The organism is Nonomuraea sp. NPDC049419, assembly GCF_040676995.1.
Lineage (GTDB): Bacteria > Actinomycetota > Actinomycetes > Streptosporangiales > Streptosporangiaceae > Nonomuraea > Nonomuraea salmonea.
The window spans coordinates 795056-851115 of the sequence record NZ_JBFAQB010000003.1 but is presented as its reverse complement, the minus strand read 5'-3'; the positions used below and the strand labels follow the sequence as shown (position 1 = coordinate 851115).

Annotated in this window: 52 protein-coding genes; 22 read left to right on the top strand and 30 right to left on the bottom strand. The window is 71.8% G+C overall.

Annotated features, from left to right (window positions below):
* Positions 1–137: 137 nt before the first annotated feature.
* The 4 genes from AB0K12_RS13895 to AB0K12_RS13880 all read right to left on the bottom strand — a co-directional run bounded on the left by AB0K12_RS13895 (position 138) and on the right by AB0K12_RS13880 (position 5070).
* Positions 138–1052 carry an NlpC/P60 family protein gene (locus AB0K12_RS13895; protein ID WP_364559747.1) on the bottom strand — a complete coding sequence of 305 codons (915 nt, stop codon included), beginning with the start codon at positions 1050–1052 and terminating at the stop codon, positions 138–140.
* Between the two features lie 146 nt (positions 1053–1198).
* The gene (locus AB0K12_RS13890; RefSeq protein ID WP_364559744.1) at positions 1199–2521 is read right to left on the bottom strand and encodes an NYN domain-containing protein; all 1323 of its coding nucleotides are present in this window, start codon (positions 2519–2521) and stop codon (positions 1199–1201) included.
* A gap of 592 nt (positions 2522–3113) precedes the next feature.
* Complete coding sequence (locus tag AB0K12_RS13885; protein WP_364559742.1) at positions 3114–3785, bottom strand: response regulator transcription factor; 672 nt, start codon at positions 3783–3785, stop codon at positions 3114–3116.
* Positions 3786–3825: 40 nt separating this feature from the next.
* A complete protein-coding gene (locus AB0K12_RS13880) occupies positions 3826–5070 on the bottom strand; it encodes a histidine kinase (RefSeq protein ID WP_364559739.1) in 1245 nt (414 codons plus the stop codon).
* Positions 5071–5181: 111 nt separating this feature from the next.
* On the opposite strand from AB0K12_RS13880, the gene AB0K12_RS13875 reads away from it, so the two are divergent.
* The 6 genes from AB0K12_RS13875 (at position 5182) to AB0K12_RS13850 (ending at position 12357) form a co-directional block, all read left to right on the top strand.
* The gene (locus AB0K12_RS13875) at positions 5182–5403 is read left to right on the top strand and encodes a hypothetical protein (protein WP_364559737.1); all 222 of its coding nucleotides are present in this window, start codon (positions 5182–5184) and stop codon (positions 5401–5403) included.
* Positions 5400–5891, top strand: a complete 492-nt coding sequence (locus AB0K12_RS13870; RefSeq protein WP_364559734.1) for a PH domain-containing protein — start codon at positions 5400–5402, stop codon at positions 5889–5891. Before AB0K12_RS13875 ends, AB0K12_RS13870 begins: the two co-directional genes overlap by 4 nt.
* A complete protein-coding gene (locus tag AB0K12_RS13865; RefSeq protein ID WP_364559731.1) occupies positions 5888–7567 on the top strand; it encodes a PH domain-containing protein in 1680 nt (559 codons plus the stop codon). The genes AB0K12_RS13870 and AB0K12_RS13865 overlap by 4 nt, the downstream gene beginning before the upstream one ends.
* A 185-nt stretch (positions 7568–7752) precedes the next feature.
* Complete coding sequence (locus AB0K12_RS13860) at positions 7753–8415, top strand: ATP-binding cassette domain-containing protein (protein ID WP_364559728.1); 663 nt, start codon at positions 7753–7755, stop codon at positions 8413–8415.
* A gap of 133 nt (positions 8416–8548) precedes the next feature.
* Positions 8549–9361, top strand: coding sequence for an ABC transporter ATP-binding protein (locus AB0K12_RS13855; protein WP_364559726.1), 813 nt, complete (start codon positions 8549–8551; stop codon positions 9359–9361).
* Positions 9358–12357 (top strand): FtsX-like permease family protein, encoded by a 3000-nt coding sequence (locus tag AB0K12_RS13850; protein WP_364559723.1) that lies wholly within the window; start codon positions 9358–9360, stop codon positions 12355–12357. The genes AB0K12_RS13855 and AB0K12_RS13850 overlap by 4 nt, the downstream gene beginning before the upstream one ends.
* A gap of 54 nt (positions 12358–12411) precedes the next feature.
* On the opposite strand, the gene AB0K12_RS13845 is transcribed toward AB0K12_RS13850, so the two are convergent.
* The 3 genes from AB0K12_RS13845 to AB0K12_RS13835 all read right to left on the bottom strand — a co-directional run bounded on the left by AB0K12_RS13845 (position 12412) and on the right by AB0K12_RS13835 (position 17393).
* A complete protein-coding gene (locus tag AB0K12_RS13845; RefSeq protein WP_364559720.1) occupies positions 12412–13854 on the bottom strand; it encodes a hypothetical protein in 1443 nt (480 codons plus the stop codon).
* Between the two features lie 541 nt (positions 13855–14395).
* Positions 14396–15892 carry a serine/threonine-protein kinase gene (locus tag AB0K12_RS13840; RefSeq protein ID WP_364559717.1) on the bottom strand — a complete coding sequence of 499 codons (1497 nt, stop codon included), beginning with the start codon at positions 15890–15892 and terminating at the stop codon, positions 14396–14398.
* Positions 15882–17393, bottom strand: a complete 1512-nt coding sequence (locus AB0K12_RS13835) for a serine/threonine-protein kinase (RefSeq protein ID WP_364559714.1) — start codon at positions 17391–17393, stop codon at positions 15882–15884. The genes AB0K12_RS13840 and AB0K12_RS13835 overlap by 11 nt, the downstream gene beginning before the upstream one ends.
* A gap of 75 nt (positions 17394–17468) precedes the next feature.
* Between AB0K12_RS13835 and AB0K12_RS13830 the strand changes: the two genes are divergently transcribed.
* Both AB0K12_RS13830 and AB0K12_RS13825 read left to right on the top strand, forming a co-directional pair.
* Positions 17469–19193, top strand: a complete 1725-nt coding sequence (locus tag AB0K12_RS13830) for a DEDD exonuclease domain-containing protein (protein ID WP_364559711.1) — start codon at positions 17469–17471, stop codon at positions 19191–19193.
* A 17-nt stretch (positions 19194–19210) separates the two neighbouring features.
* Entirely contained in the window at positions 19211–19498 is a 288-nt protein-coding gene (locus AB0K12_RS13825; protein WP_355424960.1) for an Lrp/AsnC ligand binding domain-containing protein, read from the top strand.
* A gap of 442 nt (positions 19499–19940) precedes the next feature.
* Here AB0K12_RS13825 and AB0K12_RS13820 read toward each other — a convergent pair whose 3' ends face one another.
* From AB0K12_RS13820 to AB0K12_RS13805, 4 genes are read right to left on the bottom strand one after another with little or no spacing between them, the layout of a single operon-like run.
* Complete coding sequence (locus AB0K12_RS13820) at positions 19941–21635, bottom strand: ubiquinol-cytochrome c reductase cytochrome b subunit (RefSeq protein WP_364559707.1); 1695 nt, start codon at positions 21633–21635, stop codon at positions 19941–19943.
* Positions 21632–22744, bottom strand: coding sequence for a Rieske 2Fe-2S domain-containing protein (locus AB0K12_RS13815; RefSeq protein WP_364559704.1), 1113 nt, complete (start codon positions 22742–22744; stop codon positions 21632–21634). The genes AB0K12_RS13820 and AB0K12_RS13815 overlap by 4 nt, the downstream gene beginning before the upstream one ends.
* Positions 22741–23550 (bottom strand): c-type cytochrome, encoded by an 810-nt coding sequence (locus AB0K12_RS13810; protein ID WP_364559701.1) that lies wholly within the window; start codon positions 23548–23550, stop codon positions 22741–22743. Before AB0K12_RS13810 ends, AB0K12_RS13815 begins: the two co-directional genes overlap by 4 nt.
* 14 nt (positions 23551–23564) lie before the next feature.
* Positions 23565–24218, bottom strand: coding sequence for a heme-copper oxidase subunit III (locus AB0K12_RS13805; RefSeq protein ID WP_364559698.1), 654 nt, complete (start codon positions 24216–24218; stop codon positions 23565–23567).
* Between the two features lie 179 nt (positions 24219–24397).
* Here AB0K12_RS13805 and AB0K12_RS13800 point away from each other — a divergent pair, with 179 nt between their 5' ends.
* Together AB0K12_RS13800 and trpD are read left to right on the top strand one after the other, a co-directional pair.
* Positions 24398–24823 carry a hypothetical protein gene (locus AB0K12_RS13800; protein ID WP_345400966.1) on the top strand — a complete coding sequence of 142 codons (426 nt, stop codon included), beginning with the start codon at positions 24398–24400 and terminating at the stop codon, positions 24821–24823.
* A 6-nt stretch (positions 24824–24829) separates the two neighbouring features.
* The gene (trpD, locus tag AB0K12_RS13795) at positions 24830–25876 is read left to right on the top strand and encodes an anthranilate phosphoribosyltransferase (RefSeq protein ID WP_364559694.1); all 1047 of its coding nucleotides are present in this window, start codon (positions 24830–24832) and stop codon (positions 25874–25876) included.
* 190 nt (positions 25877–26066) lie between these two features.
* Here the strand turns inward: trpD and AB0K12_RS13790 are convergent, their stop codons facing one another.
* The 4 genes from AB0K12_RS13790 to AB0K12_RS13775 form a co-directional block, all read right to left on the bottom strand.
* Complete coding sequence (locus AB0K12_RS13790) at positions 26067–27287, bottom strand: Ig-like domain-containing protein (RefSeq protein WP_364559692.1); 1221 nt, start codon at positions 27285–27287, stop codon at positions 26067–26069.
* 144 nt (positions 27288–27431) lie between these two features.
* Complete coding sequence (locus AB0K12_RS13785) at positions 27432–27845, bottom strand: cytochrome c oxidase subunit 4 (protein ID WP_364559689.1); 414 nt, start codon at positions 27843–27845, stop codon at positions 27432–27434.
* A complete protein-coding gene (gene ctaD / locus AB0K12_RS13780; RefSeq protein WP_345409672.1) occupies positions 27845–29434 on the bottom strand; it encodes a cytochrome c oxidase subunit I in 1590 nt (529 codons plus the stop codon). The genes AB0K12_RS13785 and ctaD overlap by 1 nt, the downstream gene beginning before the upstream one ends.
* Positions 29435–29511: 77 nt before the next feature.
* Positions 29512–30309 carry a cytochrome c oxidase subunit II gene (locus AB0K12_RS13775; protein WP_364559687.1) on the bottom strand — a complete coding sequence of 266 codons (798 nt, stop codon included), beginning with the start codon at positions 30307–30309 and terminating at the stop codon, positions 29512–29514.
* Positions 30310–30484: 175 nt separating this feature from the next.
* On the opposite strand from AB0K12_RS13775, the gene AB0K12_RS13770 reads away from it, so the two are divergent.
* The 3 genes from AB0K12_RS13770 to AB0K12_RS13760 all read left to right on the top strand — a co-directional run bounded on the left by AB0K12_RS13770 (position 30485) and on the right by AB0K12_RS13760 (position 32377).
* The gene (locus tag AB0K12_RS13770) at positions 30485–31627 is read left to right on the top strand and encodes a cysteine desulfurase family protein (RefSeq protein WP_364559684.1); all 1143 of its coding nucleotides are present in this window, start codon (positions 30485–30487) and stop codon (positions 31625–31627) included.
* Entirely contained in the window at positions 31624–31869 is a 246-nt protein-coding gene (locus AB0K12_RS13765) for a sulfurtransferase TusA family protein (RefSeq protein ID WP_195899870.1), read from the top strand. The genes AB0K12_RS13770 and AB0K12_RS13765 overlap by 4 nt, the downstream gene beginning before the upstream one ends.
* Positions 31870–31942: 73 nt before the next feature.
* Positions 31943–32377, top strand: coding sequence for a CBS domain-containing protein (locus AB0K12_RS13760; protein ID WP_364559681.1), 435 nt, complete (start codon positions 31943–31945; stop codon positions 32375–32377).
* 145 nt (positions 32378–32522) lie between these two features.
* Here the strand turns inward: AB0K12_RS13760 and AB0K12_RS13755 are convergent, their stop codons facing one another.
* Together AB0K12_RS13755 and erpA are read right to left on the bottom strand one after the other, a co-directional pair.
* Entirely contained in the window at positions 32523–33509 is a 987-nt protein-coding gene (locus AB0K12_RS13755) for a carbohydrate kinase family protein (RefSeq protein ID WP_364559678.1), read from the bottom strand.
* Between the two features lie 110 nt (positions 33510–33619).
* Entirely contained in the window at positions 33620–33973 is a 354-nt protein-coding gene (gene erpA, locus AB0K12_RS13750) for an iron-sulfur cluster insertion protein ErpA (protein WP_043638338.1), read from the bottom strand.
* A 165-nt stretch (positions 33974–34138) separates the two neighbouring features.
* Here erpA and nadA point away from each other — a divergent pair, with 165 nt between their 5' ends.
* A complete protein-coding gene (nadA, locus tag AB0K12_RS13745) occupies positions 34139–35290 on the top strand; it encodes a quinolinate synthase NadA (RefSeq protein WP_364559674.1) in 1152 nt (383 codons plus the stop codon).
* A gap of 8 nt (positions 35291–35298) precedes the next feature.
* Here nadA and AB0K12_RS13740 read toward each other — a convergent pair whose 3' ends face one another.
* From AB0K12_RS13740 to AB0K12_RS13710, 7 genes are all read right to left on the bottom strand, one after another.
* A complete protein-coding gene (locus AB0K12_RS13740; RefSeq protein WP_364559672.1) occupies positions 35299–35898 on the bottom strand; it encodes an SIMPL domain-containing protein in 600 nt (199 codons plus the stop codon).
* Positions 35899–35964: 66 nt separating this feature from the next.
* Positions 35965–37893, bottom strand: a complete 1929-nt coding sequence (locus AB0K12_RS13735; protein WP_364559669.1) for a serine/threonine-protein kinase — start codon at positions 37891–37893, stop codon at positions 35965–35967.
* A gap of 60 nt (positions 37894–37953) precedes the next feature.
* On the bottom strand, positions 37954–39444 hold the full coding sequence (locus AB0K12_RS13730) for an alpha/beta fold hydrolase (protein WP_364559666.1): 1491 nt from the start codon (positions 39442–39444) through the stop codon (positions 37954–37956).
* 63 nt (positions 39445–39507) lie between these two features.
* On the bottom strand, positions 39508–40068 hold the full coding sequence (locus tag AB0K12_RS13725) for a hypothetical protein (protein ID WP_364559664.1): 561 nt from the start codon (positions 40066–40068) through the stop codon (positions 39508–39510).
* A 5-nt stretch (positions 40069–40073) separates the two neighbouring features.
* Positions 40074–40973 (bottom strand): zinc metalloprotease HtpX, encoded by a 900-nt coding sequence (gene htpX / locus AB0K12_RS13720; protein ID WP_364559661.1) that lies wholly within the window; start codon positions 40971–40973, stop codon positions 40074–40076.
* Between the two features lie 4 nt (positions 40974–40977).
* Positions 40978–41256, bottom strand: coding sequence for a hypothetical protein (locus tag AB0K12_RS13715; protein ID WP_355425016.1), 279 nt, complete (start codon positions 41254–41256; stop codon positions 40978–40980).
* A complete protein-coding gene (locus tag AB0K12_RS13710; protein ID WP_364559658.1) occupies positions 41253–42086 on the bottom strand; it encodes a PspA/IM30 family protein in 834 nt (277 codons plus the stop codon). Before AB0K12_RS13710 ends, AB0K12_RS13715 begins: the two co-directional genes overlap by 4 nt.
* A gap of 153 nt (positions 42087–42239) precedes the next feature.
* On the opposite strand from AB0K12_RS13710, the gene AB0K12_RS13705 reads away from it, so the two are divergent.
* Positions 42240–42824 (top strand): DUF3043 domain-containing protein, encoded by a 585-nt coding sequence (locus AB0K12_RS13705; RefSeq protein WP_364559655.1) that lies wholly within the window; start codon positions 42240–42242, stop codon positions 42822–42824.
* A gap of 31 nt (positions 42825–42855) precedes the next feature.
* Here AB0K12_RS13705 and AB0K12_RS13700 read toward each other — a convergent pair whose 3' ends face one another.
* On the bottom strand, positions 42856–43842 hold the full coding sequence (locus tag AB0K12_RS13700; RefSeq protein ID WP_364559652.1) for an SMI1/KNR4 family protein: 987 nt from the start codon (positions 43840–43842) through the stop codon (positions 42856–42858).
* A gap of 57 nt (positions 43843–43899) precedes the next feature.
* Between AB0K12_RS13700 and AB0K12_RS13695 the strand changes: the two genes are divergently transcribed.
* Positions 43900–44898: an aldo/keto reductase family protein gene (locus AB0K12_RS13695; RefSeq protein ID WP_364559650.1), complete on the top strand. Its 999-nt coding sequence runs from the start codon at positions 43900–43902 to the stop codon at positions 44896–44898.
* A gap of 69 nt (positions 44899–44967) precedes the next feature.
* Here AB0K12_RS13695 and AB0K12_RS13690 read toward each other — a convergent pair whose 3' ends face one another.
* The gene (locus AB0K12_RS13690) at positions 44968–45180 is read right to left on the bottom strand and encodes a hypothetical protein (RefSeq protein WP_364374036.1); all 213 of its coding nucleotides are present in this window, start codon (positions 45178–45180) and stop codon (positions 44968–44970) included.
* Positions 45181–45378: 198 nt separating this feature from the next.
* On the opposite strand from AB0K12_RS13690, the gene AB0K12_RS13685 reads away from it, so the two are divergent.
* Positions 45379–46374 carry a bifunctional adenosylcobinamide kinase/adenosylcobinamide-phosphate guanylyltransferase gene (locus AB0K12_RS13685; RefSeq protein WP_364559647.1) on the top strand — a complete coding sequence of 332 codons (996 nt, stop codon included), beginning with the start codon at positions 45379–45381 and terminating at the stop codon, positions 46372–46374.
* 15 nt (positions 46375–46389) lie between these two features.
* On the opposite strand, the gene AB0K12_RS13680 is transcribed toward AB0K12_RS13685, so the two are convergent.
* A complete protein-coding gene (locus AB0K12_RS13680) occupies positions 46390–47190 on the bottom strand; it encodes an ATP-binding cassette domain-containing protein (protein ID WP_364559644.1) in 801 nt (266 codons plus the stop codon).
* A 34-nt stretch (positions 47191–47224) separates the two neighbouring features.
* Here AB0K12_RS13680 and AB0K12_RS13675 point away from each other — a divergent pair, with 34 nt between their 5' ends.
* Positions 47225–48232: an adenosylcobinamide-GDP ribazoletransferase gene (locus AB0K12_RS13675; RefSeq protein ID WP_364559641.1), complete on the top strand. Its 1008-nt coding sequence runs from the start codon at positions 47225–47227 to the stop codon at positions 48230–48232.
* A gap of 4 nt (positions 48233–48236) precedes the next feature.
* On the opposite strand, the gene AB0K12_RS13670 is transcribed toward AB0K12_RS13675, so the two are convergent.
* From AB0K12_RS13670 to AB0K12_RS13660, 3 genes are read right to left on the bottom strand one after another with little or no spacing between them, the layout of a single operon-like run.
* Positions 48237–49205, bottom strand: coding sequence for a CPBP family intramembrane glutamic endopeptidase (locus AB0K12_RS13670; protein WP_364559639.1), 969 nt, complete (start codon positions 49203–49205; stop codon positions 48237–48239).
* Positions 49202–50161, bottom strand: coding sequence for a hypothetical protein (locus AB0K12_RS13665; protein WP_364559637.1), 960 nt, complete (start codon positions 50159–50161; stop codon positions 49202–49204). The genes AB0K12_RS13670 and AB0K12_RS13665 overlap by 4 nt, the downstream gene beginning before the upstream one ends.
* The gene (locus AB0K12_RS13660) at positions 50158–50505 is read right to left on the bottom strand and encodes a GntR family transcriptional regulator (protein ID WP_345400901.1); all 348 of its coding nucleotides are present in this window, start codon (positions 50503–50505) and stop codon (positions 50158–50160) included. Before AB0K12_RS13660 ends, AB0K12_RS13665 begins: the two co-directional genes overlap by 4 nt.
* 105 nt (positions 50506–50610) lie before the next feature.
* Between AB0K12_RS13660 and AB0K12_RS13655 the strand changes: the two genes are divergently transcribed.
* The 4 genes from AB0K12_RS13655 to AB0K12_RS13640 all read left to right on the top strand — a co-directional run bounded on the left by AB0K12_RS13655 (position 50611) and on the right by AB0K12_RS13640 (position 56049).
* The gene (locus AB0K12_RS13655; protein WP_364559634.1) at positions 50611–52092 is read left to right on the top strand and encodes a leucyl aminopeptidase; all 1482 of its coding nucleotides are present in this window, start codon (positions 50611–50613) and stop codon (positions 52090–52092) included.
* Between the two features lie 51 nt (positions 52093–52143).
* Positions 52144–53508: a dihydrolipoyl dehydrogenase gene (gene lpdA, locus AB0K12_RS13650; RefSeq protein WP_364559631.1), complete on the top strand. Its 1365-nt coding sequence runs from the start codon at positions 52144–52146 to the stop codon at positions 53506–53508.
* A 38-nt stretch (positions 53509–53546) separates the two neighbouring features.
* Complete coding sequence (gene sucB, locus AB0K12_RS13645; RefSeq protein WP_364559628.1) at positions 53547–55004, top strand: 2-oxoglutarate dehydrogenase, E2 component, dihydrolipoamide succinyltransferase; 1458 nt, start codon at positions 53547–53549, stop codon at positions 55002–55004.
* A 151-nt stretch (positions 55005–55155) separates the two neighbouring features.
* A complete protein-coding gene (locus AB0K12_RS13640; RefSeq protein WP_364559626.1) occupies positions 55156–56049 on the top strand; it encodes a TIGR01777 family oxidoreductase in 894 nt (297 codons plus the stop codon).
* The last annotated feature ends 11 nt before the right edge of the window (positions 56050–56060 follow it).

Below are 56060 nucleotides of genomic sequence, written 5' to 3'. Positions count from 1 at the left end.
CGGCCGAACCGCCGGGGCTTACCCGGCCGGACAAAAACCTTAGCGGCCGGGCTTGAGCGGCCGGATCGCCCGGGAGCCGGGAGCCCGGAGCTGCGAGCTGGGAGCCCGGAGCCCGGAGCCCGGAGCCGGATGTCGGGTTACGGGCGGATGGCGCCGACGAGGTTGCGGCCGTAGGCGGAGAGTTTGACGACCTTGACGACGTCGCCGGTCTGCGGCGCGTGGACGATCTGCCCGTTACCCGCATAAATGCTGACGTGTCCGAGGCCCTCGGAGAAGATGAGGTCGCCGGGCTGCAGGGCGTCCAGGGAGACCCGCCGGCTCTGGCCCCAGGCCCACTGCTGCCACGTCGTCCGGGGCAGCGAGACCCCGGCGGCCCGCCAGGCCGCCTGCGTGAGCCCCGAGCAGTCGTACCCGCCGGGCCCGGTGCCGCCGAACACGTACGGCTTGCCGACCTGCGCGTACGCGAACCGCAGCACCGCCGCCGCGCTCCCCGACGCCGGCCCGGTGTACTTGATGCCGGTGCTGTTGGGGTTGCCCGGGTTGTACGCCCCCAGCTTCTTCAGCAGCTTCTTCTGCTGCGCGATCAGCTTGAGGATCTCCGAGCGTTCCTTCTGGACGGCGTCGCGTTCCTTGTCGGCGGCCTTGAGCGCCTTCTGCGCCTTGTCCCGCTCGATCTTCAGGCCCCGGTTCTCCCGGTCGAAGGCGGCGAGCTTCTGCAGGCGTTCCTGGGAGAGCTGCCCGGCCACGGCGAGCCCGGACAGGCGGCCCTGGGGGTCGTTCGAGCCGAAGATGCCGGGCCATGAGGTGATGTCCTCGCCCAGCTTGTAGCTGTCGACGGCCATGCCGACCACCTGGGCGCGCAGGTCGGCGACGGTGGCCAGCTTGCGCTTGTAACTGGTGTCGAGCGAGGAGTAGGTGCCCTTGGCCTTCTTGTAGCGCTCGGTGGCGGTGTTGTACCGGTCGACGACCTTGTCCGCCTTGTCGTTGAGCTTCTCCAGTTTGGCCTTCGCCTGGGCCAGCGTGGGCTGGGGATCAGCGAGGGCCGCTCCCATCGGAGTCAGCATCAGTCCGAACGCGAGACCCGCGGCCATCGGCACCCGGCCAAACCTCACTGTATCGCCCTCCCCAGGATTTACATCTGGGGCGAAATAGTACAGAAGTGGCGGGTGGGCTAGTGCTAAACCTACCAATTCGTAACTTAGGCGCGACTCAGTCGGCGCAGCAGCAAACCAGACGGAACGGGTCTGGCTCCCATCCGGCGTACGGACTCGGCCACCTCGCGGTCGGACGAGACGACGGCGATGGCCCGGCCCGGCGGCTCGGCGCGGACGAGCTGGCGGATCAGGTCGTCGGCGATCTCCCCCGGCGCGCTGAACAGCACCCGCACCCCCCGCGGCGCCACCACCTGCACCGGCGCGTTGAGCTCCGCCCCGTCGAAGACCACCGTCACCTCGACGCGGGTCTGGGCGACGAGGCCGCCGAGCCCGTTCATGAGCCGGGTGCGCTGGTCGGCGAGGGTGAGCGTGCCGTAGCCGGTCTTGGTGACGTTGTAGCCGTCGATGATGAGGTGCACCTGCGGCAGCGCGAGGAGCTGGTCGAGCAGCTGCGGGTCGTCGTCGGCCAGGGCGCGGGCGGGCACGCCGCGGACGTTGGGGCGCTCGCCGGTGACCGCCGCGACCGAGTCGGCGGGCCGGCTGATCGTGGTCGGCAGCGCCAGCTCGCGGCGCAGCCCGGCGGAGGCGTCCTGGAGGGCGTCGAGCAGCACGCGGATGCGGGCGTCCTCGATGCTCCTGCCCTCGCGGGCGGCCCGGCGCGAGGCTTCGAGCTGCTTCTCGACGTCGGCGAGGCGCTCACGCAGCCGCCGCAGCTCGGCCTCGGCGCCGCTGCCCGCGTGGGAGGCGGCGGTCCTGGCCTCCTCGGCGGCGTGCTCCATCTCCTCGGCCCGCCGCACCGCCGCCTTGGCCCGCTCGCGGGCGTCGTGGAGCTTGCGGCGCAGGTCGGAGTTCTCTGCGCGGGCCGCCTTGAGCTGCTCGCGCAGCCGGTCGGCCTCCTCCTTGGCGGCGGTCTTCTGGGCGGCGAGCTGCTCGCGCAGGCGGGCGACCGCCTCCTCGCGCTCGGAGCCCTCCGCCGCCACGGCCGAACGTTCGAGGTCGGCTCGGGCGGTTTCGATCATTTCCGCCCAACCCGGCGGCCGGGTCAGATAGGCTGCCGCCGCCACCAGCACGGGATCGGCCGCCGGTGGCACGTTGCCGTCGGCCAGCGCGGTAACCAGCTCGGGCCAGCCTGCGGCGACAGACTCGGCGACCAGCTCGCGGAACTTCTTGTCGTTCTCGAGCTGCGCCGCGATGGGCGCGCCGCCGAGTTTGGCGCGTTTGCGGGGGTCGAATTTGGCGATGCCGCGCAGGGGTGGCGGGATCGTCGCAGCCGGCATCGTGCCGAGGACCTGCGACGCCAGATCGACGACGTTGAGCCGCACCTGCTCGGGAAGCGGGCGAGACAGGCCTTCACCCGCTGAACTCATCCCACTTGTCCCTTCGTGACATGCCCTTTCAGACAAGGGTACGGCTGTTGCGTACCTGACCGTAACGGCCACCCGGCTGTGGACAAGCGCTTGTTAGGCGGTCTGCGAGTGTCGCAGGACCCGTCTCCCCCGGGAGGTCCACCGTGGCAGAGCAGCTTCGTACGTCCACCCGCGACCTGGCCGAACTGCGGGAACGCGCCACCGCCTGGCACCTGCGGCGGAGGCCGTTCCCGTCTTTCCCTCCTACGATCTGCGCACGCAGTTCGAGCTGATGCGCCTGGCCAGGGAAAAGCTGGGATCCCAGCGCCCAGGGCCCGCTGGTTCGAGCCCGCCGCTGGGCACGCCGTTCCTGGTCATGGAGCGGGTGGACGGTGAGGTGCCGCCGGACGTGAGGCGCAGCGGGCCTATTGCGAGTGGACGCACGGCACGTACCGGGACGTGTCCTGGATGATCTTCCTGCACCGCTTCTTCCAGGACCTCACCGTGGGCGGCGGCCTGCCCGGCCTGCCGGACTCCATGAGCAGCGCCGACGTCTGCCGCGCCTAGACGACCCGGTGCTGCACCGCGCCACCATCGAGCGGTCGCCGGCGGGCTACGAGGCGGCGTCGTAGACCAGCAGCGCCACCTGCACCCGGTTGTTGAGGTCGAGCTTGGTGAGGATGCGCGAGACGTGCGCCTTGACCGTGGGCACGCTCATGAACAGCTCGCGCCCGATCTCCGCGTTGGACTTGCCCCGCCCGACGGCCATCGCCACCTCGCGCTCGCGCTCGCTGAGTCGGGCGAGCAGCTTCCTGGCCCGCTGGGTGCGGTCGTCGGCCCCGCCGTCGGCCACATGGCTGATGAGCTGGCGCGTCACCGCGGGCGACAGGATCGGCTCGCCCGCCGCGACCTTCCTGATGGCCGCCACCAGGTCGGCCGGCGCGATGTCCTTCAGCAGGAACCCGGCCGCCCCAGCCCGCAGCGCGCGCAGCACCTGCGCGTCGGCGTGGAACGTGGTCAGCACCACCACCTCGGGCGGCGCGGACGTGCGGCGCAGCGCCTCGGTGGCGGTCAGCCCGTCGACCCCCGGCATGCGGATGTCCATCAGCACCACCCGCGGCCGGTGCTCGGCGACCAGCGGCGGCACCTCGGCACCGTCGGCGGCCTCACCGACGATCTGGATGTCGCCGGCGCCGCCGAGGATCATCGACAGCCCGGCCCGCACCATCGGGTCGTCGTCGACGATGAGCACCCTGATCGGGCCGCCCTGATCGGGTCTGGTCATGAGATCTCCTCCCTGATCGGGCCGCCCTGGCCAGGTGTGGTCATGAGATCTCCTCCCTGGTCGCCTCCACCGGCCACGGCAGCCAGGCGCGTACCACGAACTCCCCCTCCGGCGTCGCGCCGTGCTCCAGCCGGCCGCCCGCCAGCTCGGCCCGCTCGGTCAGCCCGATGAGCCCGGCGCCCGCGCCGGGCAGGCCGGCCCCGGACGGACGGACCAGGCGTGCCCCGAGCGGGTTGCGCACCTCGACCGACAGCTCCTCGCCGCGCCCGCCCTCGACGACGACGCTCACCGGGACGCCGCCCGCGTGCTTGCGCGCGTTGGTCAGCGCCTCCTGGACGATGCGGTAGACGTTACGGCCCTGCCCGTCGGGCACGTCACCGGCTCGCAGGTCGAGCCGGACGTCCATGCCCGCCTGCCGGCACTCCTCCACCAGCGCGGGCAGGTCGGCCAGCGTGGGCTGCGGCCGGTCGGGCACGACATCGGCCTCGGGACCTGCGTGCCGCAGCACGCCGATCACCTCGCGCAGGTCCTGCAGCGCCTGGTGGGCGCTGGTCCTGATGGCACCCGCCGCCCTGGCGATCTCTGCGGGCGGCGCGTCGGGACGGAACTCCAGCGCGCCCGCGTGCAGGCTGAGAATCGAGATGCGGTGGGCCAGCACGTCGTGCATCTCCCTGGCGATGCGCTCGCGTTCGAGCTGCTTGGCCTGCTGGGCGGCGCTGTCGGCGCGCTGCCTGAGCGACCAGACGAGCTGCCGCCGCGCCCTGACCACGATGCCCCACGCGAACACCATGAGCACGACCGTCACGCCCAGCGCCACCGCCCATGCCCGCTCGTCGTCGTCCTCCGGGCGCAGGGCCACGAAGGGGACGAGGGTGAGGAAGTTGAGCAGCGCGACCGGCCCCGAGATCTTCAGCGGTCGGTGCACCGCCACCGTGAACAACGCCACCACGCACGCCCCGCCCACCAGCTCCAGGTAGGACGACAGCAGCGCGGTGGTCACCGACAGCGCCACCGGCCACCGGCGCCGCAGCCACACCGCCACGCACGCCAGCGCGCCCGTCACCTGCTCCAGCGCCATCAGCGGGTCGGGCTCGGGGTTCTTGTCCAGCTCGACGAGCGACAGGTAGGTGATGAGGCAGGCGGCCAGGAACATCAGCGTGTCGACGATCCAGTCGCGGGTGGAGCGCCGCACCCGCCCGCCCTCGCGGGCGTCGCCCAGCAGCACCGACGGCAGCGCCCACCGGTATTCGTGGGCGGGCACGCCGTCTCCCCGCGGTTCCGTCACGTTCATCGAGGTTAGGCCCTGCGGGAGGTACGGCGACAGCGACCAAAGTCGATGCCGTGCGAGACCTAGGGCCGATGCGTCCGGCGCCGCGGCCCGGCCAGGCTGGGCGGCATGCAAGCGGTGCTGACGGTGTCGGGCTGGCTGCTGCTCCTGCAAGGAGTGGCCGGCCTGGGCGACGCCCTGTGGAACTGGTGGGGATGGGCGCACGGGCTGCTCGTGGTCAACGTGGTGCCCGCGCTGAAGGGATATGAGGTGTTCGGGTCCATCGTGATCGGCGTGCTCGGCTTCGTGCTGCTGTCCGTGGCCGGGTCGCTGCGGCGGGGGGAGGCATGAGCGCGACCGGGCTGCGTCCGCCGCGCCACCGGGCCGATCCCCGGGCGGTGGCGTGGTGGACGGCGCAGTGGCTCATGTTCATGGTCCCCCTGGCCGGGGCCGCCGTCGTCGCCTACCTGCTGTTCACCGCCCGGCCCGGCTGGCTGGGCGCGCTGGTGGCGGTGTTCGCGGCGGGGTGCCTGGTGCTCGCCGTGGTGGCACCGCGGATGTCCTACCGGGTCGAGCGGTGGGAGGTCACCGACGACGCCGTCTACACCCGCCGGGGGCTGCTCACGCACACGTGGAAGGTGGCGCCGATGTCGCGGATCCAGCGGGTCGACACCGCGCGGGGGCCGGTGCAGCGGCTGTTCGGGCTGGCCGACGTCACGGTGACCACGGCGTCTTCGGCGGGCGCGATCACCATCGGCGGGCTCGGCCACGAGCTGGCCGCCGACCTCGCCGCCCACCTGACCGCCCGCACCCAGGCCATCCCGGGGGACGCCACATGAACACGCGCGAGGCGAACGCGGACGCCCCCCGGCCCGTCCCCGGGCCGCAGCCGGGCGCGGGGGTGGGGCCAGAGATGGGGGCGGCGATGGAAGCGGCGATGGGGGCGGAGGCGCAACCGGAGGTGGGGCCGGCAGTGGGGCCGGCAGTGGGGCCGGAGGCGGGGGCGGCGTGGCGAGGGGTGGCGCGGCGGAGTCCGTGGGTGACCGGGGTCAAGTCGCTGGCGGTCGCGGCGGGGGCCGTGCTGGGGCTCGTCCGGTTCCTCGCCGGCCGTGACTGGCCGGTCGGGGGCATCGCGGCGGCGTGCGCCGGGGCCGCGGTGCTCATCGTGGCGGGCGCGGTCGCGTACGACGGGATCAGAGTGCGTGCCATCCGCTGGCGCCTGACGCCCGAACGGCTGGAGCTGCGCTCCGGCATCACCACCCGGCAGCACCGCTCGATCCCGCGCGACCGCGTGCGCAGCGTGGACCTGCGCGCCGACCCCGTGCACCGGATGTTCGGGCTGGCCGTGGTCAAGGTCGGCACCGGCGAGCACGCGGGCGACGCCCCCGAGCTGACACTCGACCCGCTGACCAGGCACGACGCCGAGGCGCTGCGCCGCACGCTGCTGCGCCAGGGCGGCCCGGCCGGTGAAGGGCCGCTGGCGGAGCTGCGGTGGTCGTGGATCAGGTACGCCCCGCTGTCGGTGTGGACGTTCACCGGCGCGGCGGTGGTGCTGGGCGCGCTCTACAAGGTGTTCGACTCGTTGGGGATGAGGAGGTTCACCACGCGGCTGGCGTCCGAGCTGTGGGCGTGGATCGCGGCGCAGCCGCTGCTCGCCGTCCCGCTGCTGCTCGCGGTCAACGTGGCGGTGGGGGTGGCAGGGGCGATGCTGCTGTTCGCCGAGTCGTGGGGGCGTTACCGGCTCGACCGCGAGCCGGGGCGGATCCGGCTGCGCCGCGGCCTGCTCACCACCCGCTCCCTGACGATGGAGGAACGCCGGCTGCGCGGCGTCGAGCTCAGCGAGCCGCTCCTGCTCCGCCTGGCGGGGGCTGCCCGCGTCAGGACGGTCGCCACGGGGCTGAGCAGGTCCGACTCCAAGGACACCGAGGACGCCGCGGCCCTCACCCCGCCGCTCCCTCGCCCCGACGCCCTGCGCATCGCCACCGCGGTCACCCCGGCGGGCCGGGCTGCGGGGTCTTCCTTGGGAGAGGCCATGGTGACCCTGACGCGGCACCCGCCCGCCGCCCGGCGCAGGCGGGTGATGCGCGCGCTGGCGACGACCGGCGTCGCGGCCGGACTGCCGGTGGCCGTGGCGGCGGGGGCCGTGCCGTGGGCCGAGGGCGCGAGCTGGACCGTGGTGGCGGTCGTGGGGACGCTGGTGGTCCTGGCGTACGGGGTGTGGATGGCTGCGGCGGGGGCCGCGAGTCTCGGGCACGCGCTCAGTCCCCGGCACCTGGTCACGAGGAGAGGCGCGGTGGTGCGGCGTACGGTGGCGCTCGATCGCCGGGGCGTCGCGGGCTGGACGTTCACCGAGACGTTCTTCCAGCGCCGCTCCGGCCTGGTGACGGTCTCGGCCACGACGGCGGCCGGGCGCGGCCACTACGAGGTCGTGGACGTCGGCCGCTCCGACGGCCTCGACCTGGCCGCCGCCACCGTCCCCGGTCTGCTCGACCCGTTCCTCGAGCCACGGAGGTGACCCAGGAGACCCGGGAAAGCAGGCGAGCCGCGCGATCCCCCGGGGTTTGCCCATGCCCCTGTACTGGACAACCCCCATCGCGCGGCTCAAGCGCCTACGTTGATAACGCTATTTGTCCGACTTGCAACCGGGTTGCAGCTGTATTAACCGTTGACGGGGATGTCCTGTCAGGTGATGATCCGCCCGTGACGACTGGCGGACCGGCGCTCGCGTGTCGCGCCCTCACCTGCCGTGCCGGCGGCCGTACGATCATCGCCGACCTCACGCTCGAGCTGTTCCCCGCCGAGCGTGTCGCGCTCATGGGCCCTTCCGGGTCGGGCAAGACGACGCTGCTGACCACGCTGGCCGGGCTGCTTCCGCCGGTGGCGGGCCGGGTCCTGGTGCGCGGGGTGCCGCTGGACGAGCAGCCGGCGCTGCGGGCCGGGCTGGCGCTGGTGTTCCAGTCGTACGGTCTGCTGAGCCTGCTCACGGCGGCCGAGAACGTCGAGGTCGCGCTGCGCGCCGCGGGGCGCCCGCCGGCGGAGGCGATGCGGCTGGCGGCGCGGGCGCTGGAGCGCTTGAAGGTCGCCAAGTTCGCCGACCACCTGGTGGAGGAGCTGTCCGGCGGCCAGCAGCAGCGAGTGGCGGTGGCCAGAGCGCTGGCCCTGCGCCCCCGGGTCCTGCTGGCCGACGAGCCGACGGCCGAACAGGACGCCGACCACCGCGCGATCGTCCTTGACGAGCTGCTGGCCGCGGCCGACGAGGGCACCACACTGGTGATCGCCACCCACGACGCGGAGGTCGCCGACCGCTGCGACCGCATCATCGACCTCCGCACCCCCACCCACCCCACCAGGACCACCCCATGACCTCCCCGAGCCTCTGCAGCACGCGGGACCGCGTCGAACGGCCGACCCGCACGGGTGTCACGCCACCTCCCCCCATCGGCGCCACACCACCTCCCCACTCCCACACCACCACTCCACACGGGGAAGGCCAGGCATGAGTCTCGTCAGGTGTGACGGGATCGTGCAGATCTATAAGGCGCGCGATGTCGAGGTGGTCGCGTTGCGGGATGTGGATCTGGTGATCGATGAGGGGGAGACGGTCGCGTTGCTGGGGCCGTCGGGGGCGGGGAAGTCGACGTTGTTGTGGTTGCTCGCCGGGTTGGTGCGGCCGAGTGCGGGGCGGTTGTGGTTCGACGGCACGGACCTGGGGCGGCTCGACCAGCGGAAACTGGACCGGTTGCGGGCGTCCAGGATCGGCATGGTGTTGCAGAACCCGGCGCGTAACCTCATCGGCTACCTCAGCGCCGCCCAGAACGTCGCCTTCGCCCAGCGGGCGGTGCGGCGGGACCGGCGCAGGGCCGCCGAGCTGCTGCGCAGGGTGGGGCTCGGCGAGGCGGGCGACCGGCCTGCGGGGCGGATGTCGGGCGGCGAGCAGCAGCGCCTGGCGGTGGCGGTCGCGCTGGCGAACCGGCCCAGGCTGCTGCTCGCCGACGAGCCGACGAGCCAGCTCGACGAGGAGTCGGGGACGCGGGTGGTCGAGCTGATCAAGCGGGCGGCCGCGGCCGACGGCACGACGGCGGTGGTGGTCACGCACGACACGGCGGTGAGCTCGGCGCTGAGCCGTACGGTGACGATCAGGGACGGCCGGGTCGGCGCCGAGGGCAGGCGCGGCGAGGACTTCGTGGTGGTGGGCAGGGAGGGCGGCGTGCAGGTGCCGCCCGAGTACCACCACCTGCTGCCCCCAGGCTCGATGGCGAGGATCGAGGAGCTGCCGGACGGCATCGCGCTCAGGAGGGCGGATCCGTGATCCTGCGTGGCCTCTGGGAACGCCGTACGCTCTCGCTCGTCGTGCTGCTCATCGCGCTCGTCCCGATCGCGTCGGCGGCCGTCGGGCCCGTCTACTCGGCCGCCGCCCGCACCGCCATCGCCAGGAACGCGCTGGAGACGGCCCCGGTGGAGGGCCGCGGCTGGCGGTACACGACGAGGTTCGGCAGCATCGAGGAGAAGCTGGCGGCGTTCACGGCGGGCGCCCGCTTCACCACCCCGCCGATCCTGGGCATGGAGACGTCCAGCGGCAGGGTGAACGACGAGAGCGTCTACACGCTGCTCTGGCAGGACGGTCAGTGCGAGCATCTGACCCTGGCGAAGGGCCGCTGCCCGGGCGCGGCCAGGGAGGTGATGGCGAGCGCGGCGTCGGGGTTCAAGGTGGGCCAGCGGCTGCGGCTCACCGCGATCGTCGAGATGGAGCCTGGCGCGGCGACGCGGCGGGTGCCCGCGCCGCTGACCGTCGTGGGGATCTACCGGCCAGGCTCGCCGTCGGACCCGTTCTGGTTCGGCCGCACGCTGTTCTCCCCCTCGGGCGCGCCGGGCGAGGGCAGGACGGACGCGCTGTTCACGGTGCCGGAGACGCGGCTCGGCACGTACGCGATCGGCGGCGGCACCGACGCCTCCGGCCGCCCCAACGGCTGGACCGACTACGGCATCGTCTACGTGGACCCGTCGCGCGTGGAGGGCGCCGACGTCCCGAAGCTGGCCGCGATCCAGGCGAGCGCGGAGCGGGCGGGCAGGCAGAGCGAGGCGATCGTGTACTCGCGCGTCGCCGACACGCTCAGACGCCTGACCGCGGACACCGGCTCGCTGGGCGTCCCGACGCTGCTGGTGGTGGCCCAGCTCGTCGGGCTCGGCTGGATGCTGCTCTTCCAGACCGTGGGCGACCTGGTACGGGCGAGGAGCGCGGAGCTGGCGCTGGCCCGGCTGCGCGGCCACGGGCGGGCGCGGGTGTGGCGCTACGCGCTGACCGAGCCGGTCCTGTTGCTGGCCGCCGCCGTGCCGCTGGGCCTGCTGCTGGGCAGGGTGGCGGCCGACGCGATGGCGAAGGTGCTGCTGCCGCCCGGCATCCCGGTCACGTTCCCGGTGGAGGCGGTGGCGGCCGGGGCGGCGGCCATGCTGGGCGGGGTGCTGGCGGCGGCGCTGGCGGCCTGGCGTACGGCGACCCGCCCGGTCACCGAGGAGTGGCGGCGCACGCCGCGCAGGTCGGCGCGGGGCTGGGTGCTGGACGCGGTGGTGCTCGCGGTGACCGCGGTCGGCCTGGTCGAGCTGCTGGCCACCGGCGTGATCACGGACGTGACGGGGCAGAGCTCGGGCGCGCTGGCGGTGCCTGGCCTGATCGCGCTCGGCACGGCGCTGCTGGCGAGCCGGGCGGTGCCGGTGCTGGCCGGGCGGCTGTTCGGGGTGACCAGGCGGCGCGGCGGTCTGGGGCCGTTCCTCGCGCTGCGGCAGGTCGCGCGCGGCCCGGTGACGGCGGGCAGCGTGATCGTGCTGGGCACGGCGTTCGGGCTGGCGACGTTCGCGGTGTCGGCGTGGAGCGCCACGTCGGGCGACTACGCGGAGACGGCGAGGTTCCACAACGGCGCGCCCACGGCCATCACGGTACGCCCGGTCGAGCCGAGCCGCCTGCTGGCCGCCGTGGACGCCGCCGACCCGTCGGGCACCCTGGCCGCGCCGGTGGTCAGGATGCCGGGTCCGCCGCAGCTCATCGCGACCGACCCGGCCAGGCTGGCCGCCGTCGGGCACTGGCGTCCCGAGCTGGCGGGCGGCAGGTCGCTGGCGTCCGCGGTGTCGGGGCTGACCGGGCCCGACACGCCGCGCGTGTGGCTGAGGGGCGAGCGCTTCCGTGTCGCGGTCACCCACGACCTGCCGCCGGAGGGCTGGACGATCCGGCTGACGGCGCTGCTGCGCGTACCCGACCGGCTGAGCCCCACGCTGATCCCGCTCGGCGAGCTGCGCGGGCGTTCCGGCGTGCACGCCTGGAATCTGCCGCCGAGCTGCCGGAACGCTCCCTGCGAGCTGCGCGCCTTCCAGGGCGAGCCGGTGCCGCCCGCCCAGTACACCGAGTCGGCGTTCGTGCGGGTGCGGGTCACCGCCATGTCCGTACGCGACGACGGCCGCTGGACCGCGCTCGACCTGCCGCCCTGGCGGGTGGACGAGAACCCGCGCGAGCGCGGCGGCACGTTCGGCATCACCCCGGTCGGCAACCAGACGCTGCGCCCCGACACCTACCGGGCCGAGCCGGCCGCCCTCGCGGTCGCGGACCTGGGCAGGCGGGCGCTGCCAGGGCTGGACAACGCCTACGCCTCCCCCGCGCACGCCGTCGCGACCTCCGCCGCCGCGCCGGGGCTGACGGAGGCGGGCGCCGTGGTGGACCTGGAGCAGGCCGACAGGATGGCGTACGGCGTGCACGAGCAGGCCCAGTTCCAGGTGTGGACGCGGACGTCCGACGTGGCCGCGCTGGAGCGGGCGCTGGCCGGGCAGGGGCTGTCGGTGGTGAGCCGGCGGCACGCGGGCGAGCTGGCCGCCTCGTTCGCGGCGCGCGGTCCAGGACTCGCGCTGTTGCTGCTGCTGGTGTCGGCGCTGGCCGCGGCGGCGCTCGCGCTGGGACGTACGGTGCTGGCGCTGCGCACCGCGGCCCGGCGGCGCGGCTACGAGCTGGCCGCGCTGGAGGCGTCCGGCGCCAAGGTGGGGGCGCTGCGGGTGTCGCTGCTGCTCGAACAGCTCATCACGGTCATGGCCGGGACGCTGTCGGGAGTGCTGGCCGGGCTCGTCGCGGCGCAGGCCGCGCTGCGGCGCATCCCTCAGTTCACCGAGCCGCCGGTCACGCCGCCACTGCCGCACGAGATCGCGGCGGCGCCCGTCGCGCTCGTCGTGGGCGCCGCCCTGCTCGTGACGCTGCTGGCCGCGGCGACGGTGTCGGAGCTGCTGCTGCGCGGCATCCGCGTCGAACGCCTCCGCGACGCCCCCGCCTGAGCGCGCGGCTGGATGGGCGGCCGTATGGGCGCCCGGCGCGCACTGCCGGTGGCGTCAGCCGCCGTCCAGGACGTTCAGGTAGGCCTTGGCCAGGGTGAGGGCGCCCTCGAACGCCTCCTTCTCCGGCATCAGCTCGACATTGGACGCGTTCTTCTCCGCGTTCTCGGGCCGCTGATGTCCGGTGTAGTCGACCTCGATCACCACGGCGCCCCTGCGGATGACGTACGACCCGCTGCCGGCCGACACATCGCCGACCCGCGACTGGACGTACTGCCGGTGGGCCTGGTCGCCCAGCCCCTTCACGTCGGTCAGCTCGCCCCAGGTGATGCCGCCGAGCGAGGACTCGGAGCTGCCCGCTGACCGGCCCCGGTCCGTCGCGTAGAACTCCTTGGCGGCCGGCTCGTCCACGGCCCCGGCCCGGTTGGTGAACCGGTGCACGGTGATGAGCGCGCTGCGGACCTTCTTCCTGCCCTCGCCGTCCGGCAGGTCCAGGTTGAGCCAGCGGCACTCGGTACGGTCGTCGTCACCGATCTTGTTGCCGCGCGCCCGGGTGGTGGCGTCGGGCACCAGCTTGACCGCGGTGCCGCCGACGGCCGCGCAGTCGGCGGGGAACGAGGCCAGCACGGTCGGCGACGGCGTCGGCGTGGAGCTCGGAGAGCGGGAGGGCGGCGCGGTGGGCGTGGCCGACGGCTCGGCCTGGGCCAACACGTCGGGGTGCTTGCGCTGCCAGTCGGCGACGCCCTTGGCGAAGTGCACGACCAGGCCGCTCACCTCGCGGATCGCGTTCTCCTCCGTGACGGCCTGGGCGGACTCGTTCGTCAGGATCTGGGCGTCTTTACGCTGCTGGCCCGCCTGGTACTTGACCTCGATCGTCATGTCGCCGACCCGCGCGTACGCGGTGCCGTACGCGTACCAGAGCATCTTGCCCGAGCGGCGCCACGTGTACTGGGCGAAGGCGCTGTCGCCGACGTTCGGGATGTCCTTGACCGGGGAGATGTACTCCTTCTCGTCCTCGTCGAGGGCCGGCTTCGCGGTCTCGCGGTACTTGCCGCTGCTGTAGTCGGCCTCGTACGAGTTCTGCGCCATCGCGCGGCCCGTCTTCACGCCGTCGGGCTTGTGCTGGTCGACCTTGACGTCGATCTCCCTGCTGCGCCAGAACTCACCGAACGAGATGCGGCGGTTCGTCCAGTTGCAGCCGAAGTTGACCGTGTAGTCGCTGTCGCGGGACCGCTTGTCCACGGTCGCGTCGGGCACCAGCCGGTCGGCCTCGTCCTTGGGCAGCATCGAGCACACGTCCACGCCCACGGCCGCCGCGGACGGGCTGCCGGAGGCGGACGACGTCCCGGCCACCGGGGGCGTGCCACCGCCGCCTTCGTCGTCCTTGTTGCCGTACAGGAGGAACAGGCCCACTCCCGTCGCGGCCACCAGCACCACGAGCGCGGCGGCGAGCGTGGGCATCAGCCACGACGGCCGCTGGGGGCCCTGCGGCGAGAGCATCGGGGGGAGGGTGGGAGGCAGCGTCGGCGGCAACGCCTGGTCCGGCACATGCGGCGGCATCGACGACGGCATGGCGGGCGGCAAGGTAGGCGGCAGATATGGCGCCCCACCCTGCGCCCCACCCTGAGGCCACCCCTGCGGCCCGCCCTCAGGACCGCTCGGCGGCCCACCTTGAGGGCCGTACGGTGGCCCGCCTTGAGGGCCGTACGGTGGCCCGCCTTGGGGACCCTGCGGGGGCCGGCTCGGAGAGCCGCCCTGAGGGCCGTTCGGGGGGCCGGCCTGCGCGCCAGGCGGAGGGCCGCCGTATGGAGTGTTCGGAGGCGGGCTTGGGTTCGCGCCCGGAGGGCCGGTCTGCGGGTGCTGCGGTGGGGGGCCGTCCGGGGGCTGGTGTGGAGGCTGGGATCGCCTGCCGGGGTCCTGATAGGGGTTCGGCGGCCCGTACTCACTACCGGGATTCACTGCGACTCCTGAGGTTGCCCTGGCTTGCGGGGAAACATGCTAGTCACACCCCTTGCGGGGCGCTTGCGGCGCGGTAGGCCTCTCACTCCGGCAGTGCCGCGGCGACCAGGCGGGCGGCGGCGATCGCGGTCTTCTGATCGTTGGGCTTGTCGGTCGGGACGTCCTCACGATGCCAGATGACTTCGCCCAGCAGGTTACTGGTACGGAAAAGCAACCGGCTGTCCGCGATGCCCGATTCATTGGAGTTGATATAGATCCGCAAGCCGTTCTGGACGATCGCCCGCTCCCCCACGCCGGCGACCTCGTTGACTCCTCCCCACGACTGGCGCTGGCTGGTGCCCTTGGCGGCGGCCCGCGTACGCTCCTCGCTGGCCATGCGTCGCTCGGCCACCTGGGGCCCGCTGAGGTCCTCGGTGGGCCGCTCGGCCCAGACCCGCACGATGAGCTTGCCGCGGGTGGAGTCGTTCAGCCACTCGCACTCGCCCGGCTTGGGGGACGAACGCCGGGGCGTGCCGTTGATGAGCTTGGCGGCCTGGTCGTCGGTGAGCAGCCGGCAGGGGTCGGGAGCGGTGGCGTAGCGGCCGGGCGGGGCGGTGGACGTGCCGAGCGCGTTGACGGCGACCCAGCCGCCCGCGCCCAGCACCACGACGGCGGCGAGCACGACGGGCAGCAGCCACCGGCGGCGCGCCTTGGCGGCCCCGGGCCCAGTGCCGGTGCCGGTGCCGGTGCCGGGGAGATTTCCGGTGCCGGTGAAGGTGCCCGTGGAGATGCCGACGACCTTGTGCAGCGCATGACGCACCTGGGCCGCCGTGGGGCGTACCGCCGGGTCCTTGGCGAGCATGGCCATCAGCAGGTCGCCCAGGTGGCGGCCGGCACGTGCGGGGTAGGGCGGCTCGTGCAGCAGCACCGCCGCGGCGATCGCGGCGGGCAGCCCGCGCTCGAACGGCGCGCGCCCCTCGACCGCGGTGTACAGGCTGGCGCCCAGCGACCACAGGTCGGACGCGGGCCCCGACGGCTGCTGGTTGAGCCGCTCGGGAGCCATGTAGCCGGGCGAGCCCGCGCTGCCGAACCGGTCGCCCGCCCCGCTGATGGGCGCCGCGATGCCGAAGTCGGTGAGCATCGCCGAGCCGTCGCCGTCGAGCAGGATGTTGGCCGGCTTGACATCCTGGTGCAGCATGCCATGGGCGTGGGCGACCTCCAGCGCCGACAGCACGCGCAGGCCGATCGCGGCGACGTACTCGGGGGGCAGCGGCCCGCTCCGCTTGATCACCTTGTCGAGCGAGCGGCCGGTGACCAGGTCCATGATGATCCACGGCTGGGCGCCCTCGATGACGACGTCGTGGACCAGCACGATGGCCGGGTCGCGCAGCCGTCCGGCCGACCGCGCCTCGTGGATGGCGCGGTCGATGAACTCGGCGTGCTCGCGCCGGCTCAGCCGCTCAGGCACGCGTACCTGCTTGACGGCGACCTGCCGGTCGAGCACCTCGTCGATGGCCCGCCACACCGTGCCCGCGCCGCCCTGCCCGAGCCGCTCGATCAGCCGGTAGCGGCTCGCCAGGAGATAGAGGTCACCCGCCATCGCGCAACGTCCGCTCGCTCGCCTGCGCGGCTCTCAGCGCCGACTGCATGATCTGGTCGTCGGTCGGCCGGTCACTGAGCGTGGTGTACGAGACGCTCACGACGAGGTTGGCCAGCCGGTAGAAGACGTGGGCGGAGTGCATCCGGCCGTCGGGACCCCGCAGCTCGAAGCCGAACGCCTCCTCGCCGACACCCTGGATGTCGTGCACCGCGGTGCGGGTGGCCCGCTGGTTGCCCGCCACGCCGATCTCGGGCCAGGTCCAGCTGATCGTGTCGTTCCTGCCCCAGGTGCGCTTCTGGCTCTGGAACAGCTTGCGCGCCGACACCTCGGTCATCGACCACGGATCGACGGTGTCGGAGTCCTTCTGCACCTGCAGGCTCACGCCGGTCTTCGCCGCCGAGAGCGGGTAGCCGCACTCCGGGCCCGCGTCGTCGGAGTCGGGCTGCGCCTTGGGCGGGTTGGCGGTCTTCAGGATGCCGCCGAGGTCCTGCGCGCCGATCAGCGTGCAGACGTCCATGGGGGTGGTGAACGCCGAGGCGGCGACGCCGTCGCGGTCGCGCAGCAGCAGGAACCCTGTCGTGGCCGCGGCGGCCAGCGCCACCACGACGACCGCGGCGACCAGCACGCCGAGCTTGCCGCGCCCTCCGGACCCGCTCGGCGCGGTCGCCGCCTCGCCGACCGGCAGCTTGGGTGCGGGCAGGCCCGCGGCGACCTGCCTGAGCGCCTCCACCACCAGCCGCGGGTCGGGGCGGGCGCCGGGGTGCTGGGCCATCATCGCGGCCACGACGGGCCCGAGCGGGCCCGGCGCGACCGGGACCGGCTGGGTGAGCGTGGCGCGTACGCGGTCGGCCATCGACCCCGAGTAGGCCGGCGCGCCGGTCAGCGCGACATAGAGGGTCGCGCCCAGTGACCACAGGTCACTGGCGGGGCCGCCGGGGTGGCCCTCGAGCCGCTCCGGCGCGATGAACCCGGGCGAGCCGATCATCAGGCCCTGCTCGGTGAGCGTGGCCTGGCCCTCCTGCCTGGCGATGCCGAAGTCGGTCAGCACCACCCGGCCGCTCTCGGTCAGGAACACGTTGCCCGGCTTGACGTCGCGGTGCTGCAGGCCCTGGGCGTGGGCGACCATCAGCGCCTCGAGCACGTCGGCGCCCACCCTGGCCGCGTAGTCGGGGGGCATGGGGCCGAAGTCGCGTACGGTGTCGCCCAGCGTGCGGCCCCGCAGCAGCTCCATGACCAGCCACGGCCTGTCCTGCTCGACCACCACGTCGTGCAGGGCCACGATGCCGGGGTGGCGCAGCCGCGCGGTGGCCTGCGCCTCGCGCACCGCCCGCGTCACCGCCTCGGAGCGCTCTTTGTCCGGCATGCCCTCGGGCAGCGTGAGCTCCTTGACCGCGACATCGCGCTCAAGCATCTCGTCCCTGGCCAGCCACACCTTCCCCATGCCACCGGCGCCCAGCGGGCGCAGCAGGGAGTAGCGGCCGGCAAGTCTTCCCGCGGACATAAAGGGAAGGGTAACTAAGGATCAAGGGGGGTGCTTACTCGTTCCTGTCGGTCCGTCCTTCTATGGTCTTGGTTCGTGGACCCGGTTCAAGGCACTCTCGACGAGCTCGGCACGCCGCTGAGCGACGTCACGTTCGTCGTGTTCGACCTCGAGACGACCGGCGGCGCGCCCGCCGAGGACGCGATCACCGAGATCGGCGCGGTCAAGGTGCGGGCCGGTGAGGTGCTCGGCGAGTTCTCCACCTTGGTCGATCCCGGGGGGCCGATCCCGCCGTTCATCTCCGTGCTGACGGGCATCACCGACGCCATGGTCATGGCCGCGCCCAAGATCGAGTCGGTGCTGCCGAGCTTCCTCGAGTTCATCCGCGGCGCCACGCTGGTGGCGCACAACGCCGGGTTCGACACCCGCTTCATCAAGGCGGCCTGCGCCGCGCTCGGCTATCCGCCGCCCGCCAACCCGGTGGTCGACACCGTCGATCTGGCCAGGCGGGTGCTGACCCGCGACGAGACGCCCAACGCCAAGCTGGCCACGCTGGCCCGGTTCTTCCGCAGCCCCGTCGAGCCGTGCCACCGCGCGCTCCAGGACGCCAGGGCCACCGTCGACGTGCTCCACGGGCTGATCGAGCGGGCCGGGTCCTTCCAGGTCCACACGCTGGAGGAGCTCAAGTCGTTCGTCCGCGCCCCCACGCCCGAGCAGCAGCGCAAGCGTCATCTCGCCGACTCTGTGCCGCACGCGCCCGGCGTCTACATGTTCGAGGACGAGCGCGGCGAGGTCCTCTACATCGGCAAGAGCACCAACCTGCGCAACCGCGTACGCTCCTACTTCACCGCGGGCGAGACCCGGCCGCGCATCCGGGAGATGATCGGCATCGCCGAGCGGGTGCGCCACATCGTCTGCGCCACCGCGCTGGAGGCCGAGGTCAGGGAGCTGCGCCTGATCGGCGGCGCCAAGCCGCGCTACAACCGCCGCTCCCGCTTCCCCGAGAAGATGGTGTGGCTGAAGCTGACGCGCGAGGTGTTCCCCCGCCTGTCGATCGTGCGCGAGGTCAAAGACGACGACGCCACCTACCTCGGCCCCTTCACCAGTGCCCGGCTGGCCGACGACGCCCGCATCGCGCTGCACGAGGCCGTGCCGCTGCGCCAGTGCACGCAGCCGGTGACGCTGCGCACCAGGCGCGCGGCGTGCGTGCTGCACGAGATGGGCCGCTGCGGGGCGCCGTGCGAGGGTCGCGAGAGCCCGGAGGAATACGCCGTCCACGTCGAGACCGCGCGCCGCGCCATGACGCTCGACGCCGGCACCGTCTTCAGCGCCGTGGCCGCCCGCATGGAGCGGCTGTCGGTCGAGCAGCGCTACGAGGAGGCCTCGGTCGACCGCGACCGGCTGGCCTCCTTCGTCCGTACGGCGGCCCGCATGCAGCGGCTGAGCGCCATCACCCGCATCCCCGAGCTGGTGGCCGCCAGTCCGGCCTTCGGGGGCGGCTGGGACATCCACGTCGTCCGCCACGGCCGCCTGGCCGCCGCCGGGGTCATGCCCAAGGGCGCCCACCCGACCCCCTTCGTGGCCTCGCTCAAGGCCGCCGCCGAGGCGGTGCTGCCCGGCCCCGGGCCGGTTCCCGCGGCCAGTGCCGAGGAGACCGAGTGCATCCTGCGCTGGCTGGAGTCGCCCGGGGTGCGGCTGGTGGAGGTCGACGGCGAGTGGAGCCTGCCGGCGCGCGGTGCGGCCCGGCACAAGGCGCGCATCGAGCTCGCGTACCGGCATCTCGATCAGCGTCGTCCTCGGGAGGGGCGACCTTTGAGGTGAAACGATAGAGTTGATGCATGGTCACGGCTATCGTCCACATCAATGCAGAGGTAGACCGGATCCCGGAGGTCGCCCAGACGATCGCCGAGATTCAAGGAGTCAGCGAGGTCTACTCCATCACCGGCGAATACGACCTGCTGGCCATGGTCAGGGTCGCCGCCTATGAGGAGATCGCCGAGGTCGTCCCGGGGCGGATCAACAAGGTGCCTGGCGTGCTCCACACGGAGACCCACATCGCCTTCCGCGCCTACTCCCGCCACGACCTCGACGCCGCCTTCTCCATCGGCTTCCCCGAAGCCGACTGACCCGCCCCCGGCCTCACGCCCAGGGCTCAGCACCCCGGGCGCGCCCGGGCGAACGCGGTTTCAGAATCCACGCCCAGGCCCCGCGCTCCAGCCGCACGCCCCAGGACCCATCGCGACCGGCGCCCCACTCACCGGCCGGTGCGCCAGCCGCGCTAGGTGCCCGCAGCGCGTCCCGCACTGCCCAGCGCAGGCACGCCGCCGCCTCCGTCCGCGTGCACGAACACACCTCATTCATCCGCCCGCGTGCGCGAGCGCGCCCTTCGCGTGGCGGTCTCATTCATCCGCCCGCGTGCGCGAGCGCGCCTTTCGCGTGGCGGCCTCGGAGACGCCTCGCCCCGCCCCCGATGGGGCCAGGCGCTCAGGACCGTGGATGTCCGGGGACGCCGACGGGCCCGGTCGAGCGGATGCTCGGCCGGGCCCGTCGGTTGTGTGGCGTCAGGGATCAGCGGGTGATGCTGTGCTGCTCGTCGCTCGCACCGGAGCCGACGGCGGCGGGTTCTTCCTCGTGCTCGCCGTGCTCGTCGTGCTCGCCGTGGCCGTGGTGCCCGTTCGGGTCCTCCAGCGGGATCTTCTCCCCGCCGTAGGCCCGCGACATCCGGCCGCGGAGCTTGCCGAGCGGCCCGCGCATCCCCTTCGGCGGGATGCCCGCGGTGTCCTCGTCCACCGGAAGCATCGGCACGGTCTCCTTGCCGCGCATGTGCGCTTCCATGTCCTCGGACGGCGGCGTGTGGATCTCGATGAACTCACCGTGCGGCAGCCGCTTGATCACGCCGGACTCCACACCGTGCGAGATGATCGCCTGGTCGGCGCGCTGCAGGCCGATGCACATGCGGTAGGTGATCAGGTAGGCGAGCGCCGGGGCGACGAAGATCAGCACTCGGCCGGCGTAGGTCGTCACGTTGAGGCTGATGTGGAAGTTCGCCGCGATCTCGTCGTTGGCGCCGAGCAGCCACAGCACACCGTAGAAGGTGATCGCCGAGATGCCGATCGAGGTGCGGTGGGGGTTGTTGCGCGGACGGTCGACGACGTGGTGCTCACGGTTGTCGCCGGTGACCCAGCGTTCGAGGAACGGGTAGAGCGCCAGGCCGGTCATGATGATGCCCATCGGCACCAGCGCCGGGATGATGACGCTCAGCGGCAGCGTGCCGGCGTGAGAGGTGCCGAAGAGGTTGATCTCCCACGGCGGCATGATGCGCAGCGCGCCTTCGAGGAAGCCCATGTAGAAGTCGGGCTGCGAACCCGCCGAGACGTCGGCCGGCGTGTAGGGACCGAACAGCCAGATCGGGTTGATCTGGGTGAAGGTCGCCAGGCCGGTGATGACGCCCAGCGTGAACAGGAAGTACGCGCCCGCCTTCGCCATGAAGGCCGGGTAGAACGGCGCGCCGACGACGTTCTTGTTCGTCCGGCCCTTGCCCGGCATCTGGGTGTGCTTCTGCACCCACATGAGGACCATGTGGGCGGAGACCAGCGCCAGGATGATGCCCGGGATGAGCAGGATGTGCAGCGAGTAGAACCGGGAGATGACATCCTCACCCGGATATTCGCCGCCGAACAGGAAGAAAGTGATGTACGTGCCGACCAGCGGCAGCGAGATCGCCACGCCCTCGGTGATCCGCAGACCGGCGCCGGAGAGCAGGTCGTCGGGGAGGGAGTAGCCGGTCAGGCCCTCGGCCAGCGCCAGCGTCAGCAGCAGCACGCCGATGATCCAGTTGATCTCGCGCGGCTTGCGGTAGGCGCCGGTGAAGAACACGCGCAGCGCGTGGACCATCATGCCGGCCACGAAGAGCAGGGCCGCCCAGTGGTGCATCTGCCGCATGAGCAGACCACCGCGGACGTCGAAGCTGATCTCCAGCGACGACGCGTAGGCCTCGGACATCATGACGCCCTTGAGCGGCGCGTACGAGCCGTCGTAGGCGATCTCCATCATGCTGGGCTTGAACCAGAGCGTCAGGAACGTCCCGGTCAGCAGCAGCACGACGAAGGAGTAGAGCGCGATCTCACCCAGGAGGAACGACCAGTGGTCCGGGAAGATCTTGCGCATGTTGCGCTTGAGGAAGCTGGCACCGCCAAGGCGCTCGTCGAGCCAGTTCGACGGGCCGGCGATGGCCTTGGGCGCGGCCTTCAGCTCGGTGCTCATGCCTGGCCTCCCTTCGACCTGGCCTCGGCCTCCGCGTCACCGCGTTCCCAGTAGCTGGGCCCGGGGGGCACCGGGAAATCGCCCTTGGCGATGAGGTAACCCTCGGCGTCGACGGTGATGGGCAGCTGCGGCAGCGGCCGGGCGGCCGGGCCGAAGATGACCTTCGCGCCGTCGGCGGCGTCGAACGTCGACTGGTGGCACGGGCAGAGGATGTGGTGGGTGTTCTGCTCGTACAGGGCCGCGGGGCAGCCCACGTGGGTGCAGATCTTGGAGTACGCGACGATGCCGTCGTGCGTCCAGTTTCTGTTGGTGCCGCCCTTGATCTCCTCAGGACGGAACTTGATCAGGATCAGCGTGGCCTTGGCCAGGGCGTTGAGGTCGTGCTCGTAACCCTCGGGCACGACCGACAGGATGCCGCCGGGCGAGTTGAAGTCGGCCGCCCTGATGGGCTGGCCGGTGCCCTCGACGACGAGCCTGAGCGGCTTGCCCTCCTTGGTGGTCTCGCCCCAGACGGTGTGCCGCAGCGTCTTGTTGAACTTGGCGCCGGGCATCTTGCTGTTGTCGAGGTCGCGCAGCAGGACCAGGGGGACCAGGCCCAGCGGCGCGGCGGCCAGCAGCAGGGTGCGGCGCAGCAGCTTGCGCTTGACGAAGCCGCTCTCGTTGGCGCCCTGCACGAAGGTGTCGCTCACGACCTCGCGGTCGTCCTCCTCGGAGGCCATCGTGTGGCGCTCCTGGACCAGCGAGTATTTCGGCATGATCTGGCGGACCCAGATCACGATGCCGACCGCCAGGCCGAGGATCGCGACGGTGAGCGAGGTGCCCAGCGCGAAGGTGGAGGTGCCCGTGGCCTCGGGACTGCCGACCTGGAACACCACGTAGGAGATGATGAACGCGATGGCGGCCAGGAAGGTGATCGTGAAGCAGAGCGCCACGATCTTCTCGGCCTTGCGGGCCTTGGCCTCGTCCTGCAGCGTCACGCCGGGGACGTCGCGCTCGACCTCTTCGGTCTCCGCCGTGCCGAGCATCGAGGTGCCCGGTGCGGGGGTGCCGATGACGCGCTTGGGGACGCGCTCGTCCGGCTGCTCGATCTCGTGCTCGTTGTCTGTCATGACTTCTGTCGCTTCTTCGCGGTGATCCAGATGGCGGCGAGTGCGAGGGCGCTCAGGCCCACGATCCACGCCACGAGACCTTCGGTGACCGGGCCGATGCGGCCGAGGCCGAAGCCGCCCGGGTCCCTCTGCTCGCGGACCTGGGTGATGTAGGCGATCATGCTCCGCTTCTCCTCGGGCGTGATCGTCGTGTCGTTGAAGACCGGCATCGCCTGCGGGCCGGTGACCATCGCCTCGTAGATCTGCGTGGGCGTCGCCTCGTTCAAGTTGGGCGCGTACTTGCCCTGCGTCAGCGCGCCGCCCGCACCTGCCCAGTTGTGGCACTGGATGCAGTTGGCGCGGAACAGCTCGCCACCCTTGCCGGCGTCACCGAGCTTGGGGTCGACCTGCTCGTGCCCCGGCACCTGCGGGCCGCCGCCGAGCGACTGCACGTAGGCGGCGATCTGGCGGGTCGTGGTCTCGTTGACCCAGGGCGCGAGCGGCTTGCGCGGCGCCTGCGGGCCAGGAGCGCCCGCCGGCATGCGCCCGGTGCTCATCTGGAAGTCGACGGCCGCGGCGCCGACGCCGATGAGCGTGGGCGCCGTGCTGGTGCCCTGCGCGTTCATGCCGTGGCAGCTGGAGCAGTGCTGGACGAACAGGCTCTTGCCCTCGGCCACGTCATCGACCTTGCCTGCCGCCAATGCCGCGTCGGCAGGCTTACCCGCCTGGACAAAGGCGGCGTATACCATCCCGACCAGCGCCAACGCCAAAATCAGGACGGCGTATCTCGCGAGGGGATGCCGCCGCCAAGCGGTGATCCTAGTCACAGAGATCCCGTTCCTTAACGAATGATGTAGATGGTCGCGAAAAGACCGATCCAGACGACGTCTACGAAGTGCCAGTAGTAGGACACGACGATCGCGCTGGTGGCCTGCTCATGCGTGAAGCGCTTCGCGGCGTACGTGCGTCCCAGCATGAACAGGAACGCGATCAGGCCACCGGTCACGTGCAGGCCGTGGAAGCCCGTCGTCAGGTAGAACACCGAGGTGTAAGCGTTAGCGGACAGGGTCGCGCCCTCTGACGCCAGCTCAGCGTACTCGTACAGCTGCCCGGCCACGAAGATCGCGCCCATGAGGAAGCTGATGATGTACCAGAAGCGGAGCTTTCCGACCTGCCCCTTCTCCGCGGCCCACACGCCCAGCTGGCACGTCACACTCGACAGAACCAGGATGATCGTGTTGACCGTCGCGAACGGGATGTTCAGGTGAGCGGCCTCTGCTGCGTGCGCGCCAGCAGGAAGCAGCGCCGGGCCCCACTCGAGGCCCTTGCCGACGCTCACCGACCGGATGGTGAAGTACATCGCGAACAGCGCCGCGAAGAACATGAGCTCAGAGGACAGCCACACGATCGTGCCCACGCTGACCAAGTTGGGTCTGCGGTACGACTGTGCTGTCGTCGTCGAAGTTATTGCGGATGCTGTCGCCACGGGCAGCATTATTGCGGCTCCGGTGGTCGGTCCGGCGCACGACCCCCCGTTAGCAGGTACGAACCACCGACCAACCTGGGATAATTGCCATAAAACGCCCACCAGGCATGGTGGCCTGGGTACGCATGCCCACGCACCGGTACGATCCCAGGTGACCATACCTCTTCGACTGATAGTGAGCGCGACCGATGTCCAGTGGGAGCACCGACGAGAAGATGAAAGTCCTCGTCTACAGCGACGACGCCGCCACCAGGGCCGAGGTGATCCAGGCCATCGGCAGGCGCCCCGCGGCCGACCTACCCCTCGTGGAGATCGTGGAGTGCGCCACCGAGCCCAAGGTGCACCAGTGGCTCGGCTCCGGTGAGATCGACGTCGCCGTCCTCGACGGCGAGACCCAGCCGGCCGGCGGCATGGGCGTCTCGCGCCAGGCAAAGGACGAGGTCTACGACTGCCCGCCCATCTGCCTGATCATCGCCAGGCGCGACGACAGGTGGCTGGCCGACTGGTCGAAGGCCGACGCCGTGGTGGCCCAGCCTCTTGAGCCCCTGGTGCTCGCCGACACCGTGGCCGACCTCATGCGCCGCCGCTCCGCCACCCGCCTCAACGCTAAGTAGGTGCCCATGGACTCCCGGACGACCTGGCCCACCCTGCTCAACGCCCTCCTGTCAGGAGAGCACCTCACCTCTGACGAGTCGGCCTGGGCGATGCGGGAGATCATGTCCGGCGCCGCGACGCCGTCCCAGATCGCCGGTTTCGTGATCGCGCTGCGCGCCAAGGGCGAGACCGTGGCCGAGGTCGTGGGCCTGGCCCGCACGATGCTCGACCTCGCCACGCCGCTCCGCGTCGAGGGCCCGGTGGTCGACATCGTGGGCACCGGCGGCGACCGCGCCCACACCGTCAACGTCTCGACGATGGCCGCCATCGTGGCCGCCGCCGCGGGCGCCAGGGTGGTCAAGCACGGCAACCGCGCCGCGTCGTCCTCGTGCGGTGCCGCCGACGTCCTGGAGCACCTCGGCATCAGGCTCGACCTCACGCCCGAGCAGACCGCGCGGGTGGCGAGCGAGGCGGGCATCGCGTTCTGCTTCGCGCCCGTCTACCACCCCGCGCTGCGCTTCGCCGGGCCGACGCGCAAGGAGATCGGCGTTCCGACGATCTTCAACTTCCTCGGCCCGCTGACCAACCCGGCCCGCCCCTCCGCGCAGGCCATCGGCGTCTACGACGCCGGCATGCTGCCGGTGCTGGCCGGCGTGTTCGCCGAGCGGGGCGTGTCCGCCCTGGTCTTCCGCGGCGACGACGGCCTCGACGAGCTGACCATCGCGGCCACCTCCACCGTCTGGGTGGTCAGGGACGGCACGGCCACGCAGACCACGTTCGACCCGGCGGTGCTCGGCATCCCGCGCGCCGACGTCGGCGCGCTGCGCGGCGGCGACGTCGCCTTCAACGCCCAGGCCGTGCACGACCTCGTGCGGGGCAAGACGGGGCCGGTGCGCGACGCGGTGCTGCTCAACGCGGCGGCCGCGCTGGTGGCGCTCGACGGGCCGGGCGACGACCTCGACTCCGCCATGATCGACGGCTACGCCCGCGCGGTCCAGGCGATCGACTCCGGCGCCGCCGCGGCCACCCTCGACCGCTGGATCGAGGTCAGCAGCGCCTTCCCGCGCTCCTGAGCAGGCCCTGAGCGCCGGCGACGGCGCCACCAGCACAAGCCCTCCCGCGCTCCTGAGCAGGCTCTGAGCACGAGCGACGGCACCACCCCGCTCCAGGCCCTCCCGCGCCCCTCAGCGGGCTCTGAGCACGCCTAACGGCGCCGCCCTCACTCGGAGGGGCGGCGCCGTTCCCGTGCCCTGAGCGGCGCTCTCAGGGCAGCGTGACGGTCGGGCCCGCCTTGAGCGAGCTCCACTTGAGCCACTGCTTCCAGTCCTCCTGCCAGTGCCCCCAGCCGTTCGTGGGCTCCAGCTTGCGGGGCGAGCCGGTGATGATGATCGGGTCGCCGATCAGCGTGTTCTTGAGGAACCAGATCGCGTTGGCCGGGCTGACGTTCACGCAGCCGTGGCTGACGTTGGCGTGGCCCTGCGAGCCGACCGACCAGGGCGCGCTGTGCACGTACTCGCCGCTGTTGGAGATGCGGACGGTGTTGTAGACGGTCAGCCGGTAGTAGCCGGGCGAGCCAGGCCCGATGCCGGGCGAGGTCATGATCGTGACGGGCTCGCGCGACATCGCCAGGTGGATGCCGGAGGTCGTGTGGTACTTCCACTGACCACCCTGGCCGGCGCTCATGGGCATCGTCCTGACCTTCTTGCCGTCCCGCCTGACCACCAGCACGTGCTCGTTGACGCTGCCCTTGGTGATCTGCTGGCGGCCGATCTTGAAGTCGAGCCGTACGTCGCGCTTGCCGTACATGCCGGGCCCGCCGCGCACTCCCGCCAGCTTGGCCTCCACCCGCACCTTGGTCCTGGCCGGCCAGTACTTCTTCGGCCGGAAGTCCACGTGCTGGTCGTCGAACCAGTGCCAGGCCCCCTCCACCGGCTTGGAGCTGCGGACGGTGAGGTTGCGCTCGACGGCGACCCGGTCGGTGATGGGCTGGTCGAAGGCGATCATGACGGGCATGCCGACCCCGACGGTCAGTCCTGTGTCGTCCTTGTTCGGGGTGATCCGCTCGATGTCGAACGTCTTGGTGCCCTTGGCCGTGGAGAAGGCGCTGGTGGTCCTGGTCTCCTTGCCTGTGGCGTCCAGGGAGACCGCGGTCACCGTGTACGACGCGCTCGGCTTGGCGGTGCCGAGGCTGCGCCAGCGCGTACGGTCGGCGCTCAGCACGCCCTTGAGCGGCCCCGCCTTGCCTCCGTCGACCTTGACGCTCTTCAGCGTGCCGCCGTTGGCGGAGACGACCACGGGCCGGTCGGTGGGGACGTCGGCGGCCTTGTCCGCCGGCGAGACCCCCACGGGCGCGCTGTACGCCCCGCCCGCCATCGCGACGCCCTCCTTGGGGGCGCCGGCCGGCTCGCTCGCCGAGCACCCGGCCGAGCACGCCGCCAGCAGGGCCATGGCCAGCAGGCCGCATCCATACGTACTGCGCCCCACGAGTACTCCCTCGCCCACTATCGAACCGCTTCTGCCTCCTTTATTACCCTGAGTGATCGAATCACCACATCCGTACACCGGTAAAGAACACCAAAAAACGGGCGTCCTCCCCCAAGGGAAGACGCCCGTTCCCAGACGTACGACCTAGTGCGAGAAGTGGCCCCGGTAGTACTGGAACACGAACCCGATCATGGCCATGATGACCAGGAAGACCCCGATCAGGAACATCCAGAAGCCGATCACGAACCCGGCGAAGGCGAACGCCGCCGCCAGGCACAGGAACAACGGCCACCAGCTGCTCGGGCTGAAGAAGCCGATCTCGCCGGCGCCCTCGCTGATGTCGGCCTGCTTGTCGTCCTCCGGCTGCGCGCCGATGCGGCGCGAGGTGAACATCAGGTAGTAGCCCACCATGAAGGCGAACCCGACCGAGATGGCCATCGCGGTGGTGCCGACCGGCTCACCCTGCCCGGTGGCCGCCTTGGTCCAGAACCAGTACGCGATGTCGACGCCGGCGAAGAAGATCCCGCACAGCAGGAACAGCCAACCCTGGACCTTCATCAGGCCTCAACCTCCCCGGCGGACTTGCTGGACGCGTGCGGGTAGTGCAGGTCGAACGCGGGACGCTCGGACCGGATGCGCGGCAGCGAGGTGAAGTTGTGCCGCGGCGGCGGGCAGGAGGTCGCCCATTCGAGCGAGCCGCCGTAGCCCCAGGGGTCGTCGACGGTGACCTTGGGCGCGCTGCGCCAGGTCTTCCAGACGTTGTAGAAGAACGGCAGCGTCGAGGCGCCGAGCACGAACGCGCCCACCGACGAGAGCATGTTGAGGTCGGTGAAGCCGTCGGCCGCGCTGTAGTCGGCGTAGCGGCGCGGGAAGCCGAGCATGCCGAGCCAGTGCTGGACGAGGAACGTCGCGTGGAAGCCGATGAACAGCAGCCAGAAGTGCAGCTTGCCGAGCTTGTCGTCGAGCATCTTGCCGGTGAACTTGGGCCACCAGAAGTAGAACCCGGCGAACATCGCGAACACGACGGTGCCGAAGACCACGTAGTGGAAGTGGGCGACGACGAAGTAGGTGTCGCTGATGTGGAAGTCGAGCGGCGGCGAGGCCAGGATGACGCCGGTCAGGCCGCCGAGCAGGAACGTGATGAGGAAGCCGACCGAGAACAGCATCGGCGACTCGAACGTCAGGTGCCCGCGCCACATCGTGCCGATCCAGTTGAAGAACTTCACACCGGTCGGCACCGCGATGAGGAACGTCATGAACGAGAAGAACGGCAGCAACACCTGCCCGGTCGGGAACATGTGGTGCGCCCAGACCGTGATGGACAGACCGGCGATCGAGATCGTCGCGGCCACGAGGCTGATGTAACCGAAGATCGGCTTGCGGCTGAAGACCGGCAGGACCTCGGTCACGATGCCGAAGAACGGCAGCGCGATGATGTAGACCTCGGGGTGCCCGAAGAACCAGAACAGGTGCTGCCAGAGCAGCGCGCCGCCGTTCTCGGAGTCGAAGATGTGGGTGCCGAGCTTGCGGTCGGACTCCAGCGCCAGCAGCGCGGCGGCCAGCACGGGGAACGCCATCAGCACGAGCATGCTGGTGAGCAGGACGTTCCAGGTGAAGATCGGCATGCGGAACATGGTCATGCCGGGCGCGCGCATGCAGATGATCGTGGTGATGAAGTTGACCGCGCCGAGGATGGTGCCGAGACCCGACAGGGCCAGGCCCATGATCCACAGGTCACCGCCGATGCCCGGCGAGTTGATCGCGTTGGACAGCGGCGTGTAGGCGAACCAGCCGAACGAGGCGGCGCCGCCCGGGGTGAAGAAGCCGGAGACGGCGATGAGGCTGCCGAACAGGTAGAGCCAGTAGCTCACCATGTTGAGGCGCGGGAACGCCACGTCGGGGGCGCCGATCTGCAGCGGCATCAGCTCGTTGGCGAAGCCGGCGAACAGCGGCGTCGCGAACATCAGCAGCATGATCGTGCCGTGCATGGTGAACAGCTGGTTGAACTGCTCGTTGCTGGTGAACTGCAGGCCGGGCTGCGCCAGCTCGGCCCGCATGACCAGGGCCATCACGCCGCCGATGAGGAAGAAGGCGAACGACGTGATCAAGTACATGTGCCCGATGATCTTGTGATCGGTCGAGGACATCCACTTGGCGATGATCTGGCCCTTGGTGGTGGGCCGGATCCGCGGCGTCGTCGTCAGGGGTGGTTCTTGGATGGCGGTCACTGGGCACTCCCAGCCTGGTGGGTCGCGATGTACTGGTCGAACTCAGCCTGCGGCACGAGCTTCACCGAGAAGAGCATCCGGCTGTGGTCGACACCGCAGAGCTCGGCGCAGCGGCCGGCGAAGGTGCCGGTCCTGTTGAGCGTGGTGATCTCGAACTTGCGGCCGGGGTTGTCCTCGGGGATGCCGGGGATGACGTCACGCTTGAAGAGGAACTCCGGCACCCAGAACGAGTGGATGACGTCGTCGGTCGACAGGTCGAACTCGACCTTCGTCTTCGTCGGCAGGACCAGCTGGGGGCCCTGGTTGTAGTCGCTCACCGGCACGCCCGCGACCGGCTCGAGCGTCTTGCCGTTGACGGTCGTGGTGAAGCGCCAGCTCCACTGGAAGGCCTCGACCTTGACCTTGACCGGCGCGTCACCGCTCACCTTGGTGAGCGTCTCGCTGTCGCGCGCGGTGAAGAAGAAGAACACCGAGACCATGACCAGCGGGATCACGGTGTAAAGGATCTCGATGGGCAGGTTGTAGCGCACCTGCGGCGGAAGCTCGGCCTTGGCCCTGCGCTTGCGGTGGAACATCGAGGCCCACAAGATCAGGACGATGACCACTGCGCCCGTGGCGAGTGCGGCGATCCAGGCCCCGTTCCACAGGCTCTGAACGACGCCGCCCTGCTCGGTGACGTGTTCGGGAAGAAGGCCGCGAGACCAGTCGGCCTCGGGGACGTCATTAGCACACGCCGTAGCAGTGGCCAGCAGCAACGCCAAAGCGGCGGCGCGCGGCACCCTGCGCCGGGCCAACGAACGCCGCGTCGTACGGCGAGTCGGACTCACGGATCGCCTACCCCACAGATGAAGCCCAAGAGTCTTTCCCTTGGGCGCTCGTATTTCCAGATGCACAGCTGATTGCAGACACATTAGCGTGCAGGTGCCTTGCCCCACCGCGCGACCCCTCCATGGCGCCGGAAGTGGGACGATGAGTCTCGTGGCGTATTTCGACGCGGCTTCAACCGAGCCGCTGCACCCCCAGGCGCGCGAGGCGCTGCTGGCGGCCGTCGACGCCGGCTGGGCCGACCCCGCGAGACTCTACGGCGCTGCCCGCCGTGCGCACCTGCTGCTGGAGCAGGCCCGCACGGAGGTGGCCGAGCTGCTCGGCGCGCGGCCCGACGAGGTGTCGTTCACCTCATCCGGCACGCAGGCCGTGCATCTCGGCGTCCTCGGCACCCTACACGGCAGGCGCAGGGCCGGGAGCCACATGGTCACGAGCGCGGTGGAGCACTCGAGCGTGCTGCACGCCGGCGAGGTGCACGAACGCGCGGGCGGCACGGTCGAGACGGTGGGCGTGAGCCTGACCGGCCGGGTCGACGCCGGCGCGTTCGCCGCGGCCGTGGCGCGTCCCGGCACGGCGCTGGCCTGCCTGCAGACGGCCAACCACGAGGTCGGCACGCTGCAGCCGGTCGCCGAGGCGGCCGAGGCGTGCCGCGAGCACGGCGTGCCGCTGCTGGTGGACGCGGCGCAAACGGCCGGCCGGCTGCCCGTCCCGCAGGGCTGGTCGGTGCTGACGGCCAGCGCGCACAAGTGGGGCGGCCCCGCCGGGGTGGGCGTGCTGGCGGTGCGCAAGGGCACGAGGTTCCGCTCCCACCTGCCCGACGACGAGCGCGAGCGGCGGCGGGTGCCGGGGTTCGAGAACGTGCCCGCGGCGGTCGCGGCGGCGGCGGCGCTGCGCGCCTCGCTCGCCGAGGCGGAGCGTGAGCAGGCGCGGCTTTCGGCGCTGGTCGACCGGATCAGGGAGACCGTCCCGAAGGTCGTGCCCGACGTCGAGGTCATCGGCGAGCCGGTCGAGCGGGCGCCGCACATCGTGACCTTCTCGTGCCTCTACGTCGACGGCGAGGCGCTGCTGACCGAGCTCGACAAGGCCGGATTCGCCGTATCGTCCGGGAGCTCGTGCACCGCTAGTACGCTTCGTCCATCGCACGTTCTTGAAGCGATGGGCGTGCTGACGCATGGGAATGTCCGGGTGTCGCTGCCCAGGGGCACATCAGCGGCCGAGGTCGACGAGTTCCTCGCCGTGCTGCCCGAGCTGGTGCGCCGCATCCGCCAGGACGCAGGAGTCGCATGACCGAGGTTACCCAGCCGGCTTTGACGATCGACGCGCTCGGGAAGAAGTGCCCGATCCCGATCATCATGCTCGCCGAGCAGATCAACTACGTCCCGCTGAACGCGGTGGTGGCCGTGCTGGCCGACGATCCCGCGGCGTACACGGACGTGCCGGCGTGGTGCAGGCTGAAGTCGCATCGCCACGTCGGCTCGTACGAGCTGCCGGACGGGGGCTGGGCGATCCACGTACGACGCAATTACTAGGGCTTGACCGATTTGTCCCGGTTTGTCGGGTAGGGGACTTCCGAAGGAAGCCGCCGACATCCAGGGGAAAGCCATGAGCAGCGCAAAGCCGCACGAATGCGCACGCGACGTCATGAGCACGGGCGCCGAGTGCATCAGCGCGCAAGAGACCCTCGACCGCGCCGCGCAGATGATGCGCGAGTACGAGGTGGGGGCACTGCCCGTATGCGGTCCCGACGACCGGGTGACGGGCATCATCACCGACCGCGACATCGTGGTCAAATGCGTCGCGGCCGGCCACGACCCGGCCGAGACCACGGCGGGCGAGCTCGCCACCGGGCTGGTGTGGGTGCCGCCGGACGCCTCGGTGGAAGAGGCGCTCGCCCGCATGGAGGAGCACCAGATCAAGCGGCTGCCGGTGATGGACGGCGGCCGGCTGGTGGGCATGATCAGCGAGGCGGACCTGGCCGCGCACCTGAGCGACGACAAGCTCGCCGAGTTCGTCCACCGCGTCTACGCCCCGCGCTGACCACGCGGGAAAGAGCCGGGCCGCCGTCGAGCGGCCCGGCTCACCGGTGTCCGGGTCAGGGCCGGACACCACTGAGCGGCCCGGCTCACCTGTGTCCAGGTCAGGGCCGGACGCCACTGAGCGGCCCGGCTCACCTGCGTGCGGGTCAGGGGTGGTAACAGTGCACGTGCTGGGCGATCTCGGCGGCCGCGTCGGCGCCGTACGCGGCTCCGAACCGCTCGAGGAAGACCTGCTGGCCCAGCTCGTACTCCTGACCGCCCACGCGCTCCAGCACGTGGGTGGCGGTGAGGTTGCCGATCTGCCCGCACCGCTCCAGCGACAGGTCCCAGGCCAGGCCGGCCAGGAAGCCCGCGCGGAAGGCGTCGCCGACGCCCGTGGGGTCGGCCTTGCCGCGCTCGGGAGCGGGGGCGACCTGGATGGGCGGCTCGCCCTTGCGGTCGATGACGGCGCCCTTGGGGCCGACCGTGGTGATGCGCACGCCCACGCGGTCGAGGACTTCGGCGTCGGACCAGCCGGTCTTCTGCTCGATGAGCCCCTTCTCGTAGTCGTTGGAGAACAGGTAGGCGGCGCCGTCGACGAGCTGGCGGATCTGCTCGTCCTCCATGCGGGCGAGCTGCTGGGAGATGTCGGCGGCGAACGGGATGCCGCGCTGACGGCACTCCTCGGTGTGGCGCAGCATCGCGTCGGGGTCGTTGGGGCTGATCAGCACCAGGTCGAGCCCGCCCACGCGGTCGGAGACCGGCTTGAGCTCGATCAGCCTGGCCTCGGCCATGGCCCCCGTGTAGAAGGAGGCGATCTGGTTGTGGTGCTCGTCGGTGGTGCACAGGAAGCGCGCGGTGTGCTGGGTCTCGGAGACGTGCACGGAGTCGCAGTCGACGCCGTGGCGCTCCAGCCAGGAGCGGTAGTCGGCGAAGTCGTTGCCCACGGCGCCCACGAGGATCGGCCGCAGGCCGAGACAGGCCATTCCGAAGGCGATGTTCGCCGCGCAACCGCCGCGACGGATCTGCAGGTCATCGACCAGGAAGGAGAGCGACACCCGGTCGAGCTGCTCGGCGATGAGCTGCTCGCCGAAGCTGCCGGGAAAGGTCATCAGGTGGTCTGTCGCGATGGAGCCGGTTACGGCGATGCGCACGGGATTCTTCTTCCTCGTTGTCAGCAGGCCAAAGAGCCCCACGAGAATACGCGAAGGTCCCGTCCGCTCAAAGGCGGACGGGACCTGGCGGCCTTTATGGCGCGACCCGTTTAGTTGAACGAGTCACCGCAGGCGCACGAACCCGTGGCGTTGGGGTTGTCGATGGTGAAGCCCTGCTTCTCGATGGTGTCGACGAAGTCGATGGAGGCGCCCATCAGGTAGGGGGCGCTCATCCGGTCGGTGACCACACTGACACCGCCGAAGTCGGACACGACGTCGCCGTCCATCGAACGGTCGTCGAAGAAGAGCTGGTAGCGCAGGCCGGAACAGCCTCCCGGCTGCACGGCGACCCGCAGCTGCAGACCCTCTTCGCCCTGCTGCTCGAGCAGGCTCTTGACCTTGGCGGCGGCCGCGTCAGTCAGGATCAGGCCCTGTGCCGTGGTCTCGCTGCTCTCAACCGTCATCTGCTGACTCCCTAACCCGGCTGTCTGTTTTTCGACGTCCTACTGATGACGCTACCAACACCTGGGGGTGTCCACACATTCCCGGGTGTCGGACGCCCCGGAATAAACCGTTTCGGGGGTGTGTCATCATGAGTATCGTCAAACCGACGATAAGGGGGTAAGGCGATGGCCACCCAGACCGGACTGCCGCTCTTCGTCCTCGGCAGGGGCGCCGATCCGCACAGCGAGAAGGGGGTCGACTGTCCCGGCGAGCTGCCGCCCGCCTCCGACCCCGGGCTGGTGGAGCGCGCCCGCAAGGCCAAGGAGGCGCTCGGCGACCGCCTGTTCGTGCTCGGCCACCATTACCAGCGCGACGAGGTCATCCAGTTCGCCGACGTGACGGGTGACTCGTTCAAGCTGGCCCAGCAGGCGGCGGCGCGTCCCGAGGCGGAGTTCATCGTCTTCTGCGGCGTGCACTTCATGGCCGAGTCGGCCGACATCCTGACCGGTGACGCCCAGAAGGTGATCCTGCCGGACCTCGCGGCGGGCTGCTCCATGGCCGACATGGCGACCTACGACCAGGTCGAGGAGTGCTGGGAGGCGCTTGAGGACGCCGGGCTGGCGGAGTCGGTGGTACCGGTCACGTACATGAACAGCAGCGCCGACATCAAGGCGTTCTGCGGGCGCAACGGCGGCGCGGTGTGCACCTCCTCCAACGCCCGGCGCGCCCTGGACTGGGCGTTCGAGCAGGGCGAGAAGGTGCTGTTCCTGCCCGACCAGCACCTGGGCCGCAACACGGCGGTGCTGGAGATGGGCATGACGCTCGAGGACTGCGTGGTGTGGAACCCGCACCGCCCCAACGGCGGCCTGACCCAGGAGGAGCTGGAGCGGGCGAAGATGATCCTGTGGCGCGGCCACTGCTCGGTGCACGGCCGCTTCACCGCCGAGTCCGTGGACGACGTACGCGCCCGCATCCCCGGCGTCAACGTGCTCGTGCACCCCGAGTGCCGCCACGAGGTCGTGCTCAAGGCCGACCACATCGGCTCCACCGAGCACATCATCAAGACGCTGCAGGCCGCGCCCGCCGGGTCGAGCTGGGCCGTCGGCACCGAGCTGAACCTGGTCAAGCGGCTCGCCCAGATGTTCCCCGACAAGAACATCTCGTTCCTCGACAGGACCGTCTGCTACTGCTCCACGATGAACCGCATCGACCTGCCGCACCTGGTGTGGGCGCTGGAGTCGCTGGTGCTCGGCGAGGTCGTCAACCAGATCACCGTGGACGACGACACCACCCACTGGGCCAAGGTCGCGCTCGACCGCATGCTGGCGCTGCCGTAACGCCCGGCCTACGCGAAGTCGTAGCCCACTTCCACGAAGACCGTGACCGGCCGCATGCCGGGGCTGACCGAGGCCCCGGCCTCGGCCACCATCGCCGCCGCGCGCATCGGCTGCGGCGGCGCCTGGCGCAGCTCGCTCACCGACACCACCCGCCCGAGCGGCCGGCCGGCCAGCGCGGCATATTGGGCGGCCTTGGCGGCGGCGTCCCTGAACGCCCGCTCCCTGGCCTCGGCCAGCGCCGCGGCCGGGTCGGACAGCTCGAACGCCACGCCGTTCAGCCTGGCCTCCTCGCCCACCCCCGCCACCGTGTCGATGACGTGGTCGGCCCTGCCCACGTCGCGGACGACGGCCTCGACGCCCTGCGCCGCCCGGTAGGCCGCGACCTTGGGATAGGCCTCGTACTCGGGGCCCAGGGACAGCTCGACCGTCGTCACGTCGCGGGCGGCCACCCCCGCTCGTCCCAGCGCCTCGGTGAGCCGGGCCGCGGCGGCGCGGGCGGCTTCGAACGCGTCGGCGGCGGAGGGCCTGCGGACCTCGACGCCCGCATGAAGCCGCAGGGTGTCGGGCGCGGCCAGGACCGAGCCCTCGCCGACCACGGTGATGTCCACGGGCGTCCCCTCGCGGTTGGGTCCAGGCCCCGATCCTAGACCCCGATCCTAGGCCGTGGCCCCGCCTCACGCGGTGGGCCTGGCGAAGCGGAAACCCATCGTGTCGAACTCGGCCTTGTCCCTGGCCGTCGCCAGCACCCGGCCCGCCCGGCCCTTCATGTCCACGACGACCGCCTCGTACCCGCCGTCCTTGGCCCGCCACACCGCGAGGTGATCGTCGTCCCACCAGCCGATGAGCCGTTCCGCGGCGACCGGGACCGGCACCGCACCGGTGCCGCCGCCGGTCGTCGGGTGCGCGCACAGCGCGGTGCCGGCGGCCGTGCAGTGCGCCAGGAACCGGCCGCCCGACGGCGAGACGTCGTCGCCCTCCACCCACACCGGGGTGCCGACGTCCTTGAGCGTGCGCTGGACCTTGCCGTCGAGGCCGTAGAACGTCATCGCGCCGCCCGTCCAGGTGCCCACCGCGCGGCCGCCGGCGTCCCAGAAGAAGCGCCACTCCCCCGCGCCCTGCTCGCCCACCTGGAACACCTCGCCCCTGCCCGTGGCGACGTCGATGACGCCGAAGCCGTACGCCTGCGCGGCGCCGCCCTCGCCCTTGTAGAGGGTGACCAGGGCCCGCTCGCCGTCCGGCGACCAGCGCGGCGTGGCCGGGTAGACCGGCTTCGGGCTGAGCTTGACCACGCGCCTCGCGCCGGTGACGTGGTCGACGATGGAGACGGTGGCGAACAGGTCGGTGCTGTAGTCCACGTCGGTGGCCAGGGCGAGGTTCGTCCTGGGGTCCAGGGCGTACTCGAAGTAGCGGGTCTCGCGGGCGAACTCGCCGGTGTCGTGCTTCCTGACGTAGAGGCGCTTGCCGCCGTCCAGGGTGTAGGAGGCGAGCCTGAGCGGGTCGCCGTCGCGCTCGCTGATCCGTACGGACGTGCCGGGCAGCGTGGACGACCGGATGGCGGGCGTCGCGGGGGTCGTGAGGGCGGCGGCCGACGGCGTGGAGGTGACGGCACGCGGCGGCGGGCCGCTCAGCCGTACGGCGACCAGCGTGCCCGTGGCGGCCAGCGCCAGCACCCCGGCCGCCGCCGCCCACCCGATCCGCCGCCCGCGGGCGGGGTTCCTGGAGGCGGGGTTCCTGGAGGCGGGGTTCCTGGAAGCGGTGCTGCCCTCCTGGAGGAGGTCAGGGGTCTGCGGCTGGGCGTGGCCGAGCAGGCGCATGAGGGCCTCGGCGGCCGACGGCCTGGCGTCCGGGTCCTTGGCCAGGCAGTCGGCGACCAGCGCGCGCAGGGCCGGGTCGTCGATGCAGGTGACGTCAGGCTCTGCGTGCAGAATGCGGTGCACCACGGCCGCCACGCCGTCCTGACCGAACGGCGGCCGTCCCGACGCGGCGAACAGCAGCGCGCCTGCCCAGGCGAACATGTCCGACTTCGGGCCGGGCCCCTCCTCGTTGAGCTGCTCGGGCGCCATGTACGACGGCGTGCCCACCACCGTCCCGGTGAGCGTCGAGGCCAGGTCGAGCGCCTTGGCGATGCCGAAGTCGATGACGCGGGGCCCGTCGGGGGCGAGCACCACGTTCGACGGCTTGAAGTCGCGGTGCACGATGCCGGCCTGGTGGATGGCGACCAGCGCGGTGACGGTTCCGACCGCCAGCCGGTGCAGGGCGGCGCCGGTGCGGGGACCCTGCTCGCGTACGACGTCGGACAGGGTGCGGCCGTCGATGTACTCGCTCACGATGTACGGCCGCCCGCCCGCCAGCCCGGTCTCGATGACCTGCGCGGTGCAGAACGGCGCCACCCGCCGCGCCATCGCCACCTCGCGGACGAACCGCTCGGACGCCTCGGCGTCGCCCGCCAGGTCGGCGCGCAGCAGCTTGACCGCGGCCTGCGTCCCGTCGGGGCCGGTCGCGAGATACACGATGCCCTGCCCGCCCTCGCCGAGCCGGCCGGTCAGGCGGTACGCGCCCGCCTCCGCCGGGTCCCCTGGACGCAGGGGTGCGAGGTCAGGCATCGGCACAACCCCCACAAACGGCGACTTTCCCGCCATTCTGCTGGCTCCGGGCCCCCGCCGTCACGCGTTCACGGCGTCGGCGATCGCCTGCGCGGCGCGGAGGGGGAGGCGGCGGCCGGCCATCGGCAGGCGTACGTGGGCGGCTCCCAGGGCGGTGGCCAGCCGGGCCTGGCAGGCGTCGGCGTCGTCCCCGCTGATCACGGTGACGGGGACGGCGGGGAACGGCTTGCCGGCGCGCAGCAGCAGCAGGTCGGCCGCCATGTCGCGGCGGGCGAGCCACTCCCCCGCCATCGCGGCGGGCACCTTGCCCATGGTGTAGACGCCCGACGGGTCGGGCCGGCCGGTGAGCAGCCGGTGCGCGGCGGGGCCCGCCAGGCGGGCCACCACGGCCGCACCCCACGTGCCGCCCAGCACGGGCAGCCACCGCCCCGCGGTCCTGGCGGCGGCGAGCGGCCTGCGCCCCGCGACGCAGGCGGGGTCCACCAGGACGAGCCCGGCCAGGCACAGCGGGTGCAGCCGGGCGAACGCCTCCGCGTGCCAGCAGGCCACGCCGTGCGCGACGAGGGTGACCCGCTCGGGGTGCGCGGGAGCGAGCGCGACCAGGCGGGCGACCTCGGCGTACAGGGTGGGCGGCGCCACCGGCCTGGCACTGCGCCCGAGCCCCGGCCGGTCGAAGCGCACGACCCGGCGGGACCCGGCCAGCAGCCCCGCCACGGCGTCCCAGTGGAACCACGCCCCGCCCGGACCCGCCGTGATCAGCACGGCGGGCCCTGTCCCCTCCTCGACGACATGGGTCTCCGTGTGATGAGACACCTGCACGCGGGCGGCGGCGTCCGGAGGGGGCGGGGGAAGCACGCGGGCGCCGCCCACCCCGCCCATGCGGCCGGGAGCGACCCGCAGGCAGGTGTCCTCCCCGTACGGGTCGTCGCCGGTGACGGGCGCCGGCGAGGGCTCGTCGGCGACGAGGAGGTGGAGTGCCACGTACACGAGCCAGAATGCGATCACCGTGAGCTGGGCGCGATGCGCGAGCCCGGCGCCGTGCCCCGCGATCAGCGCGATGACCAGCAGCAGCGTGGCGACCAGGCTCAGCCAGGTGAGCGCCCATGACACCCACGACCGCCACCGCGCGCCGAGCAGCGCCATGGCGGCGAGGACGGCGAGCGTGCCGGACACCCCGGTCAGGGCGTGCAGCAGGTGGCTGAGCGAGGTGCCCGAGCCGCCGCAGGCGGGGTCGCTGAGCGTGGCGCAGTCGAGCGGGAACAGCCCGCCCAGGAAGGTGAACACCCCGAACGCGGCCAGCGCCAGCCAGCCCGGCCACTCGCGGGCCACCCTGGGCACCAGCAGCACCCCCAGGACGCACGCGAGCCCCGACAGCGCGTCGCTGACCCGGAACAGCCGGCTCCACGGCTGGTCACGAGCGGCCAGCTCGCTGACGTACCCGTGGGTCCTGTCCACCGCGGGCGTGGTGAACTGGCCGGTGATCCAGGCGCTGCCCAGCACCGCCGCCATGATGAACGCGCACGCGGCGAACACGTACAACCTTCGCTCCACGTGACAATTAGATCACTGTACGCGAAAGCCGCAGGTAAGCGCCCCTGTCAGCGCCCCCTTCTTTCAGAGCCCCGGAGCCCCCCACACCGGGAACCACCGGCCGAGATCCTGCTCCAGCGGCAGCTCACCCTCCAGAGCGCCTCTGGCCTGCAGTTCGAGCGCGTTGTCGCGCTTCTGCCCGGCGAGCGGCGCGAACGGGTAGAAGGTGCCGCGCTTGTACAGGTAGACGACGGCCAACCGGCCGCCGCCGTCAGGCCGCGCGAACGACACCAGCGAGCAGAGCAGCGACGGCCCGAACCCCGCGCCCTCCAGCGAGGAGTTGACCGCGTGCAGCTCGGTGACCAGGTCGCTGAGCGCCTCGGACGGGCGGCGGACGAGCAGCCAGGTGTAGCCGTAGCCGTCGTCGGACTCCTCGACGCGCTCCCCCAGCAGCGCCTTGACGTCGCGTTCGACGGTGGCGAACGCACCGCCCTCGGCGGCGCGGAAGGCCACCGAGCCGAGCCCGGTCGGCTCGAGCCCGGTCGCCGCCTGCAGCGTCACCGCCGCCGACGGCAGCGCGAACAGCGCGTCGAGGTTGGGCTTGACCGGCTTCGACCGGCCGAGCAGCGCGTCGAGCCAGCCCATGGGCCTCAGCCCCTTCCCAGTTGCCGGGAGATGCCGGCCAGCTGCTCCAGGCGGCGCTCGAGCGGCGGGTGCGTGGAGAACAGCGCGGCCAGCGTCGCGCCCTTGGCCAGCGCGGGCGCGAAGTAGAAGGCGTTGAACGGCTCCGCCTCCCGCAGGTCGCGGGTCGGGATCCTGGCCATGTCGCCCGACACCTTGGTCAGCGCGCTGGCCAGCGCGGACGGGCGCTGCGTGAGCAGGGCGCCGGCCCGGTCGGCGGCCAGTTCGCGGTAGCGCGACAGGGCTCGGGTGAGCAGGAAGCTGATCGCGTACACGACGACGGACACCAGCAGGACGATCACGCCGATGGGCAGCCCGCCCTGGCCGCCGTTGCGCCGGCCGCCGAGCCCCGTGTAGAGCGCGAACCTGGTCATCAGCCCCGCCACGATGCCGAGGAACGAGGCGATCGTCATGACGGCCACGTCGCGGTGGGCGACGTGGGACAGCTCGTGCGCGATCACGCCCTCCAGCTCCTGCGGCTCAAGGCGGCGCAGGATGCCGGTCGTCACGCACACGACGGCGTGCTTCTGGTCACGGCCGGTGGCGAACGCGTTGGGGACGTCGGACTCGGCGATCGCCACCCGTGGTTTCGGCATGTCGGCCAGTGCGCAGAGCCGGTCGATCAGGGCGTGCAGCTCGGGCACCTCCTGCGGTGAGACCTCCCGGCCGTGCATCGCGAACAGGGCGATGCGGTCGGACAGGAAGTATTGCACCAGCAGGAAGGCGCCCGCCAGCACCAGCACGGTCAGCGCCTGGGCGCCCAGGGCGATCAGGACGCCCACGAACACGACATAGAGCAGCCCGAGCAGGAACATCGTCACGACCATCCGGCGGGTGAGGCCGGGGTCGGACGCGAACCGCGTGCTCACGGCGTCAGCCCGGGATGAGGCCCTGGTCGCCCAGCATCTCCCGGACCTCCTCGATCGAGGCGTCCGCGGGGGGAAGGATCAGCTCTGACGGCTCAAGGCTGTCGTCGGGAAGCGCCTTGCCCACGTGGCGCACCTTGTCCAGCAGCGCGTGCAGCTTGACGCGGAAGGCCTTCTCGTCGCCCGCGTCGATGGCCGCCTCAAGCTCGGTGTCGAGCTCGTTGAGTACGGCGATGTCGTCGGCGGAGATCTCGATCTGACCCTCGCCCATGATTCTGACGATCATGCGCCCTCCCCAGGCTGACGGTACTGCTGGGTGGGGCCGGCCTGCTGCTGAGGCTGCTGCTGAGGCTGTGCCTGCGGCTGGGCCTGCTGCTGCGGCTGCCCCTGCTCGATGGACGGCTGCGGCGCGGAGCCCTGGCCCAGCTCGGCCTTCATCCTGGCCAGCTCCAGCTCGACGTCCATGCCGCCGCCCATGCGGTCGAGCTCGGCCTGGATGTCGTCGCCGCGGGTGCCGCTGAAGTCGTCGAGCGCGCCGCTGGCGAGCAGCTCGTCGATGGCGCCGGCGCGGGCCTGCATCTGCGCCGTCTTGTCCTCGGCGCGCTGGATCGCGAGGCCGACGTCGCCCATCTCCTCGGAGATGCCGGAGAACGCCTCGTTGATGCGCGTCTGGGCCTCGGCGGCGGTGTAGGTGGCCTTGATGGTCTCCTTCTTCGTGCGGAAGGAGTCGACCTTGGCCTGCAGCCGCTGGGAGGCCGTGGTCAGCTTCTCCTCCTCGGCCTGCAGGTTGTCGTGCTGAACCTTCAGGTCGGCCATCTGCGCCTGCAGGTTGGAGCGCCGCTGCAGCGCCTCACGGGCAAGGTCCTCGCGGCCGACGGACAGCGCCTTGCGGCCCTGCTCCTCCAGCCTCCTGGCCTGGTTCTCCAAGCCGGTTATCTGCAGCTCCACCCTCTTGCGCGAGGTGGCGACGTCGGCCACCCCCCTGCGCACCTTCTGCAGCAGCTCGAGTTGCCGCTGGTAGGAGTAGTCAAGGGTCTCGCGCGGATCCTCCATCTTGTCCAAGGCCTTGTTGGCCTTGGACTTGAAGATCATCGAAAGTCTCTTCATCACGCTCATGCGCGTCGGCCGTCCCCTTCTAGGTCGTGCTGGTGTCAATCCCGATGCAGCGCAGCCGCCTTGGGATTACCCTACGCATAACGCACGAGGGCGTCACTAAGTTGCAGTCCAGGTAGGGTTGACGTCGTGTTGCGACGCCGTTCCCAAACCTCCGTGGACGACACCCCCGTCCCCGTTGACGATCCTAAGCCCCAGGGTAAAGGTCGTCCCACACCCAAGCGCCGGGATGCCGAAGGCAGGCGCCGCCAGTACGTCTCCGCGCCGAAAGACCGCAAAGAGGCATACCGGCAGATGCGTGCCAAACAGGCCACCGAGCGAGAAAAGGCCCGTCAGGGCATGCTCGCCGGTGACGAGCGGTATCTTCCCGTTCGCGACAAGGGTCCCGCCCGCAAATTCGCGCGCGACTGGGTCGACGCCCGGCGGCTGCCGAGCCAGTATTTCCTGCCGTTCTCGCTGGTGATCCTGCTGGCCACGTGGATTCCCTGGCCGATGGCGATCCGCGCCCAGGTGCTGGGCTACGTCGTCACGATCGGCTGGCCGATCATGATGCTCGGCGTGCTGTTCACCTCGGTCTTCGTGGCCTTCAGGGTGAAGAAGGAGGTCGCCGAGAAGCTGCCCGGCGAGAGCGTCAAGGGCGTGGGCTTCTACGCGGCGATGCGGGCCCTGCAGATCCGCAAGCTGCGCTTCCCGCCGCCGCGGGTGCTGCCCGGCGGCCGGCCCGTCCCCCCGAAGAAGTAGCGGCCTCACGAACGGCCGTAGCGGCGGCCGTTCACGAGTCGCCCTGCTCCACGTTCTCCCAACGCAGCACGCCTCGCTCGACCGCGGGCCGCCAGCCGTCGAAATCCTTCCCATCCTCCAGGGCGTCGGCGACGGCCCGCATGAGTGCGTGATACGACGGCCGCCGCGGTCCCATGCCGCTGATCGTGTCGTCCCAGCCGACGCTGCCGTCGGCGGAGTCGACCAGCGCGTACGCCGAAGACTCCTCCATGCCGGCGAAGACGAGGACCGGGATCAACCGGCCGCTCCACAGCTCGCCCCAGGGGTCGTCACCGCGGTCCGTGGAGTCGAGCCTGCACTCATGGCGCCAGGTGTCCCTGATCTCGCGGACGCTGAGATTCGACGCGCCGTCGAACCACGCGCCGAACCCGAACCCGGCGGCCCCGTCGTGGCGCAGCAGCGAGGCGCGCAGGTCGTCGGGGAAGTGCACGCCCATCTGCGCCTCGGCGATCGCGATCGTGCGGGCCCTGCCGGGCCGCCCGAGCCCGCGGTACGTCCGCGGCGCGTTCGCCTTCAGCCACCGCTCGATGCGCCGCCACTGCCGGTTCACCGCCCGCCTGACCTTGGGGTCGATCGGGCGGACGGTCCCGCGGACGATCACCGGGCCCGTGACCGGCGAGCAGTAGGGGTCGGGCGTCGGAGCCGGCTCGGGGGTGGGGGACGGCGGCGCGACCGTCCGCTGGGCCGCGGCGACCAGCGCGCTGTGCCGTTCGCGCTGAGCCTGCAGCCGGGCGCCCGAGGTGTCCTCGTACGGCAGCAGCGCGACCACCAGGACCACCGCCACGACCCCCGCGACGGCCGCCCAGACCGGCCACACCGGCCTGCTGCGCACCGGGCGGCCGGGCCACCACGCGGCGGGCCCCTGAGCGGCCCTGGGCGGGGCCGGCGGCCTGGCGGGCATGCGGGCGCGCCGGCGCAGCCGGACCGCGACGGCGGCCAGGATCGCGGCCGTGAGCGCCAGCCGTACGAGCTTCAGCACGTCGCGCACCCTATCCCGAATCAGATCATCCGATGTTCCACCATTAGAGTCGGATGCATGGAATTCCGACACCTTGGTCGCAGCGGTCTCATGGTCAGCGAGATCAGCTACGGCAACTGGATCACCCACGGCTCCCAGGTCGAGGAGGACGCCGCCAAGCAGTGCGTGCAGGCGGCCCTCGACGAGGGCATCACCACCTTCGACACCGCCGACGTCTACGCCGGGACCAAGGCCGAGGAGGTGCTGGGACGCGCGCTCAAGGGCGTTCGCAGGGAGTCGCTGGAGATCTTCACCAAGGTCTACTGGCCGACCGGGCCCGGCAAGAACGACCGCGGGTTGTCGCGCAAGCACATCTTCGAGTCGATCCACGGCTCGCTGCGCCGCCTGCAGACCGACTACGTGGACCTTTACCAGGCACACCGCTTCGACTACGAGACCCCGCTGGAGGAGACGCTCAAGACGTTCGACGACCTCGTCCGCCAGGGCAAGGTCCTCTACATCGGCGTCAGCGAGTGGACGGCCGAGCAGATCGGCCGCGCCCTGAAGATCGCCGACGAGATGGGCTTCGACCGGCTCGTGTCCAACCAGCCGCAGTACTCCATGCTGTGGCGGGTCATCGAGTCGGAGGTCGTGCCGCTCAGCGAGAAGGAGGGCGTGGGCCAGATCGTCTGGTCGCCGATCGCCCAGGGCGTGCTGACCGGCAAGTACCTGCCCGGCCGGCAGGCGCCGGAGGGCTCGCGGGCGACCGACAAGACCGGCGGCGCGATGATCGCCCGGTTCATGCGCGACGACGTGCTGACCCGCGTCCAGGAGCTCAAGCCGATCGCCGCCGACCTGGGCCTCAGCATGGCGCAGCTGGCCGTCGCCTGGGTGCTGCAGAACCCGAACGTCTCCAGCGCCATCGTCGGCGCCACCCGCCCCGAGCAGGTGCGCGACAACGTCAAGGCGGCGGGCGTCAAGCTCGACGCGGACGTGCTGAAGAAGATCGACGACGTGCTCGGCGACGTGGTCGAGCGTGACCCGTCGAAGACGGTGAGCCCGAGCAGCCGCCCGTAGGTTCTCCACGACGAAACCCCTTGAGCCGGACTTTCCGCTCAAGGGGTTTTTCGTTTCTCCCGCTCCTGCTTAAGGCGACTCTGGGCGCAAGGACAATCCCGTGTACTCCACTCGGTCCTCCTCAAGCAACGCGACCTGCTCGACACCCGATTCGAGCAGCTCACGCCAGTTTTCACCGATCCAGGACTCGGCGTCCGCCTGGCTGGGAAAAACCTCTCGCGGCAAAGGGCGATCCGTCACCTCAGCACCACGCGCATTTTCATAACGCCACCGCCATGTCATGCCATACGCTCCTTTTCCGCGGGTTCGCCGGCGCACCCTCCGCAGGCACTGGGAACCCTACTCCCGAGCTTTCCGGTCAATCGATGCCGCGCGCGTTCCCGTGTTGCGGCAGGGGCCGCCTGGACGGCGGCCGCCTTCCCTCTGTCTCCCCCCGTTCTGCGCCCGCCTCACCCCCGGTCCTTTTGTACGCTCGGCGCGGTGAAAGTCCTTCTCACCGGTACGGCGGGCGCCTCGGGCCGGCCGGAGCCCGGCTGCCGCTGCGTCTCCTGCGCCGCGCCGCCCCCTGGCCGTCGCCGCCCGTTCGGCTTCGTGGTGGACGGCGTCGTCACGTACCCCTTCGGCGACCTGCCCGACGGCTACCGGCCGTGCGCCGGCGGCCTGGGCCTGGCCTGCCCCGACGGCACCCGGCTCCTCCACCTCCCTCAGGGCGCCCCCGTGCCCGTCCAGGAGACCTCCCGGTACGACGTCGTGCTGATCGACCTCCTCGACCGTCCTGAGCGCCTCGGAGAGCTGCGCCGCGCCGGTCTGGCGGACGCGGCGACCACGGTGGTGGCCGTCGGGCTCGACCACCGGATCCGGTCGGAGGAGGAGCTGGCCGGGCGGCTGCGGCTGTGGGGCGCGATCACCGTCCCCGACGGCACTGAGGTGACGCCGGGCCAGGGGGCCGCGCCGCTGACGCCGCTCCGGGCGCTGCTGCTGGGCGGGTCCAGGTCGGGGAAGTCGGCGGAGGCGGAGGCGAGGCTCGCGGCCGAGCCGCACGTCACGTACGTCGCCACCGGCCCTGACGGCACGGGCGACGGCGAGTGGGCGGCGCGGGTGCGGGCGCATCGGGAGCGCAGGCCCGCGCATTGGGCCACCTTGGAGACGACCGCGCCGGCGGCGGCGATCCGCGCGGCCACCACGCCATTGCTGATCGACGGGCTGGGGACGTGGCTGGCGGCCGTGTTCGACGAGCACGGCGCCTGGGAGGGCGACCGCGCCCCGGTGATCGCCCGCTGCGACGAGCTGGTGGCCGCGTGGCGGCAGACGCCCCAGCCCTTGGTGGCGGTCTCGGACGAGGTCGGCATGGGCGTGGTGCCCGCGACGGCCAGCGGGCGCGCGTTCAGGGACGCCCTGGGCCGCCTCAACGAGCGCCTGGCGGCCGAATCGGAGTACGCCGCCCTGGTGGTCGCCGGCCGCGTGCTCGCCCTCTGAGGGCTTCGCAGGGCGTCAGGGGCGGGTGGCGCGGGCGTACCAGCGGCCGTCGATCCTGTCGACCTGGAGCGGGCGGCCGAAGCAGTCGCTGAGCAGATCGGAGGTGAGCACGTCGGCGACCGGCCCGGCGGCGAGCACCCTGGCGTCGCGCATCAGCATGGCGTGCGTGGTCGTCGCGGGCACCTCCTCCAGGTGGTGCGTGACGGTCACGGTGGTGAGCACGGGCCTGACGGCGGCGAGGTGTTCGACGGCGCTGATGAGGTCTTCGCGGGCGGGCAGGTCGAGCCCCGCGAACGGCTCGTCGAGCAGCAGCACCGCGGGGTCGGACATGAGCGCCCTGGCCACCCTGACGCGGGCCCGCTCGCCCTGGGAGCACACGCGGAAGGGCCGCTCGGCCAGCTCCTTGCAGCCGAGGTCGGCGAGGAGGCGGTGGGCGCGGTCGTGCTCGGCGTCGCCGTACCGGTCCCACAGGGGCGCGCTCGTGCTGGTGTGGCCGGTGAGCACCACCGTGTGCGCGCTCGCCCCCTCCTCCTCCATCAGCTCCTCGTCGATGAGCCGCTGGCTGGAGGTGACCAGCCCGATGTGGCGGCGCAGCTCGCGTACGTCGACCCGGCCGAGCCGGTGGCCGAGCACGCTGACCGCGCCCTCGCTGGGGTGACGTACGGCGCCCACGAGCGAGAGCAACGTCGTCTTGCCCGCCCCGTTGGGCCCCAGGACCGCCCAGTGATCGCCGTAGTCCACCTGCCAGTCGACGCCGTCCAGCAGCGTTTTGCCGACGACCCGGACGCCCACGCCTTCCAGTTCAACCACGTGCATCCCGCCACACTAGTGGGCCCTAGGATCCTCCGTTATGCGGTCAATGGACGGGCTGCGGTTCGCCGTGGGCACGCTGAGCGTCTTTCCCGTGCGTGTGCAGCGGGTGGACCGCCAGGTGGCGGGCCGGGCGATGGCGCTGGCCCCGGCGGTCGGGCTGGTGCTCGGCCTGGCGGGCGGGCTGCCGCTGGTGCTGTTCGGCGAGCGGCCGTTGCTGGCGGCGGCGCTGGCGCTCGCGTTGCTGGCGCTGCTCACCCGCGCGCTGCACCTCGACGGGCTGGCCGATCTCGCGGACGGCCTGGGCAGCGCCAAACCGGCCGACCAGGCGCTCGACATCATGAAAAAGTCGGACATCGGACCTTTCGGGGTCGTGACGCTGGTGTTCACGCTGCTCGTCCAGGTCACGGCCCTGGTCTCCATCAGCCCGCCGGGCGATGCCTCCTACACGGCCTTCCACGCGGCCCCCTACGCGCGTTACGCCGCGCTGGTGACCGCCTGCCTGGCCGGGCGGCTCGCGCTGACGTGGGCCTGCCGGGCCGGCGTGCCGGCCGCCCGGCCCGACGGCCTGGGCGCGATGGTCGCGGGCACCGTACGCCGTCCCGCCGCCGTGCTCGTCACCCTGGCCGCCGTGCTCGCCGCCGCCGCGATCGGCCTGCTCTCCGCCCCGGGCCCGGCGCCCATGGACGACCGCCCGGCCGTGGACGGTCTGTCCATGGACGACCGCCCGGCCGTGGACGGTTTCATCAACCTGAGGGCGGTGGTGGTCCAGGGATGCCCCTTGGACGTCGCGGCCTTCCCCGACTGCCCTGAGCCGGCCGTGCCCGGTATGCGCTACGGGGAGGCGAGCGGTCTCCTGCCGGGCGGCATCGCGGCGCTCGGGCGGACGCTGGCGGCCCCTATCGCGCTGCTCGCCGGGCTGGCCGCCGCCCTGCTGCTGCTCGGCCGCGCGCGGCGCCGCCTCGGCGGCGTCACGGGGGACGTGCTCGGCGCGCTCGTGGAGACGGCCGCCACGGTGACGCTGGTGGCGTACGCGCTGCTCGCCTGACGCCTCAGCCGGCCTCGCCGGACCGCCCCGGCGCGGACGGAGCCGACTCCGGCTCGGCGTCCTCGGGGACGTCCTGTGCCGGCGGGGCGGCGGGAGCCCGTTCGGTCACCGGGAGGAAGCGGAGCAGGGCCGCGCCCACCAGGGCGAGCAGCACCCAGCCCACCACGCCGGTGATGCCGGCGAAGATCTCGTTCGGCGGGTGGGCGGCGTCGCCGAGCAGCAGGACGGGCCCGGCGACGGCGTTGAGCGACGCGTGGGCCACCACCGCGGGCCACACGCTGCCCGACCGCAGCCGCAACCAGCCGATGACGACGCCGCCCACCGTGCAGAAGCCGATGAACGCGAGCGCCGCCCACGAGCCGAGCCGCGGATAGTTGTAGCCGAGCAGGGTGATCGGGGCGTGCCACAGCCCCCAGATGAGCCCGGAGTAGACCAGCCCCATGACGGCGCCGTTGGCGGCGGTGAGCCGGGGCAGCAGCCAGCCGCGCCAGCCCCACTCCTCCCCCAGCGCCGGGACCAGGATCGGCACGGGCCCCAGCAGCGCCGCCAGCACGAGCTGCATGACGGCCACGGAGGTCATCTCGCCAGGCGGCTGCACGCCGCGCGCCCGCAGCACCTCGGCGAGCAGGCTGAACCCGCCGAGGTCCAGCGAGACCAGGCCGACGGCGGCGCTCACGCCCATGGCGAGCAGCGTCAGCAGCGGCACGCCGAGCCAGGCGGCCAGCACGAGCCGCAGGGTGCGGCCCCTGTGCTCGCCGAGGGTCAGGCCCGTCTCCTTCGCCCACCGGCGAAGCGGGGCGCGGGCCGCGATCCACACGCCGAGCACGCCGATCGTGGGCGTGAGCATCATCAGCGCGGCGAGCGCCTGCACCTTGGACGGCGTGCCGAGGCCGTCGCTCAGCCAGAGGGGCAGGGCCGCGGCCCAGGACAGGCCGAAGGCGAGGACGAGGTAGACGAGCAGCGGTCTCTTCATGGCTGGCCACGCTCCGCGACGAGGGCGTTGATGAGGGCGGCGCCGCGCTCGGCGTCGTCGATGCTGATCGCGAGCTGCCCACCGGAACGGTAGCGGAGCACAAGGCACTCGCCGCCGCGCAACATGATGGTGGCGGCTCCCGGCACGCCGCGGAAGCCCCAGCCGCCGGCATCGGCGGGCGAGCGCCGCTCGGCCCAGGCCGACTCGACGGACGACAGCTTGATCCGCCGCGCGGGCCAGCCGAACGGCCCGAAGCCGATCCTGATCAGGCCGTCGCCGACACGCACGGACACGGCCATGGTGGCGAGCCCGGCGACGAGGAGGATGACGGCGCCCGGCAGGACCGCGGGCATGAGGAGGCCGCCCTGGCCGCGCAGCCCGAGCAGGGTCATGACCACAGTGACGGCGAACACGGCGACGAAGGCCACGGTGAGCCCGCGGTTGACCACCCGGCCGACCCAGACGGCCCGCTGGCCGGACCGCAGCCGCAGCACGGGCGGCGCCTGGCTGCCCGGCGCCGGCGCGTCGGGCTCTCCCTTGGCGAGGACGGCGGCCGACGCCGTGGCCGCGAGCATGCCCCCGAGTATGGCGGCGATGTGCCAGCCCGGCAGCGTGGCGGCCGTCCAGTCGGGGACGTCGAGGTTGGCTGACAGCGTCGAGCCCTGGGCGCCCATCAGCAGCACGCCCGTCCCGAACAGCAGGCCCCACCAGGTCATCCGGGACGCGCGACGCGCCTGGGCCCGCCCGCTCAGCACGACCATGGCCACCGCGAGCACCACCCAGATGCCGGCGCTGACGGCCACGTGCCCGGTGAACGAGCTGGACCCGTCGGGCGAGGTGCCCGACCAGTGGGTGGCCATCGGATCGGGCAGCCGGTCGCGTACGGCGTAGGCGGGCAGGACGAGCGCGGCGGTCACGGCCAGCCCCCACGCGGCGGCGACGGCACGGGCTTTCACGTCAGTTCCTCCAGGATGGTGATGAGGTCGTCACGGCTGTAGCCGTGCTTCTTGGCCTCCTCGAGCAGTTCGCGTGCCCGCTGGGCGAGCAGGGCGCGCCCGTCGGCGCGCCGCGCGACGCTGACGCCGCGGCCTCTCCTGAACTCCAGCAGCCCCTCGTCGCGCAGGTCGCGCAGGGCGCGAAGCACGGTGTTGGGGTTGATGCCCAGAGCGCCGGCGAGGTCGCGGGCCGGCGGCAGGCGGTCGCCCGGCCGGTAGGAGCCCTCGCCTATGGCACGGCGGATCGCGCCGGCCACCTGCTCGTGGAGCGGCCGGGCGTCGTTGAGGTCGAGCGTCAGCAACATGGTGCCAATGACACTAGCACCATTATGGGCACGGTCCTGAGCTGCGATTGGTGGGATGAACCCCTGTTTGTGAGTACGCAGAAACCGTGGATAGCATCGGTTTACGTGACCACAGTGCGGCTGAACTCAGCAGATCCAGTCTCCATCGACACCGACGCCCTGATCGTCGGCTTCCGGTCAGGCCAGGACGGCCCCGTCCCCGCGGTGGGCGCGGAGGCCCTGGAATCCGCGTTCGGCGGCAAGCTGGCCACCTCGCTCGACGCCGTGGGCTTCACCGGCAAGGCGGGTGAGCTGGCCAAGCTGCCGACGTTCGGCTCGGTCACCGCCCCCGTGCTCGTCGCCGTCGGCCTCGGCGACTCCCCCGGCGACTCCCCCGGTCTCGAGGGCCTGCGCCGCGCCGCCGGCGCCGCCGTACGCTCCGTCGCCGGCGTCTCCAGGGCCGCGCTCGCGCTGCCCGCGGGCACCCCCGACGAGGCCGAGGCCGTCGCGCTCGGCGGCCTGCTCGGCGCGTACGCCTTCTCGCGCTACCGCACCGACGGCGACCAGAAGGCCCCGGTCGCCGAGCTGACCGTGCTGTCGGAGCAGGGCGACGGCGTGGCCGAGCGCGCGGGCGTGCTCGCCGACGCCGTCTCGCTCGTCCGCGACCTGGTCAACACCCCGCCGTCCGACCTGTGGCCGGCGAAGTTCGCCGAGATCGCCGAGCAGGTCGGCGGCAAGGCAGGGGTGAGCGTCGAGGTGCTCGACGACGAGCAGCTCAAGGCCGGCGGCTACGGCGGCCTCATCGGCGTCGGCCAGGGCTCGGCCCGCCCGCCGCGCCTGGTCCGCCTCTCCTACAGCCACCCCGAGGCGAGCAAGACGCTGGCGTTCGTGGGCAAGGGCATCACGTTCGACTCCGGCGGCCTGTCGCTCAAGCCGTCCGCCTCGATGGACTGGATGAAGTCCGACATGGGCGGCGCGGGAGCGGTGCTCGGCGCGCTCATCGGCATCGCCAGGCTCGGCCTGCCGGTCAACGCCGTCGGCTACCTCTGCCTGGCCGAGAACCTGCCGAGCGGCACCGCCCAGCGTCCCTCCGACGTCATCCACAGCTACAGCGGCAAGACCGTCGAGGTGCTCGACACCGACGCCGAGGGCCGCCTCGTGCTCATGGACGGCATCGCCCGCGCCGCCGAGGACCAGCCCGACCTCATCGTCGACGTCGCCACCCTCACCGGCGCCCAGATCGTCTCGCTCGGCTGGCGCACCGCCGGCGTCATGTCCAACGACGACGCCGTCAGGGAGCTGGTGGTCGAGGCCGCCGGCGCGGCAGGCGAGGGCGCGTGGGGCATGCCGCTGCCCGAGGAGCTGCGCAGGGGCCTCGACTCCCCGGTCGCCGACATCGCCAACCTGCAGCCCGAGCGGTGGGGCAGCATGCTCGCCGCGGGCATCTTCCTGAAGGAGTTCGTGCCCGACGGGGTGCGCTGGGCCCACATCGACATGGCCGGTCCCGCGTACAACAAGGGCGAGCCGTACGGCTACACGCCCAAGGGCGGCACGGGCGCCATCACGCGCACCCTGATCGGACTCGCAGAGCGGCACGCGAGCATCTGAAACAAATGAAAAGATGACGGCATCACGAACACCCCGACAAGGAGCCTTCCTGTGGCCTATGACATCGTCGTCCTAGGAGGCGGCAGCGGCGGTTACGCCTGCGCCCTGCGGGCGGCTGAGCTGGGCAAGTCGGTCGCCCTGATCGAAAAGGACAAGATCGGCGGCACCTGCCTCCACAGGGGATGCATCCCCACGAAGGCCCTGCTGCACTCCGCCGAGATCGCCGACGAGACCCGCGAGAGCGAGTCCTACGGCGTCAAGGCGAGCTTCGAGGGCATCGACGTCCAGGGCGTCCACGCCTTCAAGGACAAGATCGTCACTCGGGCCTGGAAGGGCGTGCAGGGCCTGCTGAAGGCCGCGGGCGTGACGATCGTCGAGGGCGAGGGCAAGCTCGTCGGCGCCAACCGGATCCAGGTCGGCTCCGAGGTCTACGAGGGCCGCAACATCGTCCTGGCCACCGGTTCGGCGCCGAAGACGCTGCCCGGCCTGGAGATCGACGGCGAGCGCGTCATCACCAGCGAGCACACGCTCAAGATGGACCGCGTCCCCGCCTCGGTGGTCGTCCTCGGCGGCGGCGTCATCGGCGTCGAGCTGGCGAGCGTCTACCGCTCCTTCGGCGCCGAGGTCACCATCGTCGAGGCGCTGCCCCACCTGCTGCCGACCGAGGAGGAGTCCAGCTCCAAGCTGCTCGAGCGGGCCTTCCGCCGCCGCGGCATCAAATACGAGCTGGGCGTCTTCTTCGACGGAGCCAAGACCACCGAGACCGGCGTCGTCGTCACCCTGGCCAACGGCAAGACCCTCGAGGCCGAGCTGCTGCTCGTCGCCGTCGGCCGCGGCGCGGTCTCGGCCGGCATGGGCTTCGAAGAGCAGGGCATCGCCATCGAGCGCGGCACCGTCGTGGTCGACGAGCACTGCCAGACCTCCGTGCCCGGCGTCTACGCCATCGGCGACCTCATCCCCACGCTGCAGCTCGCCCACGCCGGGTTCGCCGAGGGCATCATGGTCGCCGAGCACATCGCCGGGCTCAACCCGCCGCCCATCGACTACGCGGGCGTGCCGCGCATCACCTACTCCGACCCCGAGGTGGCCTCGGTGGGCCTCACCTCGGCGCAGGCGGCCGAGCGCGGCATCGAGATCGTCGAGCAGGTCTACGACCTCGCGGGCAACCCCAAGAGCCAGATCCTCGGCACGGCGGGCGCCGTGAAGGTCATCGCGCAGAAGGACGGGCCCGTCGTCGGCGTCCACATGGTGGGCCGGCGCATCGGCGAGCTCGTCACAGAAGGCCAGCTCATCTACAACTGGGAGGCCCTGCCCGCAGAGGTCGCCCAGCTCATTCACGCACACCCGACCCAGTCCGAGGCCATGGGTGAGGCGATGCTGGCTCTGGCCGGCAAGCCGCTGCACGTACACAACTAGTCCAGCCCTCGAGATCAGAACGCGAGAGAAGAATAACGATGCCGGTCTCCGTACAGATGCCCCAGCTCGGCGAGAGCGTGACCGAGGGCACGGTAACCCGTTGGCTGAAGAAGGAGGGCGAGCGCGTCGAGGCCGACGAGCCGCTCCTCGAGGTGTCGACCGACAAGGTCGACACCGAGATCCCGTCGCCGTCCGCGGGCGTCCTCACCAAGATCGTCGTGGCTGAGGACGAGACGGTCGAGGTCGGGGCCGAGCTCGCGGTCATCGACGAGAACGGCCAGCCCGGCGGCGCCGCCCCGGCGCCCGAGGCGGCCGCCCCGCCGGCTCCCGAGCCCGAGCCCGAGCCGGAGCCCGAGCCCGCCGCCCCGGCCTCCTCGATCCCGCAGCCGGCTCCGGCGCAGCCCGCCCCCGCCCCCGCCCCCGCTCCTGCCCCCGCCCCCGCCCCGCAGGCCGCTCCCGCCCCGGCCCCGCAGGCGCAGCCCGCTCCCGCCGTGCCGTCGGGTGAGAGCCCCTACGTGACGCCGCTGGTGCGCAAGCTCGCCAACGAGCACGGGGTCGACCTCGACTCCATCACCGGCACCGGCGTCGGTGGCCGCATCCGCAAGCAGGACGTCCTCGAGGCCGCCAAGGCGCAGCGCGAGAAGGCCCAGGCCGCCGCCGCTCCCGCCGCCCCGGCCCAGGCGCCCGCCCAGGCCGCGCCCGCCGCCGCTCCGGCCGCCGCCGCTCAGGCTCCGGTCGCCGCCGGTCCCGAGCCGGTCGAGGTCGACACCACGCTGCGCGGCCGCACCGAGAAGATGTCGCGTCTGCGCCAGACGATGTCCAAGCGTCTGGTGGAGTCGCTGCAGACGGCCGCTCAGCTCACCACCGTGGTCGAGGTCGACGTCACCAAGATCGCCCGGCTGCGCGACCAGGCCAAGGCCGAGTTCCAGCGGCGTGAGGGCGTCAAGCTCACGTTCATGCCGTTCTTCGAGCTGGCCGCCATCGAGGCGCTCAAGCAGCACCCCAAGCTCAACGCGACGATCAACAACGAGACCATGGAGGTCACGTACTTCGACGTCGAGCACCTGGGCATCGCGGTCGACACCGAGCGCGGGCTGATCGCGGCGGTCATCAAGAACGCCGGTGACCTCAACCTCGCCGGCCTGGCCCGTAAGACGGCCGACCTCGCCGAGCGCACCCGTGCCAACAAGGTGACGCCCGACGAGATCACCGGCGGCACGTTCACGCTGACCAACACCGGCAGCCGTGGCGCGCTGTTCGACACGCCGATCCTCAACCAGCCGCAGGTCGGCATGCTCGGCACCGGCGCGGTCGTCAAGCGGCCCGTGGTGATCGACACCGCCGAGGGCGAGGTCATCGCGGTGCGCTCGATGGTCTACCTGGCGCTGACCTACGACCACCGCCTCGTCGACGGCGCCGACGCCGCCCGCTTCCTGACGACGATCAAGCGTCGCCTGGAGGAGGGCCGTTTCGAGGCCCAGCTCGGCCTCGCGTAGTCACGCGGTCACCGGCCGCGCGGCCGTAACAGCCCCGCGGCCTGCTGCACGCCGACCGGCCGGGCGGCCCCCTTCGCGGGGGGCCGCCCGGCCGTCGCGTTTCACGGCGCGTGCGGGGGCCGGTGGGCAGGCGGCGGCGTAGGGTGCGGGTATGGCGATCATCGTGACGGGGGCGTCGGGGTTGCTCGGGACGGCGCTGGCCGAGGCGCTGGAGGCGCGCGGCCGTGAGGTCGTGCGCCTGGTGCGCCGGCCTCCTCGCGGGCCTGGTGAGGCGTTCTGGCAGCCCGCTGAGCAGGTCGTGGACCTGGCGCCGCTGGAGGGGGCCGAGGCGGTCGTGCATCTCGCCGGGGCGCCCATCGCCGAGCGGCGGTGGACTCCCGCGTACAAGCGGGAGCTGCTGTCCAGCCGGGTCGAGGGGACGCGGGTGCTGGTCGACGCGCTGCGGGGGCTGTCGCGGCCGCCTGAGGTGCTGCTGTCGGCATCGGGCGTCGACTTCTACGGCGACACCGGCGACCGGTGGGTGGACGAGGATCAGGGCAAGGGGCGCGGATTCCTGGCCGAGCTGTGCGAGCGCTGGGAGGGCGCGGCGGCGGGGGCCGGAGAGGCGGGGATCAGGACCGTGTTCCTGCGGACCGGGCTGGTGCTCAGCGGGCGGGGCGGCGCGCTCGGCCGGATGCTGCCGATCTTCCGGATCGGCCTGGGTGCACCGCTCGGCACGGGCAGGCAGTACTGGTCGTGGATCAGCCTGGACGACTGGGTGGGGGCGGTGCTGCACCTGCTCGGTGCGCGTGAGCTCCACGGGCCGGTGAACCTCGTCTCGCCGACCCCCGTCACCAACACCGAGTTCACCCGCGAGCTCGGCAAGGCGATGCGCAGGAGCACGATGCCGATCCCGGTGCCGGCGTTCGCGCTGTCGGCCGGGCTGGGCGAGTTCGCCCGCGAGGGGCTGCTGTCGAGCCACCGCCTGCGCCCGGCCAAGCTGCTGAGCGGCGGATACGGCTTCGCCCATACCAGTCTCGACGAGGCGCTGCGGGCCGTACTCTAGTGGCCTGTTCG

What these genes read in the sequence shown, in the direction of transcription:
- AB0K12_RS13765 (WP_195899870.1), top strand. Translation starts at nt 31,624, where the DNA reads ATGACCGAGGTTACCCAGCCGGCTTTGACGATCGACGCGCTCGGGAAG.
- sucB (WP_364559628.1), top strand. Translation starts at nt 53,547, where the DNA reads ATGCCGGTCTCCGTACAGATGCCCCAGCTCGGCGAGAGCGTGACCGAG.
- AB0K12_RS13670 (WP_364559639.1), bottom strand. Translation starts at nt 49,205, where the DNA reads ATGAAGAGACCGCTGCTCGTCTACCTCGTCCTCGCCTTCGGCCTGTCC.
- AB0K12_RS13800 (WP_345400966.1), top strand. Translation starts at nt 24,398, where the DNA reads ATGTCCAGTGGGAGCACCGACGAGAAGATGAAAGTCCTCGTCTACAGC.
- AB0K12_RS13805 (WP_364559698.1), bottom strand. Translation starts at nt 24,218, where the DNA reads ATGCTGCCCGTGGCGACAGCATCCGCAATAACTTCGACGACGACAGCA.
- ctaD (WP_345409672.1), bottom strand. Translation starts at nt 29,434, where the DNA reads ATGTCCTCGACCGATCACAAGATCATCGGGCACATGTACTTGATCACG.
- AB0K12_RS13710 (WP_364559658.1), bottom strand. Translation starts at nt 42,086, where the DNA reads ATGAGCGTGATGAAGAGACTTTCGATGATCTTCAAGTCCAAGGCCAAC.
- AB0K12_RS13760 (WP_364559681.1), top strand. Translation starts at nt 31,943, where the DNA reads ATGAGCAGCGCAAAGCCGCACGAATGCGCACGCGACGTCATGAGCACG.
- AB0K12_RS13845 (WP_364559720.1), bottom strand. Translation starts at nt 13,854, where the DNA reads ATGCTCTCGCCGCAGGGCCCCCAGCGGCCGTCGTGGCTGATGCCCACG.
- AB0K12_RS13855 (WP_364559726.1), top strand. Translation starts at nt 8,549, where the DNA reads ATGAGTCTCGTCAGGTGTGACGGGATCGTGCAGATCTATAAGGCGCGC.
- AB0K12_RS13680 (WP_364559644.1), bottom strand. Translation starts at nt 47,190, where the DNA reads ATGCACGTGGTTGAACTGGAAGGCGTGGGCGTCCGGGTCGTCGGCAAA.
- AB0K12_RS13725 (WP_364559664.1), bottom strand. Translation starts at nt 40,068, where the DNA reads ATGGGCTGGCTCGACGCGCTGCTCGGCCGGTCGAAGCCGGTCAAGCCC.
- AB0K12_RS13890 (WP_364559744.1), bottom strand. Translation starts at nt 2,521, where the DNA reads ATGAGTTCAGCGGGTGAAGGCCTGTCTCGCCCGCTTCCCGAGCAGGTG.
- AB0K12_RS13770 (WP_364559684.1), top strand. Translation starts at nt 30,485, where the DNA reads ATGAGTCTCGTGGCGTATTTCGACGCGGCTTCAACCGAGCCGCTGCAC.
- AB0K12_RS13825 (WP_355424960.1), top strand. Translation starts at nt 19,211, where the DNA reads ATGGTCACGGCTATCGTCCACATCAATGCAGAGGTAGACCGGATCCCG.
- AB0K12_RS13895 (WP_364559747.1), bottom strand. Translation starts at nt 1,052, where the DNA reads ATGGGAGCGGCCCTCGCTGATCCCCAGCCCACGCTGGCCCAGGCGAAG.
- AB0K12_RS13835 (WP_364559714.1), bottom strand. Translation starts at nt 17,393, where the DNA reads ATGTCCGCGGGAAGACTTGCCGGCCGCTACTCCCTGCTGCGCCCGCTG.
- AB0K12_RS13690 (WP_364374036.1), bottom strand. Translation starts at nt 45,180, where the DNA reads ATGACATGGCGGTGGCGTTATGAAAATGCGCGTGGTGCTGAGGTGACG.
- AB0K12_RS13875 (WP_364559737.1), top strand. Translation starts at nt 5,182, where the DNA reads ATGCAAGCGGTGCTGACGGTGTCGGGCTGGCTGCTGCTCCTGCAAGGA.
- AB0K12_RS13885 (WP_364559742.1), bottom strand. Translation starts at nt 3,785, where the DNA reads ATGACCAGACCCGATCAGGGCGGCCCGATCAGGGTGCTCATCGTCGAC.
- AB0K12_RS13715 (WP_355425016.1), bottom strand. Translation starts at nt 41,256, where the DNA reads ATGATCGTCAGAATCATGGGCGAGGGTCAGATCGAGATCTCCGCCGAC.
- AB0K12_RS13675 (WP_364559641.1), top strand. Translation starts at nt 47,225, where the DNA reads ATGCGGTCAATGGACGGGCTGCGGTTCGCCGTGGGCACGCTGAGCGTC.
- AB0K12_RS13820 (WP_364559707.1), bottom strand. Translation starts at nt 21,635, where the DNA reads ATGAGCACCGAGCTGAAGGCCGCGCCCAAGGCCATCGCCGGCCCGTCG.
- AB0K12_RS13735 (WP_364559669.1), bottom strand. Translation starts at nt 37,893, where the DNA reads ATGCCTGACCTCGCACCCCTGCGTCCAGGGGACCCGGCGGAGGCGGGC.
- trpD (WP_364559694.1), top strand. Translation starts at nt 24,830, where the DNA reads ATGGACTCCCGGACGACCTGGCCCACCCTGCTCAACGCCCTCCTGTCA.
- AB0K12_RS13815 (WP_364559704.1), bottom strand. Translation starts at nt 22,744, where the DNA reads ATGACAGACAACGAGCACGAGATCGAGCAGCCGGACGAGCGCGTCCCC.
- erpA (WP_043638338.1), bottom strand. Translation starts at nt 33,973, where the DNA reads ATGACGGTTGAGAGCAGCGAGACCACGGCACAGGGCCTGATCCTGACT.
- nadA (WP_364559674.1), top strand. Translation starts at nt 34,139, where the DNA reads ATGGCCACCCAGACCGGACTGCCGCTCTTCGTCCTCGGCAGGGGCGCC.
- AB0K12_RS13865 (WP_364559731.1), top strand. Translation starts at nt 5,888, where the DNA reads ATGAACACGCGCGAGGCGAACGCGGACGCCCCCCGGCCCGTCCCCGGG.
- AB0K12_RS13695 (WP_364559650.1), top strand. Translation starts at nt 43,900, where the DNA reads ATGGAATTCCGACACCTTGGTCGCAGCGGTCTCATGGTCAGCGAGATC.
- AB0K12_RS13840 (WP_364559717.1), bottom strand. Translation starts at nt 15,892, where the DNA reads ATGGCGGGTGACCTCTATCTCCTGGCGAGCCGCTACCGGCTGATCGAG.
- AB0K12_RS13785 (WP_364559689.1), bottom strand. Translation starts at nt 27,845, where the DNA reads ATGAAGGTCCAGGGTTGGCTGTTCCTGCTGTGCGGGATCTTCTTCGCC.
- AB0K12_RS13640 (WP_364559626.1), top strand. Translation starts at nt 55,156, where the DNA reads ATGGCGATCATCGTGACGGGGGCGTCGGGGTTGCTCGGGACGGCGCTG.
- AB0K12_RS13870 (WP_364559734.1), top strand. Translation starts at nt 5,400, where the DNA reads ATGAGCGCGACCGGGCTGCGTCCGCCGCGCCACCGGGCCGATCCCCGG.
- AB0K12_RS13660 (WP_345400901.1), bottom strand. Translation starts at nt 50,505, where the DNA reads ATGTTGCTGACGCTCGACCTCAACGACGCCCGGCCGCTCCACGAGCAG.